Raw genomic sequence first — 57671 nt, 5'->3', positions numbered from 1 at the left:
GGTATCGCCTTTGCCCTAGACTCTGCGGGATACGGTCCTATCTTTTTTGTGAATCGAACGCTTGAAAAGGCCGAGAAATTAGCAACAGAACTTTCCGATTCGACTGTATTATCGTTTGAAGAGGCAGAATTGTCGCTTTCCGAATTCGGTTTGATTATACAAACAACTTCCGTGGGGATGAACTTTGCTCAAAAAGGTATGCCTTTAAGTATGGACAATGTTTCTGAAGGAACTGTTGTTGCAGATATTATATACAACCCGCTTGAAACGGATTTTCTTTTAGAAGCCCGTAAAAGAGGAGCACATACGCTAAATGGGGTTGGTATGTTTGTCCATCAAGGAGCGCTCGCGTTTGAGACTTGGACAGAAATACGACCCGATACAGGATTAATGATTGAAAAAATAACGACAACTCTTGGAGGATAATCATGTTAACTAACAAACAAAAAAGCTTTCTTCGCAGCGAATCGAATCGTTTACAACCCCATGTCCATATTGGTAAAAGTGGTTTGACAGCATCGGTTATTACACAAATTGAAGAAGCGCTTGAAGCAAAAGAATTAATCAAAGTAACGATTTTACAAAACTGCGAACAAGACAAAAAAGAAATAGCTGCAAAACTTGAAGAACAAGCAGGAATTGAAGTTGTTCAAGAAATCGGAAAAATTATCGTTTTATATAAAGAATCTGTAGAGAAAAAACGGATCGAACTTCCATAAGGAGGTAAGAGACAAATGAAAAAGGTTGGCGTACTTGGCGGCACATTCAATCCGCCTCACATCGGCCATCTAATCGTTGCAAATGAAGTGAAACATGCACTGGGGCTAGATGAAGTTCGGCTAATGCCAACAGCAATTCCACCTCATAAAAAGGCTCCAGGTGATGCAACTGCTGACCAACGATTACGAATGGTGAACCTTGCAGTAAAGGATTTACAAGGATTAACCGCATCTGCTTTTGAAGTGGACCGGGGCGGAATTTCCTATACGTTTGATACCATGGAACAATTGACAAAAAAAGAACCGAATGTTGAGTTTTATTTTATCATTGGCGGGGATAATATTGATATATTGTCGAAATGGTACCGGATTGAAGAACTCGTCACGATTGTCAATTTAGTGGGTATTGGTCGACCAGGTTCTATCGGGGAAACTGATTTTCCAATCATCATGGTGGATACTCCACAAGTTGAATTATCTTCAACTTTAATTAGGCAGCGTTTCACCGTAAACGGGACCGTACAATTTCTAATTCCACCTATAGTTGAATTGTATATTCGAGAGGAGGGATTGTATGGAAGTTGCCCAGCTGAAGAAAGAAATCTCTAACCGTATGCCGAAAGAACGTTTTGAACATGTACTACGCGTAACAGAGACAGCGAAAAGACTGGCTGAAAAATATCAAATTTCAGTGCAAAAAGCGGAGCAGGCAGCACTATTTCATGACATCGCCAAATTCATGGACAAATCGGCTCTTCTAGGCAAACTTGAAATGGACAACGGGGATCCTCGGCTGTATTCATTTCATCATGAATTGTGGCATGCTCCAGTCGGTGCAATCATAGCCCGGGATGAATTTGGAATTACAGACCTGGACATTTTGAACGCAATTCGTTATCATACAACCGGTCGGGCAAATATGTCCCTGCTTGAGAAACTCATCTATATTTCAGATATGATTGAACCTGGACGCAGTTTTTCTGGGGTAGACGATTTAAGAAATATGGCTGAAAAGAATCTTGATCTAACAATGGAGGCTTGCATCTATCAGTCGGTGCAATTTCTAGTGAATAAAAGAGTTCCCGTTTATCCGGACTCGTTAGACTGTTACAATGAGTTAATAAGAAGGGAACAGTGAAGTTATGACTACATTATTAGAAACAGCTTATAGAGCAATTGACGATAAAAAAGGTGAAGACATCGTAGTACTGAATATGGAAGGGGTATCGCTAATCGCGGACCAATTCATTATCTGTCATGCGAATTCAGGGCGCCAAGTGCAAGCAATTGCGAAAGAAGTTGCTGACAAAGCTGCTGAAGCAGGATTCGCATCTAGAAGAATTGAAGGTATGGATATGGCAAGATGGGTTCTCGTCGATCTTGGCGATGTAGTTGTCCATGTATTCCATAAAGATGAACGAGGCTATTACAACCTTGAAAAGCTGTGGGGAGACGCTCCTACGCTCGATATGGCTACAGAAAAATGAACCGTGCTTATTCCGAATTCGCTTCTGTCTATGATGAACTGATGACCGAAATTCCTTATGATGCCTACATCGAGTTAATCGATGTAGCGGCAGGGGGAATTGCCGGAAAACGTGTATTGGATATCGGATGTGGAACAGGTCTTTTATCTGTGAAGCTTGCAAAGCAAGGAGCACAAGTGACTGGAATCGATCTTTCCGCTGACATGTTAAATGTAGCGGAAGAACGAGCTCGGTCTCTTTCTTTATCTATGCAATTTTTCGAACAGCCAATGCAACAACTAAAAGGTTTTACAGATTTTGATATTGCCGTTATCGCAATTGATTCGTTAAATTATTTGCAAAACCGTGAAGATGTGGTATCTACATTCAAGCATATCCATTCGGCTCTTGCAGTTGGCGGAAAACTAATTTTTGATGTGCATTCCACCTTTAAAACAGACGTAATTTTTATGGAAGGCCCATTTACATTTGATAATGGTCGAATTGCATACATATGGGAAGCAGAAGAAGGGGAAGACATCCACTCCGTTTATTCGGAACTGGCCTTCTTCGTCAAGGGTGATAATGAATTATTTAGACGTTTCGATGAGGTCCATATGCAACGTACATTTCCGGTTGCTGAATACGCAAATATGTTGATGGACACGGGCTTTCAAATAGAGCGGATTTTTGCTGATTGGGAAGATGAGGCTCCGCATGAAGAAAGTGAACGAATATTTTTCCAAGTGCGAAAATAACCCTTTTCAAATGGAGTTCTTTCAACTATAGTTGAAGGAACTCCATTTGGATGCCGCCGAGGAAAGGGTGAACGTTCTGTTTCTTTCGTTTGTATCCGGTAAATGGCGTAAGATTATCACCCCCATCGCAGCAATCGCTGTACTAGCCGCTTTTCTGTTCTATCCCAAAGGACAGGCTGACAACACTGAGTTTGTCATGAGCGATCAAAACCCATACCCTGAATTGACTAAAGAACATAATGAAAAAGTAGAAGTAGAGGAAACGACTATTCCAATCACTCCTGTTGTCGTCGTTGTCGACGTAAAAGGGGCAGTCCAGAACCCGGGTGTTTACGCAATGCAAGATGGTGATCGTCTGATTGACGCTATCAATGCGGCAGGTGGTTATTTGCCAAAAGCCGATTCCCGCATGTTAAATCATGCCATGAAACTAGCGGACGAGTATGTTATCTATGTACCGATTGAAGGAGAAGACCTAATTGAGATGCCCGTTGTAGCAACTAACGAGATAAGTGCTCAACAAAGTGACGGGAAAATCAATATTAATACAGCAGACGAAAATGAATTGATGACTATCCCTGGAATAGGTCCGTCGAAAGCTGCAGCAATCATCCAGTACCGAACGGATAATGGACTTTTTCAATCGCCTGAAGCATTAATGGACATATCTGGAATTGGTCAGAAAACATTTGAAAAACTAGAATCACAAATTACAGTGAATTGATCGGGAGGTCATTTCTTCTTGACTGTACCGAACGAAAAAAGTATTGGAGGCATTCGAATGGAGCGAATAACGTGGGACCAGTTCTTCATGGCCCAGTGCCATCTATTAGCGTTACGGAGTACTTGTACCAGACTTTCTGTCGGTGCATCAATTGTTAGGGATAACCGCATCATAGCAGGCGGCTATAACGGTTCCATTTCGGGTGGCGATCATTGTATCGACCACGGTTGCTATGTAGTTGGCAATCACTGTGTAAGAACAATCCATGCGGAAATGAACGCGTTATTGCAATGTTCGAAGTACGGTATACCTGTTGCCGGTTCAACGCTGTATGTTACTCACTTTCCGTGTCTGCAGTGTTCCAAAGCAATTATACAGGCAGGTATCAAACAAGTAGTTTATGCAACTGACTATAAAAATGACGAATATGCATTAAAGTTGTTTGAACAATCAGGAGTTACTGTTGAGCATGTTTCATTCGATGAAAAGAAAGTCGACTTTTCCAGCGATAATAAATTAGATCTTTTTAACGAAATACTTCAGAAGATGCAATTGCTTGGAATTGAAAATGAGGAACTTACCCCTTACAGGCAAAGGGTTGATGACTTATTCGGCAAATGATTTCCCGTGTTCGTTTTATGTATATAGCCATTCCGGTAGCCGTATCAGTTTTTGCTGCATACGGTCCGGCTTATCTGTTAATTTGTAATCTTTTTCTACTTCCTATCTTCTTGAGCAGAAAAGAAGATTTCCTCACTCCTATCCTCGCGGTTGCGGCCGCTATCTCTTCTTTTTTTTACATCTCAGCAACAATCCCTATCATTCAAGAAACCGGTGATGCAACCCTTTCCTTCAATTGGACCGAGAATGTAAAAGTTGACGGTGCTAAAATAAAAGGTTTTGCTAAGACTTCGTCAGGTGCAACGATTTACGCCATCTATTCGATTGAAAGTGAACAGGAAAAAAACCGATTCCTTAAAATGAATATTCCGTCAGTGACATTTACGATGTCGGGTTCATATCGCGAACCTGATATTCCATCGCATGACTATTCTTTTAATATGTTGAAATATATGAAAATGTATGGTGCATCAGCAATATTTGAATCAGAGACAATGATTCAAGCAGTCAAGAAGTCGGATTTCAGGACCAGTCTATCCAATCATAGATGGAAAGTGAAAAATCATATCGAGGCTACATTTCCGAAAACACTCATAGTAGAGGCAGAGGCGTTGTTGATTGGAGATCGCAGTGGGATGGATGAAGACCTAGCTACAAATTATAGGATACTTGGTATTACTCATTTATTTGCAATTTCGGGGCTTCATGTAGGTTTATTGACCTTTATGCTACGGGAATTATTAATCAGGGCATCGGTAAGAAGAGAAACGATAGACACACTGATAATGGTCTTGCTGCCTCTTTACGCAGTTATGGCGGGTGGGGCACCTTCTGTGTGGCGGGCAGTATCAGTGACCATTATCGTCCTACTGGCTTCTTCAGGGAGGGTAAGGATGAGGCTTGATGATGCTCTTGCGATAAGTGCAGTTTGTTTTCTTCTTTATCAACCATTCGTTCTGTTCCAACCGGGTTTTCAACTGTCCTATTTAGCTGCTTGTTCACTTGTCTATTCTTCGGGTATCCTATCTAAAGCAAAGACTACTTTAGGTGCATCATTCCTCGTCACTTCAATTAGTCAACTGTCATTGTATCCCGTCCTGCTTATACACTTTTATGAGCTATCTATTTCATCATTCGTCGTCAATCTTGTATACGTTCCCTTGTATTCAATCATTATTTTACCGGCAAATATTATTCTTCTCTTCATGACATTTCTCGTTCCAAAAGTAGCTGAAGTGTTATTCATGTTATATGTGCCTTTCAGAGAAACAGTAGGCGTGATAACAAGTTGGATTGCATCCTTACCGTATCAATTATGGACACCTGGAAAACCAAATGAATTATGTGCCTTTATAGCTTTTGTGGGCGTGTTATTGTTTTTTATCCGTTGTGAAGAGGGTTCAAAGGCTATTCGCTCTTTGCCTTTGGTAATCGTACCTGCACTGTTCATCCATGTTGTTCCATATATGGATGGTTCTTTGAAAGTAACCTTTTTGGATGTTGGTCAAGGGGATAGTATCGTTATCGAAATGCCTTATCGGAGGGCCGTGTATGTTATTGATGCAGGTGGAACTATCACATTTGGAGAACCGAATTGGAAAACACCTGTAAAAAAATTTGAAGTTGGTAGAAAAATCGTCGTCCCTTTTTTGAAAGGGAGCGGTATTACAACGATTAATAAAATGATAATTTCTCATGCCGATTCAGATCATGTGGAAGGGGCGGATGAAGTTTTAGAAGAGGTAAGCGTTAAGGAAATTCATATTTCACCAGGAAGTGAAATGGAAATAGCTATGAAAGATGTAAAGTGGATTGCAAAAGAGAAGAGGATTCCAATTCTATCAATGAAGGAAGGCGTTTCGTGGAATGAAGGACAATCATCATTTCATTATATAGCACCAAAAGAGGGAAAGTATGAGGGGAATTCAAGTTCACTTGTATTATTCCTAAAGACAGCTGGACTTTCTTTTTTATTTACAGGAGATCTGGAACTAGATGGGGAAAAACAAATTCTTCGCAAGTACGGTAATTCCAATTTTGGAACTATCATTTTGAAAGCGGGTCACCACGGCAGCAAGACTTCAAGTTCGGAACCGTTTGTTCATGCGCTGCAACCTGAGTTAACGATTTTTTCTGCAGGTAGGAACAGTAGGTATGGACACCCCCATCCAGAAGTCGTTGAGACATTTAGAAAACATGGGATGCGAACGATGTCAACAGCTGAATCTGGGTCTATTACTGTCATTCAAAAAAAAGACCGTTTTGAAATCACAGATATGACAGAATGAAAAAGGACACTGCATCCTGGATAGGATGTGGTGTCCTGTTTCATACAAACCTATTAACTAGCGATGAAGTCGATTATTGTAGCAACAACAAAAATTGCTGAAAATGCTACGAAAGCGACTATGAAGCCGATTCCTGAATCGATTAGATCATTACGTTTGGACTGTACATCATGCTCAAACTCATTCATTGCTACACCTCCTGATTCCATTATAGTATAGATGATTTCAAGGTTAAAATCCATAGCTATCAACTTTTTATATGTGAATGAGTGTATATGACACAATTTGTTCACCAATGATTTGCTATACTGTATAATTGTAAAGCATTTAAAGGGAAGAGGTGAATAATGTGGCGACTGCAATTTGGAAGAAAATAGCCGCAGGAGAAATCGAACCTGTCTATCTATTGACCGGGCTCGAACAGCATTTATTCGACTCAACAATTAGCCGACTAAAAAAAGCATTACCTGATATTGATGAAGGCTCCGTCATACGTTTTGATTTAGACGAGACGCCAGTTGAAGTGGTTATCGAGGAAGCTGATACACTGCCATTCCTGGAAGATCGCAAGTTAATCATTGCAGGTAATGCCTCTTTTCTAAAAGCGCAAGATAAAACACGGGAAAAAGTGACGCATAATTTAACGCTGCTGGAGACGTGGCTTGCAAACCCTTCTCCGACAGCGACAGTTGTATTTATAGCACCGTATGAAAAACTTGACGCTAGAAAAAGAATTACGAAAATAATGAAAGAACATGCCACTGTTATCGAATCAAAAAGACTGCAGGGAAAAGATCTTTTTACCTGGATTCAACAGGAGGTCAGTACAAATGGTTCCAGAATCAGCCCGGACGACGCAGAATTCCTTGTGAAAATGGCAGGGGATGACTTGTTGACCTTGTCATCCGAAATCATTAAAATGACTACATATTTGAACGGGGAAGGTGCTATCACAGCAGATGTGATTGAGTCACTTGTACCGCGTACGCCAGAAATAGATGTCTTCCGTTTAACAGATGCTTACGTCACTGGAAAAGTATCGAATACTGTTGCAATCTATCGTGATTTACTACGCAATGGTGAGGAACCAATTATGTTGACATCTCTTATTGCTAGTCAAGTAAGGCTCATGGTACATGTTGGCTTGCTACAAAAAAAGGGCTATCAGCAACATCAAATTGCAAAAACGTTAAGTGTTCATCCATACAGGGTAAAACTAATGATGGAAAACAGGGGGCTGCCGAGTTCGGAACGATTGCTCGTCATTTTGAATAAACTTGCAGGTATCGACTACAAACTGAAAACCTCAAGTGGAAAAAGGGAACGGATATTGGAATTGTTCTTTATGGAACCTCTAAGGAAATGACGGAAGAATAGTGCAGGTGTCTGTGGAGTGGTAGGAAGTCTAAGGGAGCCGCGTCGCATGCCCGAGCAGAATGCAGTTCAATCCTTCCTAACAGGACTGTTTTCTGAACTGTGCTTATGCATAGTATCCAATTTGGAAGATATATAAGGCAAAAAAAAAGGTCGTCCAAAAATCGGGCGGCCTTTTTTAGTATGAAAATTAAAGTGCTTTTTTAGTAAGACGTGCTTTTTGACGTGATGCAGTATTTTTATGGATAAGGCCTTTACGTGCAGCTGTATCCATTTTCTTGATTGCATCTCTTAGTAAGCCAGTAGCGTTTTCGTCTTTAGCGTCAAGAGCAGTTTCAGCTTTACGTACAGCAGTACGCATTGCGTGTTTTACATTCGAGTTTTGCTCGTTTGCAGCATTGCTTTGTTTTACGCGTTTGATTGCAGATTTAATGTTTGGCATTTCATTCACCTCCAGTTTCAGGTAAGGCAAGAGTGTTTCCACGAAGTTTCGGATATCTCTTTCACAACAAGCATTATTTTATCAAATTTAGCGCGAGATTGCAAGAACAAAAGTGCTGTGTACTTGTTCAGCCATGATAAGTACGGAAATGCTTTTAGCCTAGGTGTTCTTTGCTTTTGCCTTATGGACTGCAGCGACTCGAGGGATTAGGTAGAAGAGTCTAGCCTAGACAAGTTTACAAGTCGCTCGCAAAAAGTCGAGCCACCAGGTAAATGTAAATAATGTGAGAATAAAGAATACTTTCATGGCACATCGCACAAACTTGAAGGTGAGGTGATTATATGGAGAAGTTCGATTTTTATAGAACGGATCTTGTGGATGAAAGTGAGGAAATGGTTCGCCACCGAACAGCAAGTGAAAAAAACCGGTTGAAGGAATCGGAGGGTGTACTATTCGGTGAATCAAGATTAGGACGGGTCATCTTGACATCTGTAACCGTTGATGCACAAGGAGAAAAAAAGATTGGAAAGAAAAAAGGAACATATATTACACTGACAGTTCCGGCACTTACAGCTGATGATCAGGAAGGACTTACTGACATGTCCAGGGTGCTGATTCAAAAACTGGATGAAATGCTTGCGGATGTAGTGTCGCTTAAAACAGGAAAGATACTCTTGATAGGACTAGGTAATCGCGATATCACACCTGATGCGGTCGGGCCACTGACAATGGATCGGCTACGGGGAATTGTACCTGACTATTATTCTGATGAAGGCAGTGAGGTATTTGTATATGCGCCCGGAGTGACAATTCAAACGGGTCTGGAAACAGCAGATTTTGTAAAAGCTGTCACCAATGAAATAAAACCCGACTTACTAATTGTAATAGATGCTCTTGCAGCAAGGGATAGCTCGAGATTGTGCCGTACGATTCAATTGACGGATACGGGTATACATCCGGGTTCAGGGGTTGGTAATAGTCGAAAAGAAATATCACAGGATATGCTAGGTATTCCTGTCATAGCTATTGGCATCCCAACAGTAGTTGATGGTCCAGTTCTAATAGCGGATGCTATAAATACAATGTTTGGTTATATTGCTTCCAAAATCGAAGAAAAAAACAGTCCATCATCACGCCTTTCTGTATCACCGTGGTTGCATAGTGAAAATAAGGATGCTGACAGGGCAAATTTGCTTCCGATTTTCGGTGATTGGGCAACATGGCCACATGAAGATCGTATTCAGTTATTTGAAGAAGTGTTGACGAATCATGAACTTCGTACGTTCGTTTCACCTAAGGAAATTGACGCTTGGGTTTCTTTATATGCAGAAACTCTTGCAGATTCATTATCGACCTGGATTGCCAATATAAAAAACAGTCATTGACCTCTGTTCCAAAGCATATAGTTGGAACACGGAGGGATGCCATTTGAAAAAGACACTGCAAATATGGGGCACACTTATTTTATTTCTCTTTCTGTTCCCTGTGTTTATCACAACACTGCCTGAGGGACAGACAGTGAAATCTTCCAACCTCGTGAAAGAATCTCCATACATGGTATACGCCGCAAATATTATGGAAGAGGAAACGATTCAAGTGACGGAAGAAAAAGCAAAAGCGCTGCTGTATTTTACACATTCGCACGAGGCATATAAGCCTGTTACACATGCGAAAAATGGTAAAATTGCCGTCTCACATCAAACGGAGAATATTACAAAGTTTGGAGAGAAACTTCAAACGCAATTACTGTTTAATGGTATTGATACGGATATGTTAGCTGTTGAAGTGCCTCATAGCGGTGCCTATAAAAAAATTCGGCCACACGTGAAAAAACAATTACAAGAAAAAAAGTATGATTTGATAATTGACCTCCATAGGGATTCCGTTGGTCCAGAGAAAACTACAATTTCTCATAATGACCAAAAATACGCAAAAGTAGCGTTTGTTATAGGAATGGAACACCCGAACTATAAACAGAATCGTGCAAATGCAGTTCTACTAAAAAACGAAATGGAACTTCTTGTCCCTGGAATTACCCGTAACTTGGTAATGAAACACGGAGCAGGCGTAGATGGGAAATACAATCAGGATCTCGATTCATCTCTCCTCGTTGTTGAACTTGGAGGAATCGGGAACGCTGAAGATGAATTAAACAGGACAATTGCGGTACTAGGGAAGGCGGCAGCAACAGTCATTGCAAATTCAAAGCATGTTGAATAATGAAGTATGCGCTGTTCTACGCTTTAATTCATCGAAGTAAAATTGAATTGAAACCTTGTGGTATCAATGGTTTTGTGGGATGTTTTTTTATTCTGATACCGTGACAGAATTTGGATGTGAGTACAAGCATTTGTGACCAATCAGTTACTCATGTCCTGATTGGTTTTTTGCTTCCTCATAAGATAACCAAATTTCGAGGATGCTTCACGTTTCCGTTCTTTAGTGACATGCAAATATATACCCGTCGTTGTCCTATCGCTTTAGTGACCGAGTCTAGCCATGATTTCAGGTAAACACACCGGCCACCTCAAGTAGGGAAGTATGGGTGTGTCTTAGGCTATGTGGAGATAATCGTTTGTTTATCCCGCTTTGATTTAGAGTAGTCTTCGTTCGGTAGGTTACCTGTCAAGGTCAACTGCCGAGATCAGATACTAAGGATAATGAAATTGTAGGATATTATATAGTGTGGAATCAGTAACAGATAGTGTAATGGAAAAACTAATCTTTATTCTGCGGAAAAAACTTATCAGAAAAGGTCTTTCATCAGTTTATTGAACTGATGAAAGACCTTTTCTGATAAATTGTTACTTGGGTTCACTAGTATTTGTTAGTAAATCTATTATTAAATAATCAATTCACCTTTTACTTTAGTACTAGATTCAGTACTAAGGAATAAATTCCTGATTATTAGACTTTTACGAAAACTTAACATTTAACGAACAAATTTTTAACAATACTCCATTAATGTTACAGGCGTACGTTCCGACTAATCTCGGACCGGAAAAATAATAGAATGGAGTGTTGGAAGCATGGTATCTGTAATGAAGGAAAACAAATCATTGCCTCGTTTTTTTTCAGTTGTCCTCGTATTATTAATGGTACTTTCAAACTTAAGTCCATTTGTAGGAACAGCCGCAGCAGAAGAAGCTGAAGCACAGTCAAACCAGCTTTTACTAGAAAGAGCAAGCGCCTGGAAATATCTTGATGATGGAACGGATCAAGGTACGGCATGGAAGGAAAAGGATTTAAATGATGGCGAATGGAAAAGCGGAGTTGCACCATTAGGCTATCCCGCAAGTGAGGATCACGGTACATTTGGTAATATTGCTACAATTATTGAATATGGTAGCGATTCAGGTAACAAGCATGCAACATCCTATTTCAGAACGACATTTGAAGTGGAAGATTTATCTGAAATCAGTACTTCAGGTTTAATCACAGCAGGTATAGATGATGGTGCTATTATTTATCTAAATGGAAATGAGATTGCCAGATTTAATCTTCCTGAAGATCAAGAGATTAAATTTGACGATTACGTTCAGGATTTTGGATTTAACGATGCAGATGAAAACAACGATAAAACATTTAATATAACTGCAGATCAAATGTCCTACATCGTAGAGGGTACGAATGTACTTGCTGTTGAAGTACATCAGGACAGACCATCTAGCTCGGATGTATTTTTCGACATGGAATTTAAATCAATCTATGTGGACCCAGCTGTCTATGATGCATCTTATATTTCTTTTGCTCCAGGGGCAGATGAAACAGCACGCAATTTCTCTTGGTATTCTCCAAAAACGGATGTACCGGGTGTGATTGAATATGCGAAGGTAGTAGATGGCAATCTCGAAAACACAAAATTAGTAGAAGCGACTCTAGCAGAAGCATCTTCAGGATACCAAGCGAATGAAGCAACGATTACAGATATTGAAGGTTCATCAGAATACGTCTATCGTTTAGGCGATGGCAATGGAAAATGGTCAGAAACGTATAGCTTTAATACGCAGGAAACAGATTCATATAATTTCCTATTCACTGGGGACCCACAAATAGGTTCATCAGGTAATATTCCTAGTGACACAGCTGGATGGGTAAACACGTTAAATAAAGCAATTGAAAAATTTCCGAATACGAGCTTTATACAATCAGCAGGGGATCAAGTAAATAAAGCAGACTCTGAAGAAGAGTACACAGGATATTTTGCACCAGAAAAACTGAAACAATATCCTACTGCAACAACAATTGGTAACCATGATACCTCTAAAACCTATGAATATCATTTTAATACGCCAAATCAAAATCCAGAACTAGGCAATTCAAATAGTGCTGGTGGAGATTATTATTTCACACATGGCGATACGCTTATCATGAACTTGAATTCAAATAACAAAAACGCAACTGAACATGCTCAATTTATGAAAGAAACAGTTGCGGCAAATCCAGATGTAAAATGGAAGATTGTTGTATTTCACCATTCCATGTATAGTGCAGCAAACCATTCTCTATCATCAAGCATTATTAAATTTAGAGAGGACCTTGTTCCAACGATTGATGAATTAGATATAGATGCCGTATTATCGGGACATGATCATTCTTACGTAAGAACCTATCAAATGAAGAATCTTCAACCACTTAAAAGTCAAATGATTGGCGAGGATGGAAGTGTCATTAATCCAGACGGTACTTTATTTTTAACTGCAAACTCTTCAAGTGGTAGTAAATATTATACTTTAAAAGAACCTGAATTTTATTCAGCTGAAAGAGCACAATTAAGAACGCCTACATTTACGAATATCGAAGTAACTCCAACTAGTTTAGAATTTATGACTTATCGCGTAGATACAATGGAAGTAACAGATGCGTATAAAATTGTAAAAGATCCTTCAATTGAAATTGTGCTTCCGTCGCTTGAGTCCGTTTCTCTCGAATCATCGGGTAATGTAGTTCTAACAGAACCATCCACATTCTATCCAGAAGTTACACTCAACGTAACAGGTGAAAATGTTAATGGTGGCGTGTACGATGTTACTTACGATGACATTACGTATAAAACAAATCCAGAAGGTCAACTTTCTATTTCTCAAGATGGAAAAGTAACCGTTGAAGCAGATGTTAAGCCTGGTGAAGTGCAGGTGTGGGCAGAAGTGGGAAGTAAAGGGAAGAAATTCACGACAGAGAAGCTAACTCTTGAAATCGTTGAGCATGCAGAACAAACTATTTTTGAAAAATGGAGTACCTGGAAATATCTTGAGGATGGATCGAATCAAGGCACAGCATGGAGAGCGCCAGATTTCGATGATAGTAACTGGAAGGGTGGATTAGCACCACTTGGATACTCAGCATCAGAAAATCGTCCAATGTTCGGTAGTGTGAATACAGTGATTGGCTATGGTCCAGACTCAAGTAATAAAATTCCAACTTACTATTTCAGAACAACATTTGAAGTAGAAGATTTATCTAAGATTGGTGACATGGCTAACATTAATTTCGGGATTGACGATAGTGTTATTCTTTACTTGAATGGTCAAGAAATTGGCAGACATAACTTACCTGAAGGCGAAATTGGTTATGACAAATATTTATCAGATTTAAGAGGATCAAATGTTGCGGATGAAAGTAGATATGAAACATTTACATTAGATGCAGAAGATTTAGCTCACCTAGTTGAGGGTACAAACGTTTTAGCTGCAGAAGTTCATCAAGACCGTCCGACAAGTTCTGATATTTACTGGGATATGGAATTCGTTACTACAGTAAATAACGAAACGGAAGAAGAAACAAATGAAGAAACAGATGAAGAAACGATTACTCCTGAAAAAGTATATGATTATCAGGATTACTATACTGGAAAACTAATGATTCATGATCCAAGTGTATCAGTTTCACTCGATGCAGCATCAAACATTAAAAATGGTGTTGTGTTCACAGGTGAATATGCAGAATTCCATGGGGAAGGGTTTGAAAATACAACAGTAGAAATTAAGCCGAAAAAAGACGCTGCTACAATCATCGACTTTAAAGGTACGAAAGTTAAAGAAGTGATTATTGAAGGAAGCAATGTTGAAATTCGGGGCGACGAGAATGTACAAGTAACTACTTATGGTAAAAAAAACAAGAATAAATAATCATGAAAAATGCAGTTCCAATACCAGGAACTGCATTTTTTTCGAGGTAAATTATACCTTTACAATCTAGATATACCTGTATGCTTGCCTCAAAATAAATATTTAACCTTTTTTTTAGTTCTCACTATTCTCTGTAAAGTGTTATCGATTTAAAATCATGCCTCCGTAGGATTAATCTCCCATGAATGCTTCCTGTAAGGGAGCGACGCACCGTGGTCGCTGGAGTCAGACTAACGGGTGTGTTTCTAAAAGAAGGAATAGAAATATTAGAAACGAAAATTAGATGGGAAATACAATCAGGATCTCGATTCTTCTCTCCTCGTTGTTGAACTTGGAGGAATCGGGAATTTTGAGGATGAACTAAACAGGACAATTGCGGTAATAAGGAAGGCTGCAGCAACAGTCAGTGCAAATTCAAAGCATGTCGAATATTGAAGTATGCACTGTTCATTTTGAAAAGAAAAGAGTTACACAAGTTGTTATCATGTGTAACCCTAAAATTATTAATCTATAACATCGAACCATAATGGTGATTTATCTTCAGAATCTTCATTGTAATTGACAGTGATTTCCTGGCCACCATCAATATCAGAAATTGCATAGAAGTCGATTGACAGATTGTCTATATTATTAGTAAACATTGCGTTTGGAGTATAAGAGTGGTTATAAAGCGATCCATATCCAAGAGCAATTGCTGTATGTTCGTCATTGTCACCCCAAGAGAAGCAGTAATCATCCAGTACTGTCTTCTTTAGATACTTCCAGTCATCTTTACTTGATGTTAAAACAGGTGATACCTCAATGAGTTCACCAGTTTTAATATCGCGTGTAGCAAATACCCCTCTACCGTACTTTTCAGTATCTTTTATACATATTGGTAACACCAAACTATCTCCTTTCTGCGGTTTTCGATCAATATATTTATCGAATAAAGGACGATAAATATATTGATCGTTTATTTGAAATTCACTAATTGTTTTTTCAAAAAGCTGTTGCGATCACGAATGAATTGATAGATGAAATCGGGTTCGCTGTTGAATATATCTATAGCCTTCTTTTTGTAAGGGTCAAGAAGGATGTGTGGTCGTAAGGCCTCATGTAGTGCAACTGTTTTACTTTCCATATAGTCAACTGTAAATTTAGTATCCAAAACTTCTTCCAAGATATTTCTATAAAGTTTACGAAATGCTGGGACGCGCATAAGAAGGTAGAGGAGATGATTGTTCTTCTTACCTTCAATTGGAACGTAATTGGCCGACATGATTCCTCCGTTGATTCTTCTACCCCAAGTTGCATCATAGTCCCAAGGAATGATTTCAAACAAACCTGTCTCACTATTATGGTATAACGCAAAGTTGTGGGTGAATCCATCATTATTCATTGTGCATACAGCTCCTACGAGCCAGCGTGAAAAAGTATCAATATTAATATACTGGGAAATTTCATTAGAGAAATCAGAAAGTGGTATGGTGTTTATTTTAACAATAAGTTCTTGGAGGATGTCATTGTCCGATTGTTTTCCAAACGCTTGTTGATAACCTGAAAGAAGCGACGCTTTCATCTTTTCATCTCTCATCAAGGAAAAGTTGGCATTATTGTTCACTGCATAAAAAATAGGACCCATTGGAAGACCTCTCTTTTTCAAGAAAAATTCATCAACGGATTCCAATTGTAGATAGACACCTTTATGAGAGCCGTTGCGGGATAAATTAATATGTTGACTTTGTGGTGCTAAAACACCGAGGTCATGGAAGAAGTCGAAAGAAAGCTTATTTCGGATGAAAGAGGGATCTTTGTACTCAGCGTTTAGATGAATTTCACGGGCCCCGGAAAATGTTTTTGGATCTATGAACTCAATCCGATAAGATCTTTTACGAAATTTTCGTGTATAAGAGCCCCGATAGGCAATGTCGATATCATAGGTGACACCCTCCACTATCAAATCGGCAGGAACAGGTTCATTGTTCCATAAATCTCCCCGTAATTCTTCTAAATTTTCTTCATCGATTTTTAAAGAATAAGATGGAATTAGATAGGGCATAAACCTCTTTCCTTTCTATTATTCAATCCGCTTATCAAGTGATATGCCAACTATTGTTTGATGATGATAACAACTTCCGCTTGATCAATGAGTGAATGATCAAGCGAAAGTAGTTAGTTTATTTATTTTGGATAGTTAACGACGACTTTTACGACGTGATGACGACGAGCCTGACGATGAAGAACGTGACGACGACGATCTTGACGATGAAGAACGTGGTGACGACGATCTTGACGATGAAGAACGTGATGACGACGATCTTGACGATGAAGAATGTGATGACGACGAGCCTGACGATGAAGAACGACTAGCTCTACCTTTCTTTTTCTTTGCCATTTATATCCCACCTTTTTTTTAGTCTAGTATCAGTGTATTCAATAATACTTTTACTGTGTCGGCAATCTACCTAATACAAAATAGAGTCTACTATGTTGCCTATCCACCACCTAATTATGATTAGCCCAATATAAAAGAAACTAAGCGAACCCACTTGATAACCAAGAGTGTTCGCTTAGTTTGAATCTATCACCTCAATTTTCGAGAGCTAAGTATGATTTACCGAATGATTCTGCGGCAACTTAGGGGTCCTTTTGTGCTTTCTTCTATATAATGGCTTACCCAAATTTGAAATTAAAGACTTTTGTACTTGACCCATTATTCTAAACTGGGCTTTTGACCATCACTAGACTAACCCACGATACATATAGATAGCAGGAGACTATAAAAGGGGGGTTGGAGATTTATGAATACGGAAATGATACACTCGCTAGTTGATAGAGTGATTAAAGTCGATAGAGGAGGACCTGAATCACGTGTCGGTAAGTTGCTGGCAGTTGAAGAGGATTACATTACTTTGCTAAACGCCGACGAAGGAATTATTTATTACAATACACAGCACATCAAAAGCCTAACTTATAATGCAAAAGATCAAGTGCAACTCGACGTTGAAATTCCAGAAAACTTTACGTACATTCAAGCTAAAGACTTTAAGGGTGTATTGGGGAAATTAACACTTCGATGGGTAAAAATTAACCGCGGGGGACCAGAAACACTAGAGGGAATAATGGACATTGTTGCTGATGATTTTATAACAATTGTCGCTAATGAAGAAATAATTCGTGTTTCCCTGTTTCACATCCGTAACATAAGCTACGGAGTCAAGCTTGAAAAAGCGAAAGCAGAAGAGGGTAGTAATCAAGGAAAAGATAATAATAAATCAAAAGACTCGAAGTAAAAGAATAAATTAATTTTTACTACATTCGTCGCTTCTGTAAGTTAGAAGCGGCGCTATTCTATAAAGGAGGGCCATGAAATTGAATGAGCAAAAGTTTCAAAAAGCATTAGGCGGCCTTATCAATAAGGAAATTAGTATTTTACAAATTGACAATCAGTTTATAAAAGGGATTTTGCTAGATGTTAAACAAGACCACATTGTTGTTGAGGTGAACCAAAACGTTTTTTATTTCGCACTCCAACACATTCAGGCTCTTTCAAAAAATGCTAAGGATTTATATATTTCTTCTAAAATTATTCATTATGTCGACAAAAATTATTTAGCAGATGTATTGAAGGCATTAAGATATAACTGGGTATCCATTAATAATTTGAGCGACCGGGCACTTTTCGGGGTGTTAAGCAGAATATCCGATGATTATGTTACTTTAATAAATAACTCGGAAATCCTAAATATCCCTAAATCCTATATATCCAATATATCCGAAGAACAGATTTTCTTAATTAAAAAACAGGAAGAATTGGAAATGAAAGATTGTCAAATTGAAGAACAGATTACCAGTGATCATACACAAAAAACAAAAGAAATTGAGCGCATAATAGCTGTAGAAGTTCCTATTTTGAAGATGTCTACTGAAGAGGTAACGGAAGAAAAAAATGTTATTAGTGAACAGCCAGAAGTTGATCCTAAAAATAGAGTGGAAATCTACGCTTCATTATTAAAAATGCTTAAACAAAAATTATTGAATAGGGAAACAGAAATTGAGCGACGTGAAGGCATCATTCAAGAAACAGCTATTCAGGGCTTCACTGTTCATATAGATGATGAATCATTGGAACAGAGTGACTCCTCAGTTGTAGAAATACAAGTATGTCAGGTTGAGGAGCAAGTGGTCATCGAACAAACTCAAACAATAAACGAAACTAAACCAACAAAAGGTCTGGATGACCCTCTTATTGAAGAACAGATTACCAGTGATCATACACAAAAAACAAAAGAAATTGAGCGCATAATAGCTGTAGAAGCTCCTATTTTGAAGATGTCTACTGAAGGGGTAACGGAAGAAAAAAATGTTATTAGTGAACAGCCAGAAGTTGATCCGAAAACTAGAGTGGAAATCTACGCTTTATTATTAAAAACGCTTAAACAAAAAATATTGAATAGTGATTCAGAAATTGAGCGACGTGAAGGCATCACTCAAGAAACAGCTATTCAGGGCTTCATTGTTCATACAGATGATGAACCAATGGAACAGAGTGACTCCTCAGTTGTAGAAATGCAAGTATGTCAGGTTGAGGAGCAAGTGGTCATCGAACAAACTCAAACAATAAACGAAACTAAACCAACAAAAGGTCTGGATGACCCTCTTATAGAAGATTCAGCTGATAAGGGAACTGAATTTGAAAATGTTACTAAAGAAAATCCCAAAGCTTCATCGCGGTTGGTTAAACATGATCTATTGAAAAAAAATAATGAATTTTTGCCTGAAGAGGATCATACAGGTGTATTGGAATCAAGTAATCAAGTTAGTTGGGAAAAGCAATTAGTTTCCACACAATCAAGGGTAAAATGTATTAAAAAAAGATTACTGCTATCCGCATGGAGTATCGTAAGTAATGATCAACATACAATTGCAAATCATAAAACTTTCGATAAGGAATATGAATTACCAGTTTGTGGGGAAGTCACCGTAGAGAGGGAACATCTTTCTGAGCCTATTAATTCATCAATCCAACCGTTAAATGATCAGTATCCAAACTGGGATTGCGTGAATTTAGAAGAAGAGCCTGTCTCCGCTGGAACATCTGCCCACCGACTACCCACAACTCATATTAACCCCAAAAAAGAAAAAGAAATGTTAGAAAAACAATATTTTGCCCTAATGAAGCATGCTGAAACAAATTGCTTTCATATAGCTGAGAAACAAATAAATCTACCAGACGAAGAGCAGTACCTTGCTTTAATGAAGTACGCAGGAAAGATGTATCATGAATTTAAAGACTGACGGCTCTATAAGTGAATTGGATGCCTTTTGAAAATAATTGCTAGGCATAAAAATCACCATAGTTTGTTCAGTCTATTTTTAATGGGATTTCAATAGTAATTTAAGAAGGAGGAATGGACTTGAATAAGATTATTCAAAGCCTTATCAAGCAAGTTTTGCAAATCGAAGTTTCTGGGAAAAAAATAATTCATGGTACTGTTATTGATTTAGGAAGCGATACGATTGTGCTTTTTAACGGGACAGATTTTGTCTACATTCCATTAAATCATATCCAAAACTTCAAGGTTGATCATGATAATGAAAATGAAATAGAGGAACCTATAGGGTTTCCTAGTATCACTACCGGAGAAAATAAAGAAAATTTATCTTTCGGAGAGGTTCTTACACAAGCGAAAGGTAAGTATATTGAAATCTATGTCACGGGAGGTCAGCCCCTGCATGGTTATATTTCGGGTATCATGAATAATTATTTCGTATTCCAATCTCCCGTATATAAAACGATGTATATTTCATTAAATCATCTGAAGTGGCTAATTCCTTATGCTCAAAATGAAAGACCTTACGAAGTGGATAACCAAACCATTAACTTACAATCGAATAATGATCCTTTAGCAAGCAATTTTGAAGCTCAAGTTGAAAAGTTCAAAAATAAAATTGTTGTAATTAATACTGATGGGAATAAAAGTTTCATAGGGAAAGTAAATAATGTCGAAGATCAAATTGTTGAGATTCAAACAGCTAGAGAGAATGTTGTTTTTCTAAACATTGACCATGTTAAGACAATACGTGGGGTGTAAATCCGTGGTACATTCTGTTAATACCAACGGCGGTTAATCTGAGTTTCGCTTTTATGATGAAATAGGAAGAAGAGTAACCCTTTTCAGGCTGACGAGAAACTATCGACAGTCTATTTTATTTGGGACAAGATCTCTAAGTAGTTATTCTTCATCTACATATATGTTTTGAAAGCATGAAATCGACGCTCCGAACAGTTGTCCATTTTAATGGGGAAATTCTGCAGATTAAAAAATATATATTTCAATGGGTTTGGACATACATCCCGATTCTAATAAATTGAAGTGAATATACATACAAGGAAACGGACAAACAAAAAAAGAAAGGATAGCTATATCAAGGAAACGGACAAACAAAAAAAAGAAAGGAAATGTATATGTATGAGTTTTCAAATTGGTATCACCAGTTTGGTTTTCTTAACGACTATGCTAGTCATATTTTGGAGGCCTAGAGGAATGAATGAGGCATGGCCGGCATCGATTGGTGCAGCCATAATTCTACTAACAGGAATAGTATCGCAAGCAGACGTTGTGGATATCATCGATAAAATTGGTGGGGCATCCATAACCATCATGGCTACGATTGTCATGGCTGTCATACTAGAGAGTTTCGGTTTTTTCCACTGGGCAGCTGCAAGACTTGCTAATTTATCGAAGGGTTCAGGTCACCGTCTATATTGGTATATCCAGTTGTTATGTTTTTTGATGACACTCTTGTTTAATAATGATGGGAGTATCTTAATTACAACGCCTATCTTAATTCTATTACTCAAAAATCTTCAACTTAAACCCCATCAACAAATACCCTATCTGTTAAGTGGAGCCCTCATTGCAACTGCGTCCAGTGCGCCAATCGGCGTAAGTAATATCGTCAACTTGATCGCTTTGGAAATTGTTCAAATGTCACTATGGATGCATACGGCTATGATGTTTGTCCCAGCAACAATAGGATTGTTGTTTATGTCGGGTTTGATGTATATGGTAGTAAGGAGTAAACTACCGAAAAAACTGCCTAATTCTGCCGTGGAAATAGAAGAAGCCTTTTTCACTAAAAATTTCCACCCTTTGAAAACAAAAATTTCTGTTGAAACAAAACAAAAACGTACAAAATTTATGATGAAGATATTGATGTTTGTCTTTGTAATGCGTTGCCTTCTTTTTGTCGCCTCTTTTGTCAATATACCCATTGAAATTGTCGCGGTGCTTGGATCGGCCAGCCTGCTTTTGTGGAGATGGTATCATTTACGGACTAACCCAGTGGATATCTTGAAAAAAACGCCTTGGCACATTTTAATTTTTGCTTTCTCAATGTATGTGATTATTTATGGTCTGCATAATGTGGGACTTACAGCATTGTTAGTGCAATGGTGTGAACCAATTGTAAATCAAGGATTACTTCAAGCGAGTTTTATCATGGGAGGTCTAGTTTCAATCCTTTCGAATATCTTTAATAATCACCCGGCATTAATGATTGGAACAATCACCTTAACTGAAATGGGGCTGGATCCAATCACATTAAAGACTATCTATCTTGCAAATATTATAGGTAGCGATATGGGATCATTACTGTTACCTATTGGTACACTTGCTTCCCTAATCTGGATGAGTATCTTAAGAAGAAATAAGATTAAAGTTACTTGGAAAGATTATTTAAGCGTATCGCTGATTGTCATACCCATAACAACAATCGTAACGTTGACATTGTTATACTTTTGGGTACAATTGGTTTTTGCAAATTAAGATTACTATATAAAAGTCTATATGAAGTGGGGCAGGGAATATTCAGATGAAAATATTTCCTGCTACTATAGATTAAAGGAGTTAAATGTCAACAAAAACCAATTAGATACAAGTAAGAAGCCCCAATTGAAATCTAGGAAAAACTCCAAAAATGAATAAAGAACCCATCGTTAATAACGTCTTATTCCCTACCATACAGAATAGAAAAGTAGCTAGGGGGTTTCAGATGTGATTAATAAGGATCCTTTTGTTAGAATTTATTGCTGTGGGGTGGGTTGTTAAAAGTTTCAGAACTTCTGCATCTAGTAGAGTATCAGCAATAATCGAGGATCTATTGGAACGTCAACTGATTATTTTACCGACGCGGCTCACAGAATAAGAATGTACAGGTTCAGATTTGAACTAACTATACTTTCTTATGTGTAGTCGTTCTTTGTATGTATATGTAGTTATCGGAAGAAAAGGAACTAATAATCCACTGTAAATAAAATTTAACGATTATTGACGATAATTCTTGGTCAGCTCTAGAATACAATAATTCCATTTAACTTTGAATAAAGAGATTTAATGATGCAATGATGTCTTGAGTTATATAAAGCCATATAAAACAGTACAGAACTAATCAAGTCGAGTCATTCTTAAGCCTGTTCCATAGGGGTTTTAACACAAATATAAATAAAGGTGAACGGATATCTGCTACAATTCATATAGTAGTGAAATTGAAATTGAAGCCTTATGGTATCAATGGTTTTGAGGGATTTTTTTTATTCTGATGCCGTGACATAATTTGGGTGTGAATACAAGCATATGTAACCAATCAGTTATATATATCCTGATTGGTTTTTTGCGTCCTCATAAGAGAACCGAATTTCGGGGATGCTTCACGTCTTCGTTCTTTAGTAACGTGCAAATATATATCTGTCGTTGTCCTATCGCTCTTGTGAACGAGTCTAGCCATGAAACCCACACCGGTCCGCAAGTACGGAAGTATGCGTGTGTCGTAGACTGTGACTATCTATTTCATCGGCAATCGAATTCAACAGTGGGAAAATAAGAGACTGGCTAGGTTAATGTGGTTCACAATGCCCCTATTCGCAGACCTGTTACTATCAAGCATGGAATATGGAAAAGTTCCTTTCTCGGTTAACGATGATGAAGATGACTTTGGTGTTGCTCGTGATAGTGGCTATTTATTTGAACGTTGTCATCGTCTGAGCAGAAATATCCTATAAGAAAAAGCGTGGCAACCAACGAATCGAGAACACTTACGCAAAAATTAAGTTCCTTATGAGGGTACAAGAGATTTTGCTTTGATTCTAATACTCTTTCTCATCGGGTAAAAATGTAGAGCGATCATCCAAATAACGATATAAAGTAGACTTACTAATTCCAGTCGCTTCTTTTATGTCATATAGCGTATAAGTCTTACTATCATACATTGCAAAAGCCAGCTGTAAATTGTCATCTGATTTTCGGGGACGACCAACCGATTTTCCCTGATGTTTAGCAGCTTGTAGCGTAAATGTAGAAGAATGGCTTAGAAATTTAGATTGTAAATTCGAAAAAAAAGTAGCACTTTGAAGTAGTGAAGCTTTTTGTATCGTTTGATTGGTTAATTGTTCATCGACGAAGTGAATGGTGATTTGATCTCGTTCTGCTAATCGTAATATATCTAATAACTGCTGAAGGGAATCAGCTAATACTACAATATTTTGGATGAACAGTTCGTCATGTTTTTGGACAGTCATTAATAAGTGTTCAAGTTCTGCTCTTTTCCTTGCAAGTCCATGTGTCTCTTTAAATAATGTATCGATGAAAAGGTCATTTAATTGATGGGTGCAATGTTGATCCAAGACAATTGGTCGGATATATCCGTATTTCATTTCTCCGCTCCTAACTTCCCAAAACTATTCACTTATGGGACTAAAAATGATAAGATATTAATATTCTAACATTGGTATAAGCTTTTTTGTAATTTTAGACATCATGAGAGGGGAACAGTATGAATACTTTAAAACAACAGTGGTTTGGGAATGTGCGTGCCGATATTTTAGCAGGCATTGTTGTAGGGCTGGCACTCATTCCTGAAGCCTTGGCTTTTGCGTTCATCGTGGGTGTAGATCCACGAGTCGCGTTATATGCTTCGTTTACAATTGCGGTCATTATTTCGTTTGTAGGTGGCAGACCTGGTTTAATTTCAGCTGCGACAGGTGCGATGGCTTTAGTGCTTGTCAGCTTAATGGCGGATCATGGTCTACAATATGTCCTTGCAGCTACAATTTTAACAGGTATTATCCAATTAATACTCGGAGGATTCGGTGTTGCGAATTTAATGCGCTTCATCCCAAACTCCGTAATGCTTGGATTTGTGAATGCACTAGGGATTATGATTTTTATTACGCAAATGCCATATTTACTTGGGGCAAACAGTCTGACCTATATATTTGCGGTTGTTACATTAATTTTAGTGTACGCGATTCCACGATTTTTCACGGCTATTCCTGCACCTCTTATTGCGATTGTCGTTATGACTTGTATTGCGCTTATCAGTGGTGTGAAGTTACAGACAATAGGTGATCTGGGGACAATGCCAAATTCATTACCGGTTTTTTTCTTTCCAGATATTCCTCTTAACTTTGAAACGTTAAAAATTATTTTACCTTACTCTTTGGCTTTATCGATAGTCGGTTTATTGGAATCCTTACTGACATCCCAAGTATTAGATGATATGACTGATACGTCGAGTAATAAAAATAAAGAAGCACGTGGACAAGGGATTGCCAACTTTATCACTGGTTTTTTTGGTGGGATGGCAGGTTGTGCTTTGATTGGTCAATCAATCATAAATATTAAATCAGGTGGACGAGGCCGCTTATCGACATTTACAGCGGGTGTATTTCTAATGTTTTTAATTATCGTTTTAGGAGATGTAGTTATCAAAATTCCGATGCCCGTTCTTGTCGGGGTGATGATTATGATTAGTATTACAACATTTAATTGGGGTTCGTTTAAGTTTTTGAAACAAGCGCCTAAATCGGAATCACTTGTAATGCTCATTACAGTTGCGATTATTTTATATACACATAATTTAGCGATTGGTGTTGTTATTGGTGTTATATTAAGTGCGCTATTCTTTGTCGCAAAGGTTTCTCGTGTAACAGTAACGCATGATTTTGATGAATATAAGGTGAAAGGTCCTTTATTTTTTGCGTCAACTACAAAATTTATTCAGTCATTCGACAACGTTTCAGAAAATGAAATCGTCATTAATTTTGAAAATAGTCAGCTGTGGGATGAATCGGCAGTAGGTGCAATATATAAAGTGAAACAAAAGCTTGAGCAAAAAGGTGTGAAGGTACAGATTGAAGGATTAAATTCTTCAAGTGAACAATTGTATAAACGGCTAACATAGGGGAGGAAACTACATGAAGATTGCTGTAGCAATTGATGGGTCTGAAAATGCTTTACGTGCAGTAAAACATGCCATTACGCTCGTCCAATACTTACCTGACGCGCATTTAGAAGTTATTTATGTAGCGGATTTTAATAAGGCGAGAGATGAGAGGCTATTATCCCAAAGTCCAGAGAGCTTAACATTAAAACGCGAGCAAAAAGTGCTTCCTATTATAGAATTAGCAAAAGACGTCGGAGTAAGGACGAAGATTACCATGTTAAAAGGGAATCCAAGTCAAGAAATAATAAAGTATGTGAATTCAAAAGAAATTGACCAACTTGTCATCGGGAGTCGTGGCTTAAATACTATTCAAGAAATGGTACTCGGTAGCGTTAGTCACAAAGTAATGAAGCATGTGAATTGCCCGATTACAATTGTTAAATAAAGAGCTTTCATTCCCAATGCTATACGAAGTGATGACTGGTGGGAAAGTGAGTAAAGAGTGTCTGTGCAGATTTAACTGTAGTGCAGCCCAAAAGATATTATTAGACCGTTTTTAGCAATCAAAATAAGGGAATTCAATTGGGGAGCTCAGTAATTAGTTACGGAACAGCAGTGATATAATAAATATAGAAATGAATCTTAAAAAAACAGAAGGAGGGGCTTAAATTGGTACACGAAAAAAAGACCTTATATTATCCTATTAAGAGAAATTCACTAGAACTATAGCGAATCGTCCGCAGAGGGTAAAACCATTGCGAAGCAAAATCCTGATTTCCGTGAAGGTAGACCGAAGAAAATCACTAAAAAGCAAGTAGCACACGTTTACAGCTATTGAAAGTGAATTCCTATACGCAAGTAGGAGAAATTACAGGGATTTCTAGAAGCACACTAATTCGTGCCAAAAGAGAAGTAGCTAAAGGGGACAGATAATGATGGCCAAGAAATCACTTTTAGATTATCAAAGGGAGTATGATAGAATCATCCATGCAGATCAACCAAGAAAAGATATTCTACTGGCCGGTTTAATGACTGAAATGGAGAAACAATTCAAAATCCCAGTGTTGAGGAATGAGATGCGGAAACGAGAGAATATAAAGGTAATAGCGATGTATCGCAAGTTAAGTATTACAAGAACATTGTGAAGGTCGGCGAAATCTGATCTTCTTTTTTTTGCAGATTGTGAATTTAGGGGTTCCGTACTTCTAATAGTATGGTTGGTCTTTAATTTGAAGAAAAATACTTCTCAAAATCGGTGTTATGTTAACCTACCGTGCATGCAGCCTACAAGACTTTTTAAATCCATCCGTGAAGATAGAATAAGTTAACATAGCCATATTGAACTAACGTGTGCTGTTTAGTTATAAAAAAAGCTGCCTTTATATTAAAAGAACTGAACCCCAAATGGTAGACACTTTTATAAAAGTGTCTATCATTTGGGGTTTTTTCTGTCTAAAAGCTTAGGTATACTGAAGTTAAATATCCTGACAGGAGTGTATTCAATAAGTAAAATTCTTTTCAATGAACACCAAAGTAGATTATTAGAAACGAATCCTAATGTAAACTCAGTTTCAGATTGCGCTGTCCAATATAAACCTGAATTTAAAGTATCAGCTGTCTAAGAAAATCAGAGCGGTAAAGGTCCTTCTCAAGTATTTATTAAAAATGGATTTGACTTAGAAATGATTGGTACGAAGAAAGCTAAAGAATCACTCAGTTGTTGGAGAAAACCATGGATATGCCGGATGGCAGAAAAAATAAATAGCGTGAGAGCTTTTTGTGAAAAAGAACAGACGAACTTCTGAATATACGGGTCTCTGTTATTCTTTTTCTTGATCGGCTACCTTTTCATGAATATCTACCTCGATTGCTTGGACGTGTTCATTTTTAAGCTCTTGTTGAGGATGAGGATGGAACCACTGTATTTCCCCTTCATGGACAAAGCCTTTATATTCTTCCCCTTGAATTTGGATTGTAAATTGTAGACGTTCGTGCAATTTTCCCTCAAATGCTAGGGTAAGTTCGACGTCTTTTCCTTCGCTAGCCGTACGATGTTCGTTCATCAGCTTATAGATGCTTTTTTCTAAAGTATCGGTTTTATCGTCACCTAGCATTTGTCTCGGGTGTGGTTGAAGCCATTGAATTTCCTCATTGTGAAAATGCCCCTTAAATTCATCACCTCGAACTGTGACCGTAAATTCGTATCGTTCATAAAGCCGTTCCTCAAATACAGGTTCTAATTCGATTTTTTCTAGTTCGTTTTCGAAAGACATTATATTCCTCCTTTTAGAAATATTCCTCTTGAGTAATTCCCTGGATTAATAATTATTATTCAGCTTTTTCAATAACCGGACGTAATTAATTTGAATTGCATGCCATTCATTTTATCAATGGTAATAATACTATGTTTAAGGTTCAGTGTGAGAACCCCAAATAAGCCCATTTACGCTAGGATATTGCCTTTCATTTTCTCATGCACAGATTGATTTTTCGGACGTGTTTGCGTTTGTTCATTTGTTAAACGATAGATGATGACGGGTGCCCCGAGCTACTGATTTTCCCAATGTATGCCTCCGAAACCTCAATCATTTCACCGTACTCTAACTTACTCTTCAGCTGTGCCATGTCAGCTGATGACATTTCGTTGTACTCGCGACTTCCTACCGAACAGACTCAAAGGGCTATAAGCTATTCGCTGATACTAATTATCTCGCCTGACAAAACCAGTTTCTTTCGACATTTTTTCTAGGACGGTCGGTGATAAAAAATGTTGTAGTTCTTGTATAAAAAGTTTGATTTCTTCCGAAATGACATCTTTCGTCTAACAACATCACCCTACCTCGTAAAATTCATATGATAAGCATAGTGTTATACGTTTTGGGGATATGATTTTAACTTAGGTTGATGGGCATGCGAAGCTGCCCCAGGACCCTAGAATATAGGACTTTGGGGCAACTTCAATGTTTAAAGCTTAGGCATTAGTTTTCGGGCAAATAAAAACAGCCATGTGCTTAAGACGAACGGCATAGTGAGGGGCGGCAGACCATAGGGCAGTAAAAAGCTATCCAGACTTGCAGTGATTAGCACAGATATTACCGCTGCAAGCAAACCAGAAATAGGAACTAATTTCTTGTTGTTATGAAAAACGTCCGAAACCGCAAAAATAGTTAATATGGCATTATATCCGTATAATCCAGAATTCATTAAAGAGTGTTCGCTTCCTAAGTAATAAGCAGCCAGCAAGGAAATAATGGTTGCATATATAGCGAGTATACCGAGTCTTTTGCTAGCAAAAAAAATGCCGGCTAGAATGAGAAGACCGCTCCAAATATTATCAAGGAAATATATTTGTCCAAAACTTTTCGTAAAGCCGCTTATCAAATCAACGGGACCAGAGATATCCAAATGCCAATAAGCCAGACCTTGCGGAACGAGAGAATTAATCACTTCGAAAAACTGTAAACGATGTGAAGCAGTCAGTAAAAACCAGGTAAAAATGATGTAAGGAAAGGTAAGAGAAGGGACATCAAATGGTTTTGTTAAATGCATCATCCCTGCTGTGAATATGGCAGCTATCACGGCACTGAACAATGCGATGATCCAAAGATGATTTCCTTCTAAAAAAATCACCGTTGCTAAACCGGAGAGAGCTGAGTTGAAGCTGAATAAACCTTGAGAAATCAGTTTTTCGTCGGCCCCGCCTATTTTTGCGGTAACTGTACCGATAAACGAGGAGATGAAGGTCATGATGCTTAAGGGGACGGAATAGAGAGAAATGGCTACAAGCACAATAAGACCGGTTATGGCATTTTCAATTAATAGAACTTGCGAGATCCCTTTTAATGAAGCGGAAAACATGGTAAGCACATTGCTTGCAGTTAGATGTTTTTGCATAAAAAAGCTCCTTTAATAAATTTCCTAAAATGCAATATTAAATGCAACAATAGATGAAACCCTATTAAAACCGTAATATGACGATGGATATACATTTTGCTTGAGAATAAATCGACGAATCAACCCATTATGATGCTCATTCGTGCCTGTTCACTAGAAGTATATGGATGAGTGAAGTAGTCTTCAATCTTCTCTCTTTTGAGTGAAAGGCTTAATTCCGCAAACTCAGACCCATTGTCGGAGGTGATGGTTTTGAAAACGGAAGAAAAAAGAGAACCATAGTGTTTTTGGATTTTTGTCATCGCTTTCGTCACTGCCTCACTCGCTTTCGCATCGATTTTCACGATGATTTCTTTACGTGTTTTTCGTTCTGTCAGTGTTAGTAACGCCTCATATTTTCTTTTACAACAGCCCATTTGATTTCACTTGAATATACATTTTTGCCCACGCAAAAATACCTCCGATTTAAATACTTTTTTGAAGTATACCCATATCGAAGGTGTTTTATATTGTTTCGTTATTTAGGTTAGTCCATTAGTCGACTTAATCATCTACGGTTTATCTGTGACCTTTCATCTTTTAAGTTGTTGCATTTGATTATACAACTAGCCCTTTAATAAATTAAATAAAGAATTAAAAGTTCATGTATAAAAATTGATGTATATGGAAATTGATGGATGAGCTAATCATATATTATTTAGCTGGAAAAAATCAAAGTAATTTATTGTGAAGAAATGGATAAATTTGTATGCATTTGTTGCCTAGAGAACAAGAAAAATTATTAATTGTTGTGGCAGCTGATTTGGCAAGGCGTCGAAAAGAACGAGGACTGAAGCTGAATCACCCGGAAGCAGTTTCCTTGATTACGCATGAAATTTTAGAAGGAGCCCGTGACGGTAAAACCGTTGCAGAGTTAATGGAATATGGTGCAACGATTTTAACGGTCGAAGATGTCATGGAAGGCGTGGCCGATATGATTCACGATGTGCAAGTAGAAGCGACGTTTCCAGATGGTGTAAAACTCGTGACTGTCCACCTGCCGGATTCAAAGATACTCGGATCTATTCCAGCGAACGCAACCAGTTTCTTTGGATGATTAAACCGATCAATCTCACCGATTTCGGAAATAATCGTTGCCGCGATCTTTTCTCCGATGCCCGGAATTGATTGGATAATCTTATATTCTGCAATATCTTTTGCCGAAGCATCTATCTCTTTTTCCAAGCTGGATAGGTGCTTCTGGTATTCCAACAACACTTTTATATACATTTCCATGGTGAGAATATGACTCTGATAAAGGGTGTTCTGGAACGGATTACGTTTAGCTACATCAATTAATCCTTCATAATAGTATCTTAACATTAATATCCAAAGAAAAATTATATGAACACAATGTATACAAAAGGAAATAATACAAATGATGGTATATGTAGAATTAAATGACACCAATGTTGTTTTCAAAAAGGAGAAAAAAAGCTATGGATTTTAATTTAATTTGGCAAACAACCCCGTCGGACAACCTCTTGATGTCGTATAAAGCATTTATACATCCGTTGAGTTGACAGCGTGGAAACCATAATGCGGTCCTAAGTTGAAAAAAACCATAACCCGATATAATAGTTCAGTCAACGACATTCTTCGGTATATTCCGCAAGCCCGATCTACTGGACGGTTGTCCAAAATGGCATATTCATGCAAATTAAATTAAAAGAAGTAATGAGAACGTTAGTTGCGTCAATTTTCTGAATCCTGAAAGGTTTGGTTTTTTTATTAATTAAAAAAAGAGGTGCTTTGAGTTGAAATTATCACCGGTTGAACAGGAAAAATTGCTGTTGCATGTTGCAGGAGAGCTTGCAATTAAGCGTAAGGAACGCGGAGTTAAGTTGAATTATCCGGAAGCTATCGCACTAATTTGCCACTACATTATGGAAGGCGCGCGTGATGGCAAGACTGTTGCGCAACTGATGAGCGAAGGGAAACAAGTGCTTACGGTTGAGGATGTAATGGAAGGCGTTGGCGATATGATCAGTGATGTGCAGATGGAGTGTACATTCCCAGACGGAACAAAACTTGTGACGGTCCACCGTCCAATTCAATAATAGGAGGCTTTAACAATGATTCCAGGAGAAATTAGAACAGCTGAAGGTATGATTGAAATAAATGCCGGACGCCCCGTGAAATTGGTACGCGTTGCGAACACCGGCGATCGTCCGATACAAGTCGGATCTCATTTCCATTTCATTGAAGTTAATAAATACCTTGAATTCGACCGTGAACACTCTGTTGGTATGCATTTGAATATCCCGTCTGGTACCGCTGTGCGTTTTGAACCGGGCGAAGAGAAGGAAGTTGAATTAGTTGAGTTCGGCGGAAAACGTCACGTGTTCGGACTGAATAATTTGACGGAAGGTTCGACGCATAATAAGGACGAAATTTTAGATAGAGCAGCAGAAGCAGGATTTAAAGGAGCCGAGGATAAATGAAAGTAACACACGAACAATATGCCAAAATGTTCGGTCCGACAGTAGGCGATAAAGTGCGTCTTGCTGATACGGATCTTTGGATTGAAATTGAAAAAGATTATACAACATACGGTGATGAAGGTGTTTTCGGTGGAGGAAAATCACTTCGCGTATCGATGGGTCAAAACGGTAAAAACGTTCGCGCTGAAGGTGTTCTCGATACAGTCATTACGAACATTATGATTATTGACCATTCAGGTATTGTAAAAGCAGATATTGGTATTAAAGATGGTCGTATCATCGGTGTCGGAAAAGCAGGAAATCCGCTTTCGATGGATGGTGTAGATCAGGATATGATCATCGGTGTAGGAACAGAAGTATATGCGGGTGAAGGATTGATCGCAACAGCGGGTGCTGTCGATACGCATATTCATTTCATTAGTCCTCAGCAAGTTGAAACCGCACTCAACGCGGGTACGACTACATTCATCGGTGGTGGAACAGGTCCAGCCGCAGGTTCGAAGGCAACGAGTTTGACGGCCGGCGAGTGGCATCTTCACCGGATGCTACAAGCGGTTGAAGACTTACCGATCAACGTTGGGTTACTTGGAAAAGGGAGCGCATCTACGACGGAACCAATTATTGAACAAGTCCGCGCAGGTGCAATTGGCATGAAAATTCATGAAGACTGGGGTGCGACTCCAGATGCTCTTGATCAGAGTCTTACAGTTGCAGATGAATACGATATTCAAGTCGCACTTCACTCTGACACGCTCAATGAAGCGGGCTTCGTTGAAAATACAATCGAGGCGATTAACGGTCGTGTTATTCATATTTTCCATACAGAGGGAGCAGGCGGAGGGCATGCGCCGGACCAACTGAAATTGGCTGCATACCCAAATATCTTGCCGGCATCGACGAATCCAACAAAACCATTTACGACAAATACAATCGATGAACATTTAGATATGCTTATGGTATGTCACCATTTGAAACACGATGTACCTGAAGATGTAGCGTTCGCAGATTCACGTATTCGTCCTGAAACAATCGCTGCAGAAGATATTATGCAAGATCTTGGTATTCTAAGTATTATGTCATCCGATTCACAGGCGATGGGGCGAGTGGGTGAAGTAACAATGCGTACGTTCCAAACAGCCAACAAAATGAAGATGCAACGCGGTCCACTTCCGCAAGACGAGGAAAAAGACAATGATAACTTCCGCGTAAAACGTTATATTTCAAAATTAAATATTAACCCGGCGATTGCACACGGAATCAGCCATGAAGTTGGTTCAATTGAAGAAGGGAAACTGGCGGATATTATTCTTTGGGACCCCGCATTTTTCGGTGTGAAGGCAGAAGTCGTTATTAAAGGCGGAATTGCTGTTTACGCAATTACTGGTGATCCAAACGCATCTATTCCAACACCACAACCGATGATGGGGCGCCGTATGTTCGGTTTCCACGGACAAGCTCCGCAACATGCAGCAATGACGTTCCTTCCGAAAATTGCAGTGGAAGAAGGCCTTCCTGAGAAACTAGGCCTTAAGAAAATGATTGGCACTGTTAAAAACTGCCGGAACATTGGTAAAGCAGACATGAAACATAATAGTGAAACGCCGGAAATTGACGTTAATCCTGAAACGTATGAAGTGAAAATTGATGGCGTACTTGCTACATGTGAACCGGTAAGCGTTCTCCCGATGGCACAACGTTACTTCTTGTTTTAATTGCTGAAAATTACCGAATGTGATCAATAGGAAAGGTCGAAATGGCTGGCCAAAAATTGCACAGCTATTTTGACCTCGTCCTGTTTGAACATGCTGAAAAGGAGAATTCTGAATGCTTATAACTAAAGTCATTGGTAACATCGGAACGGAAGAAGAGATTGCCGGTAAAAAGACAGAGTGGATTGAGCTTGACTGGGAAGAGTTGAGTAAACGCATTCTGCGCAAAGAAACAGATCAAGGTACAGATATAGCATTATCACTTGAACAACAGGAACACCATGATGACCACGAGCATCATGACCACGATGATCATCATCATCATCACGATCATCAGCCGTTACAATATGGTGATGTCTTATTCGAGGATAACGCACGTCGGATTGCCGTTCGCACAAAGATGGAGCCGGTTATCGTGATTAGCCCAAAAAACATGACGGAAATGGGTAAAACGGCTTTCGAACTAGGCAACCGACATACACCGGCATTAATTGAGGAAAATGAAGTCATTGTGCGTGCAGATCATACGTTGAATAAATTGCTAGATGAAGTGGGTGTCGCATATGAAACAACTGAAAGACGATTTAAACAACCATTCAAGTACCGCGGACACTCTCACTGATCTTGCCCTTTTACGGTTAATTCAAATTCATGATTCCGCGTTTCCGATTGGGTCCTTTACGCAGACGTATGGCATGGAGACGTATATTCAGGAAGATGTAATCCGGACGAAAGAGGATTTGGTCGCTTATTGTACATCGTTTCTTTTTCAAAACCTGGTGCGTGGGGATGCAATTTTGATCAAAGAAGCATATGGTGCGGCTCAGGAACAGGATATCGAGCGACTTCTCTATTTGGAGCAATTATGCGGAGCAATCAAGCTTGCGAAGGAGTCACGTGAAGCAAGTGTGAAACTTGGTAGACAGTTCATTAAAACGGTGTCCCCACTTGGGACGGATGATTTTCTTGTTGACTGGAAAGATCGCATTGATTCGAAAGAGATTAAAGGACATTACGCCATTCTCTATGGTATTTACAGTGCAACTACAGGTGTCAGTGCACATCATGCGGTCATGACGTATTTGTTTGCATCGCTTAACGGACTCGTCCAAAATGCGGTCCGTGCGGTGCCGTTCGGACAAACTACCGGTGTCCAGGCGACTTATGAATTGATTGAACGGGTGTCGGAAGCAGCGGAATTAGTTTCTACATTGACGGAAGCTGACATTAGTAATAATGCGTTAGGTATAGAACTTGCTTCTATGAAGCATGAGTATTTGTTCTCAAGATTGTTTATTTCGTGATGAATTGAAAGGAGTTTTTCTAAATGAAACCAGTACGTATCGGCATCGGTGGACCAGTTGGATCGGGCAAAACTTCGCTTGTCGATCAACTTACACGTGCGATGCATCAAGAATATAATGTAGCGGTCATTACGAATGATATTTACACACGTGAAGACGCTCAGTTTTTAATAAATAGCGGCGTGCTTGAAGAGGATCGCATTGTAGGCGTTGAAACAGGAGGTTGCCCGCATACGGCAATCCGCGAAGATGCTTCGATGAACTTTGCAGCAATCGATGAGCTGAAAAATCGCTTTGCAGACCTTGATATTATTTTCGTGGAAAGCGGTGGCGACAACTTGTCCGCTACATTTAGCCCAGAGCTTGTTGACGGCTATATTTACGTAATTGACGTTGCAGAGGGCCAAGATATTCCGAGAAAAGGCGGACCTGCTTTGACGCGTTCCGATTTATTATTGATCAATAAAACAGACCTTGCACCATACGTTGGCGTTGATCTCGATCTTATGGACAGCGACGCGAAAAAAATGCGTAACGGACGTCCGTACATTTTCACTGATGTAAGAACACAAAAAAACGTCGATCAAGTTGTCGCATGGATCAAGCACAATATGCTATTAGAAGGTGCGGGATCCGCTGGTTCAAATGCATAGCCCATCCCGTGCAATTCATCACGGAAAACTCGATTTAGAGTTCGAACCGAGAAGGGGTTACACGCGCATGCCCCACGTTTTCCAGCAGCCGCCATTGAAGGCGAGTCGAGAACTGTACGAAGGAAAAGACCCAAAAGCGACCGTCTACATAATGGAGTCATCTGGCGGGATGGTTGCCGGGGATCGGAATGACATTACAGTGAAACTTGCAACGGATAGCAGTGTAAGATTGATTCAGCAGTCCGCTTTAAAGATCTATCCTTCGTATACAGGAGATACTTGTGTGCAGAACATTAACGTCGAACTCGAAGAACGGGCGCATCTCGAATGGATGCCAGAAGTTATTATTCCATTTGTAGATGCGAAATTCCGAGGCGACACGACACTTCGAATCGCCCGCGATGCAACCATACTATGGGGTGAAGTCGTTGCCCCAGGGCGTGAAAAGCGCGGTGAGATATTTGATTATCAATCGTTCCATACAAATTTCAAAATTTTTGTCGAGGATGAATTAATTGCTTCTGACTCTCTGCATTTCTCACCAAAGGAAACAGCACTTGGTGATATCGGTGTACTGGAAACTGCCATGTATATCGGCTCGATCTGGCTCGTATCACCGAAAGCTGCAGATGTCGATGTGCGTGCAATACAAGAAACATTGCGGGTCGAAGAAGGCTTGAAAGCTGGAATGACAAGGCTTGAAGGAAATGCCATCCATTGCAGATGGCTCGCGGTCGATCAGTGGACGATGCAGGAAGAGATGAAGCGCATATATGAGCTGCTGTTGGCAGAAATAGTTTAAGAGGACACTCCGATAGAGGGGTATCCTTTTCGGGTTTTGGGGTATTGAGTGAGCGTTGTTTAGCATGTTGTAAACTTTGTTTGTAATGTTGCTTTGCGATTGCGTTGTCTAGTTTGTTTGAAACGTCGTTTACTCACGATTTTCGTCCAAGAAAGAAAAAAATACCGGTCATCGTCCTTGGAATGGGTATACTTACTATATAGTTTTACATGTAAAAGGGGATAATCGTAATTAAAAAAATTATCTAAAAGGGGAATACTTTCATGAGCGGTTATAACGCAGTATCAGCAAAAAATACGGAGAATGCTCCGAACGGTAACGGTCTATATTCACAAAGCGTAGCTTTCTCTCATTACAATAATCTTTCAGCTCAATTGCCTGTCGATCCAAAAACAGGTAAATTGGTAGCTGGTGGTATAAAAGAGCAAGCTGAACAGTGCTTTAACAATATCAAGGCAATTGTAGACAGCATCGATCATGTTATGAGCGATATTGTTCGAATCACGGTATTCGTTAAGGATATAAAAGATGTTGACGCTGTAGATGAAGTTTATAAATCATTCTTCCCAACTTATGTTCCTGCACGTACAACAGTTGAAGTTGCAGCTTTGCCGATGGATGCTATGGTGCAAATTGAAGCACTTCTTTCTCACGGTGAAGGTTCAATTCCAAACGCTCCACAAGCAGGCGACCTTATAAAGCTTACAAACAACACGGCAAATGCACCTACAAGTCCTCTATCTACACAAACCGTGGCTTTCTCTCACTACAATTATCTCTCAGCTCAATTGCCTATCGATCCAAAAACAGGCAGATTGGTTACAGGTGGTGTAAAAGAGCAGGCTGGACAGTGCTTAAAAAATATCAAAGCAATTTTAGAAAGTATCGACGTTCCTTTTGACGATATTGTTAAAATTACTATCTTCCTTAAAAACCTCTCGGATATTGAAGTCGTAAACAAAGTTTATACAACATTTTTCCCAGACACGGCTATCGCCAGGGCCGCAGCCTATGTACCTGCACGGACAACAGTTGCAGCTTCAGCTTTACCAATGGATGCTTTGGTACAAATTGAAGCAGTGGTGTCACACGGAGATGGTACACCCCCACAAGCTATTGAAGACAGGCATGGAATCATCATAAAGGCAAACAACATTGAAAATGCACCAAAGAGTTCTCTATCTACACAAACTGTAGCGTTTTCTCATTACAATCACATTTCAGCTCAATTACCTTTGGACCCGAAAACTGGTGAAATGATAGCTGGCGGTGTAAAAGAGCAGGCTGGACAGTGCTTAAAAAATATCAAGGCAATTTTAGAAAGTATAGACCACGTTATGGACGATGTGGTTAAAGTAAATATCTTCCTTAAAAATATCACAGATATTGATGCTGTAGACGAAGTTTACACAACATTCTTCCCAGGCGGTGTTCCTGCACGAAGAACACTTGGCGTATCAGCTCTACCTAAAGATGCTTTAGTCCAAATCGAAGCAGTTGTATCAAACGCTGAAGGAACACCTCCAAAAGCATAACAGGCATTTGTTTGTAAATACAAGAACTATCAAAGTTACTGGTTAATGCCGATGGTGAATGGGAAATCGTATATCCTATTCATAAAAAGGGGCTGTCTCAAATGAAAATTGAGACAGCCCCTTTTTTAGTTGATTGTGAAATTTCGCCTAATTGCTCTGAGTATCGTTGCCATCGAACTCCGCAATCCCTACTGCTTTTTCCCCGATGTCACTATTCAATCCTTCTAGTTCGGATTCTGTAATAACTACAAATCGGTCAGCAGCGTATTCATAGCCCTTTACAAGTGTCTTGGAATCCACATAGCAGTCGGTGGAAAAGTCAGATGTATGATTCGGCAAAATCGTGGAACTATTAACAAAATGTCCAACAGGTAGCGAAACCATTCATGCCGGTTAATCCAATTACGGAACATCGAAATGAGAGTGACGGTTTACCGGAAATGCTGAAATCTAAATAAGGTCGTGTTTTCATTGGTTTCACCCTTTCACGCTGAGTATTTCGTTAAATACAAATTGTTCTTCTGCTAACGTTTCTTTGCTATCAATGTGACAACTTAACTGTTATCTATGTACGCAATGCCGTTCAGCCATCCATAAACGTTGCAAAATCGTACGCATTTGGTTTGCTAATATGTACCAGAACCCGTCAATCGCTGGTGCCATTAGATTTCCGGAGAATTGACTGGGTGAAAGCAGAGTAGCAACTGTTTAGATGGATTTTCAGCTCGTTGAACAAGCGCTGGGTAGTTGCTAGGCAACGATTACGAGCTACACTTCGATTAATTCATAGATACTTCACTCGTTTCTAAACTGTGAGTAGAAGTATTGGGGGAATGTAGTATATAAGGGGGAAATCGAGCGGTTAAAAGAATGGATTATAGGTAAGATTTTGATTGTGTGATTAAGAATAGAGAAAGTCGATTTTATAGTTAATAAAAATGAAATAGTCCGACATAGAAAAGACTTCATAAAAATGGGCTATTTCATTTCTGGATGATAAGTAATTTTGATGCCATGATTTATATAAAACCATATAAAACAGTACAAAAATTATCAGGTTGAATCATTCTCAAGCCTGTTCCCTAAAGGTTTTAACACAAATATATGTAAAGGTGAACGGATATCTGCTATAATTCATATAGTTAAAATAGGAGTGAACTTACATGAATCATGAACAGAGAGCGGCACGTCAAAAAAACATCCGGAATTTTTCTATTATCGCCCATATCGATCACGGGAAATCAACATTGGCGGATCGTATTCTGGAACAGACTCAAACGTTAACATCTAGGGAAATGAAGACCCAAACGTTGGATTCGATGGATCTTGAAAGAGAACGCGGAATCACGATTAAATTAAATGCAGTGCAGTTGACGTACTTGGCGAAAGACGGGCAGGAATATACATTCCATCTGATTGATACGCCTGGACACGTCGACTTTACATATGAAGTGTCGCGAAGTCTTGCGGCATGTGAAGGTGCAATCCTCGTTGTCGATGCGGCACAAGGGATTGAAGCGCAAACACTTGCAAACGTTTATTTGGCACTTGATAATGAACTTGAAATATTACCCGTCATCAATAAAATTGACTTACCAGCAGCAGATCCGGAACGTGTTAGAAAAGAAATTGAAGATGTAATCGGACTGGATGCATCAGAAGCGGTTCTTGCTTCTGCAAAAGCAGGTATTGGAATCGTGGATATTCTGGAACAAATCGTTGAAAAAGTCCCTGCCCCACAAGGCGATCCGGACGCTCCATTACAAGCGTTAATCTTCGACTCTCATTATGATCCTTATAAAGGAGTTATTGTAAATATTCGTATCATGGCAGGATCCGTCAAGCCAGGAGATAAGATCCATATGATGGCGACTGGTAAGGATTTCGAAGTCCTAGAAACAGGAGTCTTTACTCCGAAAATATCACCTAGGGATGAATTGACTGTCGGCGACGTCGGTTATTTATCGGCGTCCATAAAAAATGTCGGGGATACACGCGTAGGAGATACGATTACAAGTGTGAAAAACCCGGCAAGCGAACCTTTGGCTGGTTATCGACGCATGAATCCAATGGTGTTCTGCGGACTGTATCCAATTGATACATCGAAATACAATGAACTACGTGACGCACTTGAGAAGTTAGAGTTGAATGACTCTGCACTTGAGTACGAGGCGGAGACGTCTCAAGCACTTGGATTTGGATACCGTTGTGGATTCCTAGGCCTTTTGCATATGGAAATTATTCAAGAGCGTATTGAACGAGAATTCAATATCGATTTGATCACAACTGCGCCAAGTGTTATATACAATGTTGTCTTGACAGACGGTTCTGAAATGAAAGTGGACAACCCTGCAATGATGCCAGACGCACAAAAAATCGATTATGTCGAAGAGCCATATGTAAAAGCATCAATCATGGTGCCAAATGAGTATGTAGGTTCCGTTATGGAACTGTGTCAACATAAACGTGGTAACTTCATGACGTTGGATTATTTGGATTCGACTCGTGTCAATATCATCTACGAATTGCCACTCGCGGAAATTGTTTACGATTTCTTCGATCAGTTGAAGTCTGGTACAAAAGGGTACGCATCACTCGACTATGAACTGATTGGTTATAAACAATCGAAACTTGTAAAAATGGACATCCTCTTAAACGGAGAACATGTCGATGCATTCAGTTTCATTGTGCATAGAGACTTCTCATATGACCGCGGAAAAGCGATTGTTGAAAAATTGCGGAAACTAATTCCTAGACAACAATTTGAAGTACCTGTGCAGGCAGCAATCGGTCAAAAAATTGTTGCAAGGTCTACAATCAAATCGATGGGTAAAAACGTTTTGGCTAAATGTTACGGAGGGGACATCTCTCGAAAACGTAAACTTCTTGATAAACAAAAAGAAGGTAAAAAACGTATGAAACAAGTAGGTTCAGTTGAAGTTCCTCAAGAAGCATTTATGGCAGTATTGAAAATGGATGAAGATTAATTATTAAATGGAATAGAGGGCGTATAGCCCTCTTTTTTCCGTGTCTAAACGATAAAGCTTAGATCTTTGAGTCGATACTACCTCGGTTTGTCGCTGAGAGACACAGCATATTGTATTATGTAAGACTGGATTCCTTGAGCAATATTTTGAGTTTTTCTTACTAAAGAAAGGAAGTGACGGTATGAGGGGCATGTATATCCACATTCCGTTTTGCCATCAAATTTGTCATTACTGTGATTTCAATAAAGTATTTTTCAAGAACCAGCCTGTAGATGAATATATCGAATCGATAGGACAGGAACTATCTATCATGCATAATGAGGGGATTTCATTTAAAGAAGTCGAAACTGTTTTCTTAGGAGGCGGAACACCGACTTCACTATCTGAAAAACAACTCGAACGATTGCTTGAAATCATTCATGAATATGTTGATGTTAGTTCTTTAAAAGAATTTTCTACTGAAGCAAATCCTGATGAACTGACATTCGGGAAGTTAGCTGTTCTGAAAAATGGCGGCGTAAATAGACTGAGTATCGGTGTACAATCATTTGACGCGGAATTGTTGACGAAGATCGGGAGGACGCATAGTCCAGGTGATGCTGAACGAGTTGTTGGAGAAGCTAGAAAAGCAGGATTCGACAATATTAGTATTGATTTAATATACGGGTTACCGGGACAAACTATCGCTCAATGGCAAGATACGCTTATACAGGCGACTGCGCTTGACCTCCCTCATTATTCAGGATACTCCCTTATTGTCGAGCCGAAAACAGTGTTTTATAACTTGATGAATAAAGGCAAATTGCCGCTGCCAGGGGAAGATATCGAAACAGAAATGTTCACGATGCTAATTGAACATATGGAAAGCCATGGACGAAATCGTTATGAAATTAGTAATTTTGCAATACCTGGTCAAGAATCAATTCATAATCTCATCTACTGGGAGAACGCAACGTATGCAGGGATCGGTGCTGGTGCACATGGTTATATAAATGGAACCAGGTATTCAAACATTGGACCGATTGCAAAATATATTGAAAAGACAGCTGCGGGTAATAGGCCGTTACAACAAACACATCTAGTTACAGAAACAGAAGCAATGGAAGAAGAGATGTTTCTTGGATTACGCAAATCAAATGGCGTTTCTCGTTCATTATTTCAAAAGAAATTTGGGAAATCGCTTGAAAATGTATACGGTGAAACGCTGCAATCTCTGATTGAAGACGGACTTGTCATGCAATTGGATGATACCGTCAAGTTAACAGAGCACGGTGTTTACAGGGGAAATGATGTGTTTCAACAATTTCTTAAATAATCGTGAGTCAATTCGTTGACACGACGATCTGTATTTGTTAAATTATCAGTAGCATTAGCACTCGTAGTTATAGAGTGCTAACAGGAGTGATGGCTATGTTGACGAACAGACAATTGCTTATATTGCAACTGACGGTTGACGATTTCATCGAATCCGCACAACCTGTCGGATCAAGGCAGCTATCCAAAAAGCCGGAAGCTCCATTCAGTCCCGCGACAATTAGGAATGAAATGGCTAATCTTGAAGAGATGGGTTATCTTGAAAAAACCCACACCTCATCCGGTAGAATACCATCTGAAAAAGGGTACCGATTTTATGTCGATCATTTGATGACTACAGAAAAGCTAAACATGGAAGACAGTATCCATTTGAGATCTGTTTTTCGAGAGAAAATTGTCGAAACTGAAGAGTTGATACGTAAATCTGCAACAATTCTTTCCGATTTGACCAATTACACTTCGATTCTTCTTGGGCCAGACACTTCACTACATGCAGTGAAACGTTTTTCAATCGTTCCATTAGATCGGAAGACGGCTGTCGCTATTATCGTTACAGACAATGGCCGTGTTGAGAATAAGCTTTTCAATGTACCGGAAGGATTCACCGCGTCTGATATTGAAAAAATGGTGAACATCCTAAACGAACGACTGATTGGCACACCGCTTGTTAATATTCAAAAAATGCTAGTCGAGGAAACGAAAACGGTATTGGAACGTCATATCCATCACGCTGGCGACTTATTCGCCTCATTCCAACGGGCGATATCAATCGCACCGGAAGAACGGCTGTTTTTTGGCGGTAAAATGAATATGATGAAACAACCTGAATTCAATGATATCCATAAGATGAAAACATTTTTCGAACTGATGGATAATGCTGCACCGGCAATGACGTTTTTCCAAGAAGGTATGACAGGTATCCATGTCCGCATCGGCTCTGAAAATAATCACAATGCCATGGAAGATTACAGTGTGATTACAGCTACGTATTCAGCGGGCGACAATATGACGGGTTCCATCGCGATTATCGGACCAAAACGTATGGATTATGCAAGAGTCATTACTATGCTCGATTTAATGAGCAGTGATTTGTCCAGTGAATTGGCAAGGTTGACAATAGGCGGCGGAACGGCAGGGAGGAACGACCAATGACAAATGTAAATGATGAAATTGAAGTTAAAGAAGAATCAGTAAATGAAACGCTTGAAGATGGAATTGAAACAATCAATTCAGATGAAAATGTGGATTCGATTGAAATCATAGAAAACGGGAATGACACTACTGTGCAAGAACTGACAGAAAAACTACATGAAGAAGAGAACAAACGGTTGAGATTACTGGCAGACTATGAAAACTTCAAACGAAGGGTCTCCCTTGATAAAGAAGCAGCTCAAAAATACCGTGCTCAGAATGTAGTAACTAATCTTATTCCTGTTCTAGATAATTTTTCACGGGCATTGACTGTTGAAGCAAAAACAGAAGAAGTCCAAACGATGATGACGGGATTAGATATGATATACCGTACATTTGTCCAAGCTCTTGAAGAAGAGGGTCTCGTTGAGATCAAAGCACTCGATCAGGAGTTCGATCCTAATTTCCATCAAGCAATTATGACTGGAAAAGATGAAGATAAACCTGCAGGTATCGTACTTGAAGAATTGCAAGCAGGATATATGTTGAAAGACAGAGTACTGCGACCAGCAATGGTTAAAGTTAACGATTAAGAAGAATTACAATAAAAGAAGCACTATTTAATAGGAGGAATTTGATTATGAGCAAAATTATTGGTATTGACTTAGGGACAACAAACTCAGTAGTTGCAATTTATGAAGGCGGAGAGCCGAAAGTAATTCCAAATCCAGAAGGTAACCGTACAACACCATCCGTCGTAGCGTTTAAAAACGGCGAACGTCAAGTTGGAGAAGTTGCTAAACGCCAATCAATCACTAACCCGAACACAATCATGTCTGTTAAAAGGCATATGGGTACTGATTTCAAAGTTAAAGCAGAAGACAAAGAATATACACCTCAAGAAGTATCAGCGATGATTCTTCAATATTTGAAGGGGTATGCAGAAGAATACTTAGGTGAAAAAGTAACAAAAGCAGTTATTACTGTTCCAGCTTACTTCAGCGATGCACAACGTCAAGCAACACAAGATGCAGGTAGAATTGCTGGACTTGAAGTCGAACGAATTATTAATGAGCCAACTGCAGCGGCGCTTGCTTATGGTCTCGATAAAACGGATGAAGACGAAACAATTCTTGTATATGACCTTGGTGGCGGTACGTTCGACGTGTCGATCCTAGAACTAGGCGATGGCGTATTCCAAGTTAAATCTACTGCTGGAGACAACAAACTTGGAGGAGATGATTTTGACGATGTAGTCATTGACTTCCTCGTTCAGGAATTCAAAAAAGACAACGGTATTGATTTGTCAAAAGACAAAATGGCAATGCAACGTTTGAAAGATGCTGCTGAGAAAGCGAAAAAAGACCTTTCAGGCGTAACATCATCACAAGTATCACTACCTTTCATTACAGCAGGAGATGCAGGTCCACTTCACCTAGAAGTCACACTTTCTCGTGCGAAATTCGATGAATTGACTGCTCACCTTGTTGAACGCTCTATGGTTCCAACACGCCAAGCGTTAAAAGACGCTGGACTTGCTGCATCTGAAATTGATAAAGTAATTCTCGTTGGTGGATCAACTCGTATTCCATCGGTTCAAGAAGCTATTAAAAAAGAAACAGGTAAAGAGCCATATAAAGGCGTCAACCCGGATGAAGTAGTTGCACTTGGTGCGGCTGTACAAGGATCTATCTTAAGTGGAGATGTTACAGACGTTGTTCTATTAGACGTAACACCATTATCACTAGGTATTGAAACAATGGGTAATGTCTTTACAAAACTAATCGAACGTAACACAACGATTCCAACTAGCAAATCACAAGTGTTTTCAACAGCAGCGGATAGCCAGCCGGCTGTAGATATTCATGTTTTGCAAGGCGAACGTCCAATGTCTGCGGACAACAAAACGCTAGGTCGTTTCCAATTGACGGATATTCCACCGGCTCCACGTGGAGTTCCTCAAATTGAAGTTACTTTTGATATCGATAAAAACGGGATTGTTACAGTTAAAGCGAAAGATCTTGGAACTCAAAAAGAGCAAAATATTACAATCCAAGCAAGTTCGGGTCTAACTGATGATGAAATCGAACGTATGGTGAAAGATGCTGAAGCGAATGCTGAGGTTGACCAAAAACGTAAAGAAGAAGCAGATTTGAAAAACGAAGCAGACCAACTCGTATTCATGGCTGAAAAGACATTAAAAGATCTTGAAGGAAAAGTTTCCGAAGAAGATGTGAAGAGTGTGGAAGAAGCTAAGGAAGAGTTGAAAGCTGCACTAGAAGCTGCTGATTATGATGAAATTCGTACGAAAAAAGAAAAATTGGATGAACTTGTCCAACAAATGTCAATGAAATTATATGAGCAAGCTGCAGCTGAATCCGCTGAAGGTGCTGAAGGCACTTCTGAGCCTAAGGACGACGACGTAGTTGACGCTGATTTTGAAGAAGTAGACGACAAAGAAACTAAATAAAAGTATTTGTTGACGGAAAAGTCAAAGTCCGATATTCCGGCTTTGGCTTTTTCGGTTTTTATTGCCGAGTCCAAGCAGCAGCGGCTAGCCCTTTAAGCTAATATAGCGGAAGGGGAATGAACTGCATCTATCCTGCATTTCGGAGCTCACTGAACGCTTACGCTTTTAAGTTCGTAGTGATACAATAGTAAACATGCCAAAGTATTTCGGGAGAGTGAAATAATGAGTAAAAGAGATTATTATGACGTATTGGGCTTGTCAAAGTCCGCTTCAAAAGATGAAATTAGGAAAGCCTATCGATCACTTTCAAAGAAATACCATCCTGACTTGAACAAAGCAGATGATGCAGTAGAGAAATTCAAAGAAGTGACTGAAGCATATGAAGTGCTGAGTGATGATTCGAAGAAAGCAAATTATGATCAATTCGGCCATACAAATCCAAATCAAGGATTTGGTGGCGGAGGTGGCGCTGACGGATTCGGTTTTGATGATATTTTCAGTAGTTTTTTCGGTGGGAATACCCGTCGGCGTGATCCGAACGCCCCTCGTAAAGGGGATGACCTTCAATACTCGATGAATATTGACTTTATGGAGGCAGTTTTCGGTAAGGAGACTGAAGTTGAAATACCGAAAGAAGAAACATGCGATACATGTGATGGTTCAGGTGCTAAAAAAGGAACGTCAGCTAAAACGTGTACACATTGTAGTGGTTCAGGGCAAATCAGCGTTACACAAAACACGCCGCTCGGTCAGATGGTAAACCGTAGAGCATGTCACCATTGTCAAGGAACTGGTAAAATTATTCCTGAAAAATGTTCGACTTGCCATGGTGCAGGTAGAGTAACGAAAAAGAAAAAAATTAAAGTGACAATCCCTGAAGGTGTTGATGATGGTCAGCAGTTACGCGTATCCGGACAGGGTGAACCAGGTCATAATGGAGGACCTTCAGGAGATTTGTATATCGTATTCCGTGTGAGGCCACATGAGAAATTCATCAGAGAAGACGATGATATTTATCTGGAACTCAATCTTTCGTTCCCGCAAGCATCTCTTGGTGATGAAATCGAAGTTCCAACTGTACAAGGAAAAGTGAATTTGAAAATACCTGCTGGTACTCAAACAGGAACACGTTTCCGTTTGAAAGGCAAAGGTGTTAAAAACGTCCATGGTCGTGGAATCGGAGATCAGCACGTTATTGTAAAAGTGACGACGCCTAAGAAAATGACGGAAAAACAGAAAGAACTTATGCGTGAGTTTGCGGCGATTAGTGGGGATTCTCTTGATGAGTATTCAAGTTCTCTTTTCGATAAAATCAAACGATCAATCAAAGGCGACTGAAAGGGATGAATTCATATGAAGTGGTCAGAGGTATCTATTCATACGACACATGAAGCAACTGAAGCAGTAGCAAATATTTTACATGAAGCTGGTGCAAGTGGGGTCGTTATAGAGGATTCAGCGGAACCAGATCGAATCCACGAAGACCAGTACGGTGAAATATGGGCACTGGACAAAAATGATTTTCCTTTGGAGGGAGTCATTTTAAAGGCATATTTACCTGTTAATAGTTTTCTGATAGAAACAGTCAAAGATATTGAACTGTCAATCGAAGGTTTGTCAAAATTCGGATTGGATGTCGGTAAAAATGCTATTCAGATGAATGAAGTCGATGAAGAAGATTGGGCAACTGCATGGAAGAAGTACTATCATCCTGTTAAAATTTCTGGCCGCTTTACAATTGTACCAACATGGGAAGAATACGTTCCGGTTGAGTCTGATGAATTGATTATTGAGCTTGATCCGGGAATGGCTTTTGGGACAGGTACACATCCAACAACAGTACTGTGTCTGCAAGCGCTTGAGAAATACGTTAAACCTGGCTACACAGTTGTGGATGTAGGAACTGGTTCAGGAGTACTCGCCATCGGTGCGGCACTCTTAGGTGCATCACGGGTTCATGCGCTAGACTTGGACCAAGTCGCAGTAGTAGCCGCAAAAGATAACATCAAGTTGAATCACGTTGAAGGAACGGTCGAAGTGGTACACGGTAATTTACTAGAGTCTGTAAAAGAACCGACTGATATTATCATTGCAAATATTTTGGCCGAAGTTATCATTTCCTTTTCACAAGATGCTTATACCATTTTACCGGAGGATGGCCTATTTATTGTTTCGGGAATTATCGGCCAGAAACGGGACTTGGTAAAGGATGACCTAGTGAGTAAAGGATTTGAGATTATAGAGTCTGTCCTTATGGAAGACTGGGTTGCTATTATTGCGAGAAAAAGGAGCGTGTAACAATTTGCAACGCTATTTTCTGCAATCCCCTTTTGATGATGAAGGGATCGCGACAATAAAGGGCGATGATGGAAAACATATCACTCGTGTCATGCGGATGAATGTCGACGATAATGTCATTGCTGTTACGAACGGGAAGGCTTTTATTTCTTTAATTACTGAATTGCTACCGGATGGTGTAGTGATTTTGCGTACCGGCAATGCACTAAAGTCTAACGAAATGCCTGTTAACGTAACAATTGCCTGTGGTCTGCCAAAAGGCGACAAACTCGATTTAATTGTTCAAAAAGGAACTGAGCTTGGTATGTCGGGGATTCTACCATTCCAAGCTGAGAGATCCATTGTTAAGTGGGATGAAAAAAAAGGTGATAAAAAAGTTGAACGGCTTCGCAAAATTTCCAAAGAGGCCGCAGAACAATGTCATCGAACCGTTATTCCTGAAGTGGGAAACCCATTATCATTTCAGCAATTGATTGTGGAATCAAGGAAATTTGACGTCTTACTTTTTGCAGATGAAGAGGATGCGAAAAGTGGAGAGCCTCATAAAATTGCTGACCGTCTAAAAAATGTATATCATGAACAAACGGTGCTAGTTGTATTCGGACCAGAAGGCGGGTTATCGAGAACAGAAGCTGAAAATCTCCGTTCTGAAGGGTTTCTGCCGATTGCATTAGGTCCGCGCATCTTGCGGACTGAAACGGCACCATTGTATTTATTGTCCGCAATGTCATACGAATTTGAATGAAAGAGGTGAGCAGCTATGTCTTCGGTGGCATTTCATACGTTGGGCTGCAAAGTGAATCATTACGAAACCGAGGCAATCTGGCAACTTTTCAAGGAAGCCGGTTATGACCGCGGTGATTTCGAAAAGAACTCTGATGTTTATGTCATTAATACATGTACAGTGACGAATACCGGTGATAAGAAAAGCCGACAAGTCATTCGTCGGGCAGTCCGTAAAAATCCGGATGCTGTCATTTGTGTTACGGGTTGTTACGCACAAACTTCTCCTGCTGAAATTATGGCGATTCCTGGGGTCGATATTGTTGTTGGAACACAGGATCGGACCAAACTTCTTGGGCTCATTGATGAGTACCGTTCAGAACGTAAGCCGATCAATGCCGTCCGCAACATTATGAAAAACAGAGTTTATGAAGAACTGGATGTACCTGCATTTACTGATCGCACACGTGCGTCCCTCAAAATCCAGGAGGGATGTAATAACTTCTGTACATTTTGCATCATTCCGTGGGCTCGTGGACTTATGCGTTCGCGTGATCCACAGGAAGTCATCCGTCAGGCGCAACAGCTTGTCGATGCGGGATATCTTGAAATTGTTTTAACAGGTATTCATACAGGTGGTTACGGAGAAGATTTGAAAGATTACAATCTGGCTCGGCTGCTACGTGATCTTGAAACCCAGGTGATAGGACTGAAACGTCTTCGTATCAGTTCGATTGAAGCGAGCCAACTTACAGATGAGGTCATCGATGTCCTTCGTAATTCATCTACAATCGTTCGTCATCTGCATATTCCGATTCAATCCGGTTCCAACTCCGTTTTGAAACGTATGCGCCGGAAATATACGATGGAATTTTTTGCAGAACGTCTGGACAGATTGCGTGATGCACTGCCACAATTGGCAATCACTTCAGATGTTATCGTCGGTTTTCCTGGTGAGACTGAAGAAGAGTTCATGGAAACATATAACTTTATCCGTGATTATAAATTCTCTGAACTTCATGTTTTCCCTTATTCAAAACGGACTGGGACTCCCGCCGCAAGAATGGAAGACCAGGTTCCCGAAGCTGTAAAAAACGAACGTGTTCATCGCCTGATCGAATTGAACGATCAGCTGGCGAAGCAATATGCATCAACATTCGAAAATGTGGTACTCGAGGTCATCCCGGAAGAAAAGTATAAGCTTGATCCGGACAGCGGGTTATATGAAGGCTACTCGGATAATTATTTGAAACTCGTTTTTCCCGCTGATGAGTCCATGGTCGGTAAAATCATTCGTGTAAAAGTCGTGAAAGCAGGCTATCCCTATAACGAAGGACAGTTTGTCCGTGTTATTGAGGAAGAGGCACAACTCGTCTAAATCAGCTATCTAAAAAAGCTGTTCTTATCCATTTTGGAAGGAACAGCTTTTTTCGTGCAGAAACGAATGGTTCTTGATATGATATCAGAAGTACGGACAACTCAAGGAGGTATTCATTTGAATACAAATTATGCTACTTATATCGATCATACATTATTAAAAGCAGATGCTTTAAAAACAGAAATAACGACATTATGTGAAGAAGCCCGTAAATATTCGTTTGCTTCTGTCTGTGTAAACCCGGCATGGGTAAAAACAGCTTCAGCTGCACTTGAAGGTTCACCAGTTAAGGTTTGTACAGTCATTGGTTTTCCTTTGGGAGCGTCAACGTCTGAGGTAAAGGCATTTGAAACTGCTGATGCGATTGCAAACGGAGCAACTGAAATCGATATGGTCATTAATATAGGAGCCCTTCGCAGTGGTGATGATGCGGCTGTGGAAAAAGACATTAAAGCAGTTGTTAATGCAGCAAAAGGAAAAGCGATTGTAAAGGTTATTATTGAAACAGCTTTACTAGCTGATAAAGATAAAAGAAAAGCATGTGAACTATCGGTTCTAGCAGGTGCTGATTTCGTGAAAACATCAACCGGTTTTTCAACTGGGGGAGCGACAGAGGAAGACGTCAAGTTGATGAGAGCCGTCGTTGGACCTGAAATGGGTGTCAAGGCTTCGGGTGGAGTTCGAAGCTTGGAAGACATGAAGAAAATGATAGATGCAGGGGCTACAAGAATAGGTGCAAGTTCAGGCGTTCAAATCATGCAAGGGTTGGAATCTAAATCTGATTATTAATTTGAAAGTTTTATATTGACCTATGCTTAATAACGAGGTATAATTTATGAGTACAAGGCACTTGGTCTTGTACAAGAAGTGTGTTTGGAGGGAGGGACAAGAGATATGTCGAAAACTGTTGTTCGTAAAAACGAATCGCTTGAAGATGCTCTTCGCCGCTTCAAACGTACTGTATCCAAAAGTGGAACAATACAAGAGGTAAGAAAGCGTGAGTTTTATGATAAGCCGAGTGAGAAACGTAAAAAGAAATCTGAAGCTGCAAGGAAACGTAAATTCTGATTTCCTGCGATGATGAGTTCGATCTTGTTTTCAATTTAAAATTTGGTAAACCGGAAAATCCTTTATGGGTTTTCCGGTTTATTTGTATATGCTTGAGATAATTTACTACCTGTGCCAATCATGCGTATTAATATGCAAATCGGCTATGTAACACCGTGCACTTTTCGAGATGAAGAAAAATAAACATATTTACAATGAAAATGAAACTTCCGCGCATTTAGAACGTATATAGAGATATAATAGATTCTATAAAGAGAGGTGAACAATACTATGCATAAAATGATAGGAAAAATTCTCCTGTTCATTTTATTCGTATCGGCATTCACGTTTCCGTTCTTAGAAACCGGTGCGGCGACAACTAAAGTTTATAAAGTTCCCATTGAAGACGTTGTTGAAAAAGGATTATACGCATTTTTGCAAAGGTCATTCGCAGAAGCTGAAGATGCGGATGCAAAAGCAATCATCTTGGACATCAATACACCAGGTGGCTTTACTGATGCAGCGGGAAAAATTGCTAAGCTCATGGATGAAACAGATTTAAAGGTAATCGCTTACATCAATGATGATGCTTTATCTGCGGGCGCATACTTGGCACTTCATGCAGATCGAATCTACATGTCTCCAAATGGACGAATGGGTGCTGCACAGGTGATTGACTCTTCTGGCAATGCGGCGGATGTCAAAGCACATAGTGCCTGGGTCGCAAGTATGATAAATGCAGCGAAGTCTTCAAATCGTAACCCATTATATGCTGAAGCTATGGCAAATCCTAAAATCGATCTTCCCGACTACCGAGCAGGTGTTGGTGAATTACTGACACTTACTGCGGATGAGGCAATGAAAGTCGAATATAGTGAAGGAACGGTGACATCCCTCAAAGAGTTGCTAAAAGAAACAGGACTTGAAAACGCAGAGATTATTTCGACGAATGAAACATTTACGGAGAGTATTGCACGTTTCGTCACGCATCCTGTCGTTGTTCCGATTCTTTTGTCAATTGCTGGACTGGGATTTGTACTGGAGCTATACTCTCCGGGGTTTGGCGTAGCAGGAACTATGGCTGCCAGTTCATTAGTATTATTCTTCTACGGGCACCTGATTGCTGGACTCGCAGGCTACGAAACGATTATCTTGTTCCTAATTGGAGTGGGTCTGGTAGTAGCGGAAATCTTCCTTCCGCATGGCGTTGCAGGTGTTGTTGGATCGCTCGCAATTATTGGAAGTATTATTATGGCGGGCGGCAATCCGATGTATATGGCGATATCTGTCTTAATCGCGGTTGCAATCGCTGTAACAGGGATGGTGATTATTATGAAATTTTTCGGTAAAAAATTGCACTTGCTTAACAAGATGGTATTGATGGATTCAACTGATACTGAAAGTGGCTATGTTTCTAATGTGAATAGAAAAGAACTACTGGGCCGCACCGCGCAGACATCTACAGCACTTAGACCATCCGGTGCAATAGAACTGGACGGCGAACGAATTGATGTTGTTTCCGATGGAAGCTACATTGATAAAGGAAAGAATGTTATTATTGTAAAGGTTGAAGGTTCTCGAATTGTAGTCAGGGAATCAGTAGAAAAGGGGGAAATTGAATAATGCAAGCACTTTTAGGTACAGGTAGTTTAGTTACAATCGTTATAATTGCTTTTATCGCAATTATTGTTTTGTCAGTGTTTTTCACACTCGTTCCTGTGACACTGTGGATATCTGCAATGGCAGCAGGTGTTAGAGTCAGTATTTTCACATTGATAGGTATGCGTCTTCGCCGGGTTATCCCAAGTCGAATCGTTAATCCGCTCATTAAGGCACACAAAGCGGGGCTTGAGGTTTCAATTAATCAGCTTGAAAGTCACTATCTTGCAGGAGGGAACGTTGACCGTGTTGTCAATGCCCTGATTGCTGCACACCGTGCAAATATCGAACTTACATTTGAACGTGCGGCTGCTATCGATTTAGCGGGTCGTGACGTTTTAGAGGCAGTACAAATGTCCGTTAACCCGAAAGTTATTGAAACACCATTCATTGCCGGTGTGGCAATGAACGGGATTGAAGTAAAAGCAAAAGCTCGTATAACAGTTCGTGCAAACATTGACCGACTTGTCGGTGGTGCTGGTGAAGAGACAATCGTAGCGCGTGTTGGTGAAGGTATCATATCCACAATCGGTTCTTCAATTGACCACGCAAAAGTATTAGAAAATCCAGATATGATTTCACAAACTGTGCTAGCAAAAGGTCTAGACTCAGGTACAGCATTTGAAATCCTCTCGATTGACATCGCAGACGTTGATATCGGTAAAAACATCGGTGCGGAACTTCAAACTGAACAAGCTATGGCTGATAAAAACATTGCACAGGCAAAAGCAGAAGAACGCCGCGCAATGGCAGTGGCAAATGAGCAAGAGATGAGAGCAAAAGTTGAAGAAATGAGAGCGAAAGTTGTTGAAGCCGAAGCAGAAGTTCCACTTGCAATGGCGGAATCACTACGTTCAGGTAACATGGGAGTCATGGATTACATGAACTTTAAAAATGTCCAGGCAGATACGGGAATGCGCGATTCCATCAGTAAATATGGAAAAACCGATAAAACCGGCCCAGCCAAAGACTAATCCGGAAGAAACAGATTCCCGGAAAGGGGATGCACTGAATGGATAGTGGACTTATCATATTGATCATCTCTCTAGCTGTCGGGGCTTTTCTAAACGGTAAAGGAAAGAAAACTCCACCCGAAAAAGGACCGCAACCAAAGCCATTCACGGCAACAGGTCAGGCTCCAAATAGTCCGACACGTAAATTAAAAGAGATGTCAAAAGACTTGTATCGCGAATTGCAAAAAGAGATGCAGACTCAGGATGCGGAACCGCCAAGTCGCCAACTTCAAACACAACAGGAACAAACGCAACAGCGACAAATGCATCAAGGAATGGTTCTGACTACGTCCGAAACAGCACAACCTGCAAGAGCTACATCTAGCAGAAAAGAACGTGCTGATTCAACAGTTAGTCGTCATATCGAGCGTCCTGATTCTTCCGTAAATCGTCATAGTGGAAGATTGTCGGCACATGGTGGCGTACGCCAATCTGTAGAAATTGTAGAAAAGCTTGATCTAATACCAAAAAGTCAAGATGACCTGCTTAAAGGCATTGTCTTCTCTGAAATCTTCGGTCCACCGAAATCAAAAAGATAAGCATCGACCCCCTATCCAAATCATACAATGCGGATAGGGGGTTTTATATTTTGAGAAAACTATTTAATACCGGTTCATCAATTACAATTGAGGATTTTTCATCATTACGAATCACTGGTCCTTACTCTTTGCTGAAACTTGGCCCCGATTTTGCGATTATTAGCAGCGGAGAATACAAGATTGAAGTGTCAGGGACTGACTTAACAGTTGAAACACTAACGGAGGAAGTGGCCCTTTTTACATTTACCTCCATTAGTGCGATGAACATTAAAACTGGTGAAAAACAGGAAGCTGTGTATGATGCGTAAACGGTATGCTGTTAAAGTTTCAGGCGACGGTGACCTTCCTGGATTTCTCACAAAATTGGTGACAATAGGAACAAAAATAACATCGTTATCGGTTGTTGATGGTGTTGCTCGTTTTCGGACGGATCGTAGTGGGCTTCGTACTATCCGGCGCAATAGAAGGAATTATCGATTAAAAGTGGCAATCTCAATTGCAGATCTTCAGTCGGGTTCAATAGTTTTTTTTTCTACAGGTCGTTTTCTTATAGCCTGTCTTATTCCGTTAGCGGCATCCTATTTCCTCTGGTCAGTAGAAATTGAATCTGATATCCCTGAAGTCGTGGATAGAATTGAGAAGAAACTTGAAAAAGGTTCAATTGTTCCGTTAAGACCTTTAGCTCTGATCCCAGATGAAGGTGAAATTCGCCGAAACCTTATGCTAGATGATCCGAATTTGTCTTGGGTTAGATTTAGACGGGTCGGTACATCGCTCACGGTTATACCCATGATTTCGCCTCCCTCAAATAACATAGTCGAAGCTGAAGAGGCCCCATCTAACCTCGTAGCGCGTACCGGGGGTGTAATTACACGTTTTGAATTGAAAAGAGGTGAACGGGTCAGTCGAGTTCATCAGACTGTAAAAGAAGGGGACGTGCTTGCTACGGGAATCCTTGAACAAGGCGATAAAACAACAATTGTAGCTGCGGACGGAGCCGTTTATGCAGATTACTGGGTTGAATATTCATTCAGCTTGCCAAAAGAAATGAAATTCCAGTTGCAAGGTGAAGAAATTGTTAAATATTCATTTAACCCTCCGTGGAAGCAGCAAGGAGAAAAGAAGTGGACTCCGCAATCTTTTATTAAAATGGAAAGACATGTGGAAGAGACTGCAGGACAGTTTGAATTGGTTAAAGGGATGGAGGAAACAGTACTAATTCCCTTACTAAAAAACAAGCTATTATCGGAATCTTTTTCAAAAGCAATAATTAAAGATGAAAATATTTTACACGTGACATTCGGTAATGATAAAGTTAGTGGGACTATATTGTTTCTGATCAATGACAATATAGCTGTTAAAAGACTGATTCCCAAGGAGACTGAGCCTATTGGATGAGCAAATGATTCAACTTCATGTTGAAGACCCTAATGAAACAGTGATGCTTCTTGGCATTTCTGACCAGAATATGAAGCTGATTGAGGAAGAACTGAACATTTCAGTATTGACCAGAGGTGACACGATTTCAATCAGTGGTGATGAAGAGAATAGGAATTCAGCAAAAGTGCTTTTGGAGCAGTTATTGAAAGTAATACGTAAAGGTACTAATATTAATCAACGAGATGTCTCGACAGCCCTCGAGATGGTGAAAAGTGGCACAATCGAATATTTTGCTGAACTGTACGATGAAGAAATTTCTAGGAATATGAAAGGAAAGGCGATTCGCGCGAAAACGATTGGTCAGCGTGAATACGTTAGTGCAGTTCGTTCGAGAGATCTTGTATTTTGTATTGGTCCAGCGGGAACAGGAAAGACATACTTAGCAGTCGTACTAGCTGTACTGGCGATGAAAACAGGATCTGCCAAAAAGATAATACTTACACGACCAGCAGTCGAGGCTGGAGAGAGTCTTGGGTTCCTCCCAGGCGACTTGAAAGAAAAAGTCGACCCATACCTGCGTCCGCTATACGACGCCCTCCATGACGTGCTGGGAGCAGAACAGACGGATAGACTTATGGAGCGGGGAGTTATTGAAATTGCGCCCCTTGCTTATATGAGGGGACGAACACTCGACGACGCCTTTATTATTTTGGATGAAGCGCAAAATACGACAAAAGCACAGATGAAAATGTTCTTGACACGACTCGGTTTTGGTTCGAAAATGGTAATCAATGGGGACAAAACCCAAATTGACTTGCCACGAGGCACTGAATCAGGCTTAATTGTCGCAGAAAAAATTCTAAGTAACGTAAGTGATATTCATTTCCAATATCTAGAACAAGGGGATGTCGTACGCCACCCACTCGTAGCCAAAATAATTGAAGCGTATGAACAGGAGCAGTCATAGAAAGTGACTGCTTTTTCTTTAGAATCATCGCTGCTCTAATTGTAGTCATAGAGAAGCAGGGGGAGAGATTCCAATTTTTAAGCCAATGGGGAAACTTTTTAAAACACTTAAGTTCAATTACTTGTCGCTATTTTTATTAGCGATATCAATGATACTCCTTTTTACTTTCATGTATGGCAGCGTTAAAAAAGAAACCTATGAGGTAAAACTTTTTCAAATTTCATTGGATACCATACGTTCATTAAAAACGGTAGAAGATACTGTGAAAACAGAGCAGGAAAGAGAACGCGCGGCTAATGAAGTTAATCCATACTATCAATTTTCCGAAGATGTTGTGAAAAATAGGCAAGCGATTGCAACGTCTATATTTGACTTGCTTATTGAAGTGAAAACTTCGAGTGAACCTGGAAAAACTGAAACAGAAGCGCCAACTAAGTCCGCCAAAGAACAACTCCCGACTATGCGGGCTAAACTTGCGAGCCTGGAAAAGGAAGAAACTGGACTGCGCTTGAGTGATGAAGCCCTTACCAGTCTCTTAGCACAAAACACAGAGACATTGCTTAATATGCAGAAAATACTTGTCAATGTTATTGGGGAGGAATTATCGAAACCTGTCAGGACTTCAGATTTGTCGACTGTACGCGACGAAGTCGAACG

General features: G+C 39.7%; 57 protein-coding genes and 4 pseudogenes (2 of these 61 running past the window's edge). 49 read left to right on the top strand and 12 right to left on the bottom strand.

Going from position 1 to position 57671, the window contains the following annotated elements; translation table 11 throughout:
- The 9 genes in view from aroE to AC1TO4_RS10630 are tightly spaced (at most 57 nt apart) and all read left to right on the top strand, a layout consistent with a single transcriptional unit that may run on beyond the window.
- Window positions 1–426, top strand: partial view of a shikimate dehydrogenase gene (aroE, locus tag AC1TO4_RS10670; RefSeq protein ID WP_482105298.1) — the 3' portion only. Its footprint begins 402 nt before the window's first position; only the last 426 of its 828 coding nucleotides appear in the window; its start codon lies off the left edge, out of view; its stop codon occupies window positions 424–426.
- A gap of 2 nt (window positions 427–428) precedes the next feature.
- Window positions 429–719, top strand: coding sequence for a ribosome assembly RNA-binding protein YhbY (gene yhbY, locus AC1TO4_RS10665; RefSeq protein WP_482100798.1), 291 nt, complete (start codon window positions 429–431; stop codon window positions 717–719).
- Window positions 720–734: 15 nt separating this feature from the next.
- On the top strand, window positions 735–1328 hold the full coding sequence (locus AC1TO4_RS10660) for a nicotinate-nucleotide adenylyltransferase (RefSeq protein ID WP_482105297.1): 594 nt from the start codon (window positions 735–737) through the stop codon (window positions 1326–1328).
- Window positions 1294–1857: a bis(5'-nucleosyl)-tetraphosphatase (symmetrical) YqeK gene (gene yqeK, locus AC1TO4_RS10655; protein ID WP_482105296.1), complete on the top strand. Its 564-nt coding sequence runs from the start codon at window positions 1294–1296 to the stop codon at window positions 1855–1857. Before AC1TO4_RS10660 ends, yqeK begins: the two co-directional genes overlap by 35 nt.
- A 4-nt stretch (window positions 1858–1861) precedes the next feature.
- Window positions 1862–2206: a ribosome silencing factor gene (rsfS, locus tag AC1TO4_RS10650; protein WP_482100795.1), complete on the top strand. Its 345-nt coding sequence runs from the start codon at window positions 1862–1864 to the stop codon at window positions 2204–2206.
- A complete protein-coding gene (locus AC1TO4_RS10645) occupies window positions 2203–2943 on the top strand; it encodes a class I SAM-dependent DNA methyltransferase (protein ID WP_482105295.1) in 741 nt (246 codons plus the stop codon). The genes rsfS and AC1TO4_RS10645 overlap by 4 nt, the downstream gene beginning before the upstream one ends.
- 46 nt (window positions 2944–2989) lie before the next feature.
- On the top strand, window positions 2990–3667 hold the full coding sequence (locus AC1TO4_RS10640; RefSeq protein WP_482105294.1) for a helix-hairpin-helix domain-containing protein: 678 nt from the start codon (window positions 2990–2992) through the stop codon (window positions 3665–3667).
- 57 nt (window positions 3668–3724) lie between these two features.
- A complete protein-coding gene (locus AC1TO4_RS10635) occupies window positions 3725–4288 on the top strand; it encodes a ComE operon protein 2 (protein WP_482101008.1) in 564 nt (187 codons plus the stop codon).
- On the top strand, window positions 4285–6576 hold the full coding sequence (locus AC1TO4_RS10630; RefSeq protein ID WP_482105293.1) for a DNA internalization-related competence protein ComEC/Rec2: 2292 nt from the start codon (window positions 4285–4287) through the stop codon (window positions 6574–6576). Before AC1TO4_RS10635 ends, AC1TO4_RS10630 begins: the two co-directional genes overlap by 4 nt.
- Before the next feature lie 53 nt (window positions 6577–6629).
- Here the strand turns inward: AC1TO4_RS10630 and AC1TO4_RS10625 are convergent, their stop codons facing one another.
- On the bottom strand, window positions 6630–6764 hold the full coding sequence (locus AC1TO4_RS10625) for a YqzM family protein (RefSeq protein ID WP_482100791.1): 135 nt from the start codon (window positions 6762–6764) through the stop codon (window positions 6630–6632).
- Between the two features lie 161 nt (window positions 6765–6925).
- Here AC1TO4_RS10625 and holA point away from each other — a divergent pair, with 161 nt between their 5' ends.
- On the top strand, window positions 6926–7942 hold the full coding sequence (holA, locus tag AC1TO4_RS10620; RefSeq protein WP_482105292.1) for a DNA polymerase III subunit delta: 1017 nt from the start codon (window positions 6926–6928) through the stop codon (window positions 7940–7942).
- Window positions 7943–8140: 198 nt separating this feature from the next.
- On the opposite strand, the gene rpsT is transcribed toward holA, so the two are convergent.
- The gene (rpsT, locus tag AC1TO4_RS10615; RefSeq protein WP_482100789.1) at window positions 8141–8392 is read right to left on the bottom strand and encodes a 30S ribosomal protein S20; all 252 of its coding nucleotides are present in this window, start codon (window positions 8390–8392) and stop codon (window positions 8141–8143) included.
- Between the two features lie 341 nt (window positions 8393–8733).
- On the opposite strand from rpsT, the gene gpr reads away from it, so the two are divergent.
- Window positions 8734–9777, top strand: a complete 1044-nt coding sequence (gene gpr, locus AC1TO4_RS10610) for a GPR endopeptidase (protein WP_482105291.1) — start codon at window positions 8734–8736, stop codon at window positions 9775–9777.
- A gap of 43 nt (window positions 9778–9820) precedes the next feature.
- Complete coding sequence (gene spoIIP, locus AC1TO4_RS10605) at window positions 9821–10612, top strand: stage II sporulation protein P (RefSeq protein WP_482105290.1); 792 nt, start codon at window positions 9821–9823, stop codon at window positions 10610–10612.
- Window positions 10613–10752: 140 nt separating this feature from the next.
- Here the strand turns inward: spoIIP and AC1TO4_RS10600 are convergent.
- Window positions 10753–10972: pseudogene (locus AC1TO4_RS10600) on the bottom strand (tyrosine-type recombinase/integrase); the annotation flags it as partial.
- 449 nt (window positions 10973–11421) lie between these two features.
- Between AC1TO4_RS10600 and AC1TO4_RS10595 the strand changes: the two are divergent.
- A complete protein-coding gene (locus AC1TO4_RS10595) occupies window positions 11422–14520 on the top strand; it encodes a purple acid phosphatase family protein (protein ID WP_482105289.1) in 3099 nt (1032 codons plus the stop codon).
- 503 nt (window positions 14521–15023) lie between these two features.
- Here the strand turns inward: AC1TO4_RS10595 and AC1TO4_RS10590 are convergent.
- Both AC1TO4_RS10590 and AC1TO4_RS10585 read right to left on the bottom strand, forming a co-directional pair.
- Window positions 15024–15404, bottom strand: coding sequence for an SET domain-containing protein (locus tag AC1TO4_RS10590; RefSeq protein ID WP_482105288.1), 381 nt, complete (start codon window positions 15402–15404; stop codon window positions 15024–15026).
- 71 nt (window positions 15405–15475) lie between these two features.
- A complete protein-coding gene (locus tag AC1TO4_RS10585) occupies window positions 15476–16561 on the bottom strand; it encodes a CotH kinase family protein (protein WP_482105287.1) in 1086 nt (361 codons plus the stop codon).
- A gap of 742 nt (window positions 16562–17303) precedes the next feature.
- Here AC1TO4_RS10585 and AC1TO4_RS10580 point away from each other — a divergent pair.
- From AC1TO4_RS10580 to AC1TO4_RS10560, 5 genes are all read left to right on the top strand, one after another.
- Window positions 17304–17795, top strand: a complete 492-nt coding sequence (locus AC1TO4_RS10580; RefSeq protein WP_482100783.1) for a hypothetical protein — start codon at window positions 17304–17306, stop codon at window positions 17793–17795.
- A 79-nt stretch (window positions 17796–17874) separates the two neighbouring features.
- Window positions 17875–19800 carry a DUF2642 domain-containing protein gene (locus tag AC1TO4_RS10575; RefSeq protein WP_482105286.1) on the top strand — a complete coding sequence of 642 codons (1926 nt, stop codon included), beginning with the start codon at window positions 17875–17877 and terminating at the stop codon, window positions 19798–19800.
- A gap of 119 nt (window positions 19801–19919) precedes the next feature.
- Window positions 19920–20597, top strand: a complete 678-nt coding sequence (locus tag AC1TO4_RS10570) for an LSm family protein (protein WP_482105285.1) — start codon at window positions 19920–19922, stop codon at window positions 20595–20597.
- A gap of 378 nt (window positions 20598–20975) precedes the next feature.
- Window positions 20976–22334, top strand: a complete 1359-nt coding sequence (locus tag AC1TO4_RS10565; protein ID WP_482105284.1) for an arsenic transporter — start codon at window positions 20976–20978, stop codon at window positions 22332–22334.
- A 1007-nt stretch (window positions 22335–23341) separates the two neighbouring features.
- Window positions 23342–23566 (top strand): hypothetical protein, encoded by a 225-nt coding sequence (locus AC1TO4_RS10560; protein WP_482105283.1) that lies wholly within the window; start codon window positions 23342–23344, stop codon window positions 23564–23566.
- A gap of 84 nt (window positions 23567–23650) precedes the next feature.
- Here AC1TO4_RS10560 and AC1TO4_RS10555 read toward each other — a convergent pair whose 3' ends face one another.
- Window positions 23651–24217, bottom strand: a complete 567-nt coding sequence (locus AC1TO4_RS10555; RefSeq protein WP_482105282.1) for a recombinase family protein — start codon at window positions 24215–24217, stop codon at window positions 23651–23653.
- Between the two features lie 119 nt (window positions 24218–24336).
- On the opposite strand from AC1TO4_RS10555, the gene AC1TO4_RS10550 reads away from it, so the two are divergent.
- The 4 genes and pseudogenes from AC1TO4_RS10550 (at window position 24337) to AC1TO4_RS10535 (ending at window position 26873) form a co-directional block, all read left to right on the top strand.
- Window positions 24337–25746 carry a SulP family inorganic anion transporter gene (locus AC1TO4_RS10550; protein WP_482105281.1) on the top strand — a complete coding sequence of 470 codons (1410 nt, stop codon included), beginning with the start codon at window positions 24337–24339 and terminating at the stop codon, window positions 25744–25746.
- A gap of 13 nt (window positions 25747–25759) precedes the next feature.
- Complete coding sequence (locus AC1TO4_RS10545) at window positions 25760–26173, top strand: universal stress protein (RefSeq protein ID WP_482105280.1); 414 nt, start codon at window positions 25760–25762, stop codon at window positions 26171–26173.
- Window positions 26174–26458: 285 nt separating this feature from the next.
- Window positions 26459–26661, top strand: a pseudogene (locus tag AC1TO4_RS10540) (recombinase family protein); the annotation flags it as partial.
- Entirely contained in the window at window positions 26661–26873 is a 213-nt protein-coding gene (locus AC1TO4_RS10535) for a hypothetical protein (protein ID WP_482105279.1), read from the top strand. The pseudogene AC1TO4_RS10540 and the gene AC1TO4_RS10535, both read left to right, overlap by 1 nt.
- Before the next feature lie 675 nt (window positions 26874–27548).
- Here the strand turns inward: AC1TO4_RS10535 and AC1TO4_RS10530 are convergent.
- From AC1TO4_RS10530 to AC1TO4_RS10515, 4 genes and pseudogenes are all read right to left on the bottom strand, one after another.
- The gene (locus AC1TO4_RS10530) at window positions 27549–28001 is read right to left on the bottom strand and encodes a hypothetical protein (protein ID WP_482105278.1); all 453 of its coding nucleotides are present in this window, start codon (window positions 27999–28001) and stop codon (window positions 27549–27551) included.
- A gap of 244 nt (window positions 28002–28245) precedes the next feature.
- The gene (locus AC1TO4_RS10525; protein ID WP_482105277.1) at window positions 28246–28368 is read right to left on the bottom strand and encodes a hypothetical protein; all 123 of its coding nucleotides are present in this window, start codon (window positions 28366–28368) and stop codon (window positions 28246–28248) included.
- A gap of 324 nt (window positions 28369–28692) precedes the next feature.
- Window positions 28693–29622 (bottom strand): urea transporter, encoded by a 930-nt coding sequence (locus AC1TO4_RS10520; RefSeq protein ID WP_482105276.1) that lies wholly within the window; start codon window positions 29620–29622, stop codon window positions 28693–28695.
- Window positions 29623–29721: 99 nt separating this feature from the next.
- Window positions 29722–30026: pseudogene (locus AC1TO4_RS10515) on the bottom strand (IS30 family transposase); the annotation flags it as partial.
- A 344-nt stretch (window positions 30027–30370) separates the two neighbouring features.
- On the opposite strand from AC1TO4_RS10515, the gene AC1TO4_RS10510 reads away from it, so the two are divergent.
- On the top strand, window positions 30371–30718 hold the full coding sequence (locus AC1TO4_RS10510) for an urease subunit gamma (protein ID WP_482105275.1): 348 nt from the start codon (window positions 30371–30373) through the stop codon (window positions 30716–30718).
- Here the strand turns inward: AC1TO4_RS10510 and AC1TO4_RS10505 are convergent.
- A pseudogene (locus AC1TO4_RS10505) lies at window positions 30646–30948 on the bottom strand (transposase); the annotation flags it as partial. The gene AC1TO4_RS10510 and the pseudogene AC1TO4_RS10505 overlap by 73 nt on opposite strands.
- Window positions 30949–31418: 470 nt before the next feature.
- On the opposite strand from AC1TO4_RS10505, the gene ureA reads away from it, so the two are divergent.
- The 8 genes from ureA to AC1TO4_RS10465 all read left to right on the top strand — a co-directional run bounded on the left by ureA (window position 31419) and on the right by AC1TO4_RS10465 (window position 38108).
- Complete coding sequence (ureA, locus tag AC1TO4_RS10500) at window positions 31419–31721, top strand: urease subunit gamma (RefSeq protein WP_482105274.1); 303 nt, start codon at window positions 31419–31421, stop codon at window positions 31719–31721.
- Between the two features lie 15 nt (window positions 31722–31736).
- Window positions 31737–32105: an urease subunit beta gene (locus AC1TO4_RS10495; RefSeq protein ID WP_482105273.1), complete on the top strand. Its 369-nt coding sequence runs from the start codon at window positions 31737–31739 to the stop codon at window positions 32103–32105.
- Entirely contained in the window at window positions 32102–33817 is a 1716-nt protein-coding gene (gene ureC / locus AC1TO4_RS10490) for an urease subunit alpha (RefSeq protein WP_482105272.1), read from the top strand. The genes AC1TO4_RS10495 and ureC overlap by 4 nt, the downstream gene beginning before the upstream one ends.
- A 112-nt stretch (window positions 33818–33929) precedes the next feature.
- On the top strand, window positions 33930–34436 hold the full coding sequence (locus AC1TO4_RS10485) for an urease accessory protein UreE (RefSeq protein WP_482105271.1): 507 nt from the start codon (window positions 33930–33932) through the stop codon (window positions 34434–34436).
- Entirely contained in the window at window positions 34378–35118 is a 741-nt protein-coding gene (locus AC1TO4_RS10480) for an urease accessory protein UreF (RefSeq protein ID WP_482105270.1), read from the top strand. The genes AC1TO4_RS10485 and AC1TO4_RS10480 overlap by 59 nt, the downstream gene beginning before the upstream one ends.
- A 23-nt stretch (window positions 35119–35141) precedes the next feature.
- Entirely contained in the window at window positions 35142–35771 is a 630-nt protein-coding gene (gene ureG, locus AC1TO4_RS10475) for an urease accessory protein UreG (RefSeq protein WP_482105269.1), read from the top strand.
- A 67-nt stretch (window positions 35772–35838) separates the two neighbouring features.
- Window positions 35839–36573 (top strand): urease accessory protein UreD, encoded by a 735-nt coding sequence (locus tag AC1TO4_RS10470; protein ID WP_482105268.1) that lies wholly within the window; start codon window positions 35839–35841, stop codon window positions 36571–36573.
- Window positions 36574–36836: 263 nt separating this feature from the next.
- Entirely contained in the window at window positions 36837–38108 is a 1272-nt protein-coding gene (locus AC1TO4_RS10465; protein WP_482105267.1) for a RidA family protein, read from the top strand.
- Window positions 38109–38255: 147 nt separating this feature from the next.
- Here the strand turns inward: AC1TO4_RS10465 and AC1TO4_RS10460 are convergent, their stop codons facing one another.
- Window positions 38256–38492 carry a hypothetical protein gene (locus tag AC1TO4_RS10460; protein WP_482100765.1) on the bottom strand — a complete coding sequence of 79 codons (237 nt, stop codon included), beginning with the start codon at window positions 38490–38492 and terminating at the stop codon, window positions 38256–38258.
- 779 nt (window positions 38493–39271) lie between these two features.
- Here AC1TO4_RS10460 and lepA point away from each other — a divergent pair.
- From lepA to AC1TO4_RS10370, 18 genes are all read left to right on the top strand, one after another.
- Window positions 39272–41095 (top strand): translation elongation factor 4, encoded by a 1824-nt coding sequence (lepA, locus tag AC1TO4_RS10455; RefSeq protein WP_482100764.1) that lies wholly within the window; start codon window positions 39272–39274, stop codon window positions 41093–41095.
- Between the two features lie 181 nt (window positions 41096–41276).
- Window positions 41277–42410 (top strand): radical SAM family heme chaperone HemW, encoded by a 1134-nt coding sequence (gene hemW, locus AC1TO4_RS10450; protein WP_482105266.1) that lies wholly within the window; start codon window positions 41277–41279, stop codon window positions 42408–42410.
- Between the two features lie 95 nt (window positions 42411–42505).
- Window positions 42506–43561 (top strand): heat-inducible transcriptional repressor HrcA, encoded by a 1056-nt coding sequence (hrcA, locus tag AC1TO4_RS10445; protein ID WP_482100762.1) that lies wholly within the window; start codon window positions 42506–42508, stop codon window positions 43559–43561.
- Window positions 43558–44133 (top strand): nucleotide exchange factor GrpE, encoded by a 576-nt coding sequence (gene grpE, locus AC1TO4_RS10440; protein WP_482100761.1) that lies wholly within the window; start codon window positions 43558–43560, stop codon window positions 44131–44133. The genes hrcA and grpE overlap by 4 nt, the downstream gene beginning before the upstream one ends.
- 47 nt (window positions 44134–44180) lie before the next feature.
- Window positions 44181–46010 carry a molecular chaperone DnaK gene (gene dnaK / locus AC1TO4_RS10435; protein WP_482100760.1) on the top strand — a complete coding sequence of 610 codons (1830 nt, stop codon included), beginning with the start codon at window positions 44181–44183 and terminating at the stop codon, window positions 46008–46010.
- A 222-nt stretch (window positions 46011–46232) separates the two neighbouring features.
- Window positions 46233–47348, top strand: a complete 1116-nt coding sequence (gene dnaJ, locus AC1TO4_RS10430) for a molecular chaperone DnaJ (RefSeq protein ID WP_482100759.1) — start codon at window positions 46233–46235, stop codon at window positions 47346–47348.
- A 15-nt stretch (window positions 47349–47363) separates the two neighbouring features.
- Window positions 47364–48308: a 50S ribosomal protein L11 methyltransferase gene (gene prmA / locus AC1TO4_RS10425; RefSeq protein WP_482100758.1), complete on the top strand. Its 945-nt coding sequence runs from the start codon at window positions 47364–47366 to the stop codon at window positions 48306–48308.
- Window positions 48277–49053: a 16S rRNA (uracil(1498)-N(3))-methyltransferase gene (locus AC1TO4_RS10420; protein ID WP_482105265.1), complete on the top strand. Its 777-nt coding sequence runs from the start codon at window positions 48277–48279 to the stop codon at window positions 49051–49053. Before prmA ends, AC1TO4_RS10420 begins: the two co-directional genes overlap by 32 nt.
- Before the next feature lie 15 nt (window positions 49054–49068).
- Window positions 49069–50409: a tRNA (N(6)-L-threonylcarbamoyladenosine(37)-C(2))-methylthiotransferase MtaB gene (gene mtaB / locus AC1TO4_RS10415; RefSeq protein WP_482105264.1), complete on the top strand. Its 1341-nt coding sequence runs from the start codon at window positions 49069–49071 to the stop codon at window positions 50407–50409.
- A gap of 117 nt (window positions 50410–50526) precedes the next feature.
- On the top strand, window positions 50527–51198 hold the full coding sequence (gene deoC / locus AC1TO4_RS10410; protein ID WP_482105263.1) for a deoxyribose-phosphate aldolase: 672 nt from the start codon (window positions 50527–50529) through the stop codon (window positions 51196–51198).
- Between the two features lie 105 nt (window positions 51199–51303).
- The gene (gene rpsU, locus AC1TO4_RS10405; RefSeq protein WP_067208368.1) at window positions 51304–51477 is read left to right on the top strand and encodes a 30S ribosomal protein S21; all 174 of its coding nucleotides are present in this window, start codon (window positions 51304–51306) and stop codon (window positions 51475–51477) included.
- 270 nt (window positions 51478–51747) lie between these two features.
- Complete coding sequence (locus AC1TO4_RS10400) at window positions 51748–53079, top strand: NfeD family protein (RefSeq protein ID WP_482105262.1); 1332 nt, start codon at window positions 51748–51750, stop codon at window positions 53077–53079.
- Window positions 53079–54089 carry a flotillin-like protein FloA gene (gene floA / locus AC1TO4_RS10395; protein ID WP_482105261.1) on the top strand — a complete coding sequence of 337 codons (1011 nt, stop codon included), beginning with the start codon at window positions 53079–53081 and terminating at the stop codon, window positions 54087–54089. Before AC1TO4_RS10400 ends, floA begins: the two co-directional genes overlap by 1 nt.
- Window positions 54090–54127: 38 nt before the next feature.
- Complete coding sequence (locus AC1TO4_RS10390; RefSeq protein WP_482105260.1) at window positions 54128–54667, top strand: hypothetical protein; 540 nt, start codon at window positions 54128–54130, stop codon at window positions 54665–54667.
- A gap of 50 nt (window positions 54668–54717) precedes the next feature.
- Window positions 54718–54975 (top strand): hypothetical protein, encoded by a 258-nt coding sequence (locus AC1TO4_RS10385; RefSeq protein WP_482100751.1) that lies wholly within the window; start codon window positions 54718–54720, stop codon window positions 54973–54975.
- Window positions 54968–56065 (top strand): sporulation protein YqfD, encoded by a 1098-nt coding sequence (locus AC1TO4_RS10380; protein ID WP_482105259.1) that lies wholly within the window; start codon window positions 54968–54970, stop codon window positions 56063–56065. The genes AC1TO4_RS10385 and AC1TO4_RS10380 overlap by 8 nt, the downstream gene beginning before the upstream one ends.
- A gap of 4 nt (window positions 56066–56069) precedes the next feature.
- A complete protein-coding gene (locus AC1TO4_RS10375; RefSeq protein ID WP_482101007.1) occupies window positions 56070–57014 on the top strand; it encodes a PhoH family protein in 945 nt (314 codons plus the stop codon).
- Between the two features lie 85 nt (window positions 57015–57099).
- Window positions 57100–57671, top strand: the 5' portion of a protein-coding gene (locus tag AC1TO4_RS10370) for an HD family phosphohydrolase (protein WP_482105258.1). It continues 1543 nt past the right edge of the window; only the first 572 of its 2115 coding nucleotides appear in the window; it begins with the start codon at window positions 57100–57102; its stop codon lies off the right edge, out of view.

Source organism: Sporosarcina sp. Y838, from assembly GCF_056786515.1.
The sequence above is the reverse complement of the archived record's forward strand: the minus strand, read 5'-3'. Positions and strand labels throughout refer to the sequence as shown.

Bases quoted from the DNA above. Each gene is read 5' to 3' on its own strand.
- yhbY (WP_482100798.1), top strand. From the start codon at position 429: ATGTTAACTAACAAACAAAAAAGCTTTCTTCGCAGCGAATCGAATCGT.
- AC1TO4_RS10660 (WP_482105297.1), top strand. From the start codon at position 735: ATGAAAAAGGTTGGCGTACTTGGCGGCACATTCAATCCGCCTCACATC.
- yqeK (WP_482105296.1), top strand. From the start codon at position 1,294: ATGGAAGTTGCCCAGCTGAAGAAAGAAATCTCTAACCGTATGCCGAAA.
- rsfS (WP_482100795.1), top strand. From the start codon at position 1,862: ATGACTACATTATTAGAAACAGCTTATAGAGCAATTGACGATAAAAAA.
- AC1TO4_RS10645 (WP_482105295.1), top strand. From the start codon at position 2,203: ATGAACCGTGCTTATTCCGAATTCGCTTCTGTCTATGATGAACTGATG.
- AC1TO4_RS10635 (WP_482101008.1), top strand. From the start codon at position 3,725: ATGGAGCGAATAACGTGGGACCAGTTCTTCATGGCCCAGTGCCATCTA.
- AC1TO4_RS10630 (WP_482105293.1), top strand. From the start codon at position 4,285: ATGATTTCCCGTGTTCGTTTTATGTATATAGCCATTCCGGTAGCCGTA.
- AC1TO4_RS10625 (WP_482100791.1), bottom strand. From the start codon at position 6,764: ATGAATGAGTTTGAGCATGATGTACAGTCCAAACGTAATGATCTAATC.
- rpsT (WP_482100789.1), bottom strand. From the start codon at position 8,392: ATGCCAAACATTAAATCTGCAATCAAACGCGTAAAACAAAGCAATGCT.
- gpr (WP_482105291.1), top strand. From the start codon at position 8,734: ATGGAGAAGTTCGATTTTTATAGAACGGATCTTGTGGATGAAAGTGAG.
- AC1TO4_RS10595 (WP_482105289.1), top strand. From the start codon at position 11,422: ATGGTATCTGTAATGAAGGAAAACAAATCATTGCCTCGTTTTTTTTCA.
- AC1TO4_RS10585 (WP_482105287.1), bottom strand. From the start codon at position 16,561: ATGCCCTATCTAATTCCATCTTATTCTTTAAAAATCGATGAAGAAAAT.
- AC1TO4_RS10580 (WP_482100783.1), top strand. From the start codon at position 17,304: ATGAATACGGAAATGATACACTCGCTAGTTGATAGAGTGATTAAAGTC.
- AC1TO4_RS10565 (WP_482105284.1), top strand. From the start codon at position 20,976: ATGAGTTTTCAAATTGGTATCACCAGTTTGGTTTTCTTAACGACTATG.
- AC1TO4_RS10555 (WP_482105282.1), bottom strand. From the start codon at position 24,217: ATGAAATACGGATATATCCGACCAATTGTCTTGGATCAACATTGCACC.
- AC1TO4_RS10550 (WP_482105281.1), top strand. From the start codon at position 24,337: ATGAATACTTTAAAACAACAGTGGTTTGGGAATGTGCGTGCCGATATT.
- AC1TO4_RS10545 (WP_482105280.1), top strand. From the start codon at position 25,760: ATGAAGATTGCTGTAGCAATTGATGGGTCTGAAAATGCTTTACGTGCA.
- AC1TO4_RS10535 (WP_482105279.1), top strand. From the start codon at position 26,661: ATGATGGCCAAGAAATCACTTTTAGATTATCAAAGGGAGTATGATAGA.
- AC1TO4_RS10530 (WP_482105278.1), bottom strand. From the start codon at position 28,001: ATGTCTTTCGAAAACGAACTAGAAAAAATCGAATTAGAACCTGTATTT.
- AC1TO4_RS10525 (WP_482105277.1), bottom strand. From the start codon at position 28,368: ATGTCATCAGCTGACATGGCACAGCTGAAGAGTAAGTTAGAGTACGGT.
- AC1TO4_RS10520 (WP_482105276.1), bottom strand. From the start codon at position 29,622: ATGCAAAAACATCTAACTGCAAGCAATGTGCTTACCATGTTTTCCGCT.
- AC1TO4_RS10510 (WP_482105275.1), top strand. From the start codon at position 30,371: ATGCATTTGTTGCCTAGAGAACAAGAAAAATTATTAATTGTTGTGGCA.
- AC1TO4_RS10495 (WP_482105273.1), top strand. From the start codon at position 31,737: ATGATTCCAGGAGAAATTAGAACAGCTGAAGGTATGATTGAAATAAAT.
- ureC (WP_482105272.1), top strand. From the start codon at position 32,102: ATGAAAGTAACACACGAACAATATGCCAAAATGTTCGGTCCGACAGTA.
- AC1TO4_RS10485 (WP_482105271.1), top strand. From the start codon at position 33,930: ATGCTTATAACTAAAGTCATTGGTAACATCGGAACGGAAGAAGAGATT.
- AC1TO4_RS10480 (WP_482105270.1), top strand. From the start codon at position 34,378: ATGAAACAACTGAAAGACGATTTAAACAACCATTCAAGTACCGCGGAC.
- ureG (WP_482105269.1), top strand. From the start codon at position 35,142: ATGAAACCAGTACGTATCGGCATCGGTGGACCAGTTGGATCGGGCAAA.
- AC1TO4_RS10470 (WP_482105268.1), top strand. From the start codon at position 35,839: ATGCCCCACGTTTTCCAGCAGCCGCCATTGAAGGCGAGTCGAGAACTG.
- AC1TO4_RS10465 (WP_482105267.1), top strand. From the start codon at position 36,837: ATGAGCGGTTATAACGCAGTATCAGCAAAAAATACGGAGAATGCTCCG.
- AC1TO4_RS10460 (WP_482100765.1), bottom strand. From the start codon at position 38,492: ATGGTTTCGCTACCTGTTGGACATTTTGTTAATAGTTCCACGATTTTG.
- lepA (WP_482100764.1), top strand. From the start codon at position 39,272: ATGAATCATGAACAGAGAGCGGCACGTCAAAAAAACATCCGGAATTTT.
- hemW (WP_482105266.1), top strand. From the start codon at position 41,277: ATGAGGGGCATGTATATCCACATTCCGTTTTGCCATCAAATTTGTCAT.
- hrcA (WP_482100762.1), top strand. From the start codon at position 42,506: ATGTTGACGAACAGACAATTGCTTATATTGCAACTGACGGTTGACGAT.
- grpE (WP_482100761.1), top strand. From the start codon at position 43,558: ATGACAAATGTAAATGATGAAATTGAAGTTAAAGAAGAATCAGTAAAT.
- dnaK (WP_482100760.1), top strand. From the start codon at position 44,181: ATGAGCAAAATTATTGGTATTGACTTAGGGACAACAAACTCAGTAGTT.
- dnaJ (WP_482100759.1), top strand. From the start codon at position 46,233: ATGAGTAAAAGAGATTATTATGACGTATTGGGCTTGTCAAAGTCCGCT.
- prmA (WP_482100758.1), top strand. From the start codon at position 47,364: ATGAAGTGGTCAGAGGTATCTATTCATACGACACATGAAGCAACTGAA.
- mtaB (WP_482105264.1), top strand. From the start codon at position 49,069: ATGTCTTCGGTGGCATTTCATACGTTGGGCTGCAAAGTGAATCATTAC.
- rpsU (WP_067208368.1), top strand. From the start codon at position 51,304: ATGTCGAAAACTGTTGTTCGTAAAAACGAATCGCTTGAAGATGCTCTT.
- AC1TO4_RS10400 (WP_482105262.1), top strand. From the start codon at position 51,748: ATGCATAAAATGATAGGAAAAATTCTCCTGTTCATTTTATTCGTATCG.
- floA (WP_482105261.1), top strand. From the start codon at position 53,079: ATGCAAGCACTTTTAGGTACAGGTAGTTTAGTTACAATCGTTATAATT.
- AC1TO4_RS10390 (WP_482105260.1), top strand. From the start codon at position 54,128: ATGGATAGTGGACTTATCATATTGATCATCTCTCTAGCTGTCGGGGCT.
- AC1TO4_RS10380 (WP_482105259.1), top strand. From the start codon at position 54,968: ATGCGTAAACGGTATGCTGTTAAAGTTTCAGGCGACGGTGACCTTCCT.
- AC1TO4_RS10375 (WP_482101007.1), top strand. From the start codon at position 56,070: ATGATTCAACTTCATGTTGAAGACCCTAATGAAACAGTGATGCTTCTT.